This window comes from Andreprevotia lacus DSM 23236 (assembly GCF_900176275.1).
Taxonomy (GTDB): Bacteria; Pseudomonadota; Gammaproteobacteria; order Burkholderiales; family Chitinibacteraceae; genus Andreprevotia; species Andreprevotia lacus.
Window position 1 is genome coordinate 1 of record NZ_FWXD01000006.1, and the last position, 57,016, is coordinate 57,016.

Genomic DNA, 57,016 nt, shown 5'->3' on the forward strand with positions numbered 1-57,016 from the left:
ATTGCCTACACCTTGTTGCGACGGCTGATGCGTCTGATGGCGGAGCAGCTGCAGGTGGCCCCGCAGCGAATCGGCTTTCATGTTGCAGCGATGGCGATCATCGATCTACTGCGCTTTGCGCCCTTGGAGTCTGCTGGAAACCTGCCTAAACGACTGGCATTGCTCTTTGAACAGGCACGGTTATTCGTGCTGCCGCCTCGGCGCGAGGGGCGGACTTATCCTCGAGTGGTCAAACGGCGTTCGGCGAAATACCCAAACAAAAATGCCAGTCAGGCTTAACTGACTGGCATTAGGCAAAGGCCGGGTTTTTTGCGTTCATGCTCTCTATGCAAACCGCTGTTGCATTCAGGCGAGCGCATGCTGTAGTTGCCGGCGCAGTGTGTGCTGCGCGCACTCGGCCTTGCTGGCCAGTGCGTTGCGCAGCACGTCGTCACCATCCAGCATCAGCCCTGCGGTCTGGCGTACCGTCAGATCGTGCCAGTCGCCCAGCAGGCTCTGTGCATTCTTCAAAGTAGGCAGCAATTTGCTCACGCGCCCTGGCTGCCACGGTTGGGTGTGCTCCAGCAAATAGCGCAGCCGTTTGATGGCGACGCGCAGCGTATGCCATTGCGTTTCATCCACCGGCTGGTGCAGCGTGTCGCACAAGGCGCGGGCACGGCGCTGTACCACGCGGCGGATGCGCTTGCGGATGTCCTTGCGGCGGCGGTCGCGCACGTCGGCAGCCAGCTGGATGCGGCTGGCGGTGCACAGCACCGGCCAGGTGATGCTGTCGGCCGCCGTGCGCAGCGCGGCATAGGCTTCATCTACACGTTGCTGTTGCAGTGCCTGGCTGACATGGTCGGCGGGCAGGGCGCCCAGCATTACTTCGGCATCGCGCGCGGGGCCGGTAAGCCGGAACAGCGCACGCCACGCGTCGCGCAGCGAGGGCTGCGCTGCATCCTTGCGCTGCAGCAGCGGCAACAGCGTGCGCAGGCCGCGCAGCGCGATGCGCAGCTTGTGCAATGCATCGGCCGCATCCGTGCTGCCCAGGCGACTGCGCTGGCTGTCGATTTCATCCAGCAGGCTGTTGATCTGCTGCAGGAGTTGCCGCTTGCGTGCCATTTCAGGCCTCGCCTTGCCAACTGGCCAGGAGTTGCAGGCCTTCCACCAGCGAGGGGACTACCGCGACACCGAGCGCCAGCGTTTCCGGTGTGGGCTGGCGCAAGTCCGGCACCATGATCACGCGGCAATCCGCGCTGTGGCCGGCACGCACTCCAAAGTTGGAATCTTCGAAGACCACGCAGTCTTGCGGCGGCACGCCGTGCAAGCCGGCGGCTTTCAGATAGATGTCCGGAGCCGGCTTGGGGTGTTCGATTTCGTCGCCGCAAACGGCAAAGGCAAAATAGGGCCACAGGCCGGCTGCTTTCAGGTGATGTTCGGCAATGCTTCGGCGCGTGGAGGTAGCCACGCCGATCGGCAGCCCTTGTGCCTTCAGCCAGTCGAGCAGGGCAATCAGACCCGGCTTGTGCGGAATCGCGCCCTCGGTCAGCTGCAGATAGCGTTCGTGTGTGGCCTCGCGCAGCAGATGGATGGGCGCATCGTCGCCCAGCTGGCTGATCAGCCAGGCATCGACCTTGCTCGAATGCATGCCGACCATGCCGAGCACCACTTCGTCGGCCAGCGTGATGCCCAGTTGCCCGGCTGCATCATGCCAGGCCCGGCAGGCGATGCGTTCGGTGTCGAGCATGAGGCCGTCCATGTCGAACAGGGCGGCGCGAATCGGGGCAGCGGTCATTGGCGTTAGAATGCGGGCTTAAAACCGTATGTTACCAGCCCGAGTTGGCCGATCCGATGTCCAAAATCAACAAATCCGTATCCGAGCCAGCTTGCCCGTGTGGCAGCGGCCAGCCGCTGAACCGCTGTTGCGGCATTTGCCATGCCGGCACCCCGGCCACCACGCCGGAGGCACTGATGCGCTCGCGCTACAGCGCTTATGTATTGGGGCTGGAGGATTATCTGTTGGCGAGCTGGCATGCCAGTACCCGGCCGGCAACGCTGGATTTGCAGGGGGATGCACCGGCCAAATGGCTGGGTCTGGCCATCAAGGCGGCCAGCCAGCAGGGTGATACCGGCGAGGTGGAGTTTGTTGCCCGCTACAAGGTCGGCGGCCGCGCCTATCGGCTGCACGAGCGCAGCCGCTTCGTACATGAGGACGGGCGCTGGTTTTACATCGACGGCGATATGCTGGAAGGCGGCTGATCGTTGTCTATGCTCTGGCCGGTCTCCTGTAGCCACAGCGTCAATAGCTCTGCCGGTGCCGGTTTGGCATACAGATAGCCCTGCGCCTCGTCACAGCCGAGCGAGCGCAGGATGGCAGCCTGCGCCGGGAACTCGACGCCCTCGGCCAGCACGCGGATGCCCAGCTTGTGACCCAGGTTGATCACCATTTCGGCAATGCTGGTTTCGCCGGTACCCATGTCGCGAATGAAGGCACGGTCGATCTTGAGCCGGTCGGCCTTCAGCCGCTGCAGATAGGCCAGTGACGAGAAACCGGTGCCGAAATCATCAATGGCCACCTGTACACCCAGCCGCTTGAGCTGATCAATGCGCGCGATCACATCCTCTGGCTTGCGCATGGCTACGCTCTCGGTGATTTCCACCTCGATCAGCTCGGGGGGAATCAGGTAGCGGCGCAATGCCTCGGCCAGCAGGTCGATCAAGCCGTCGTGATTGAACTGCACCATCGATACGTTGATGGCTACGCGCAGCCCACCCAAGCCCTGGTCGCGCCAGGTGGCGATCTGCTTGCAGACCGTATCGAGCAGCCATTCGCCCAGCTCGATGATCAGGCCGGATTGCTCGGCCAGCGGGATGAACTGGTCGGGCGGAATCAGTTGGCCATCAGGCAGCGGCCAGCGCACCAGCGCCTCGACGGCAATCACCTGACCGGTTTGCAATTCGATTTGCGGCTGGTAGTGCACGGTAAGCTGGTTGCCGCCTATGGCCAGCTCCAGATCGTTGAGCAGCGACAGACGCTGGCGCGATGCGCTGCTCATCGATGGCGAGAACCACAGCAGCCCACCACGCATGCCCTGCTTGGCGAGGTTGAGTGCGATGGTGACATCCTTCAGGCAGCCCAGGCCGCTGGCCTCGGTATCGGCCAGCCGCGCAGCGGCCACGGTAACCTGCACGCGCAGCTGGTGTGAAGCCACGCTGAACGGGCGGTCGAACGCACGCAGTATCTTGTCGATGTCCAGCCTGGCGGCCCGGCCGGCGATGGCGAACATGTCCACGTCAACCCGCGCCAGCAACGTGTCCTGTGGCAGCAGACCACGCAGCCGGTGAGTAATGCTTTGTAGTAGCTGGTCGCCGATCAGATGGCCGAGGGCATCGTTGATCTGCGAGAAATGGTCGACATCGATCAACAGCACGCATTCGTCGCCGACTGCATGCGCGCGCAGCTGATCAAGCTGGCTGACCAGCTGGGTGCGGTTGGGCACGTGGCAGAGCGGGTCGATATAGGCCAGCTCCTGCAGCTGGGCGAACAGCGCGATGTTCTCCAGACCGATGGCGATATTGCTGCAGAACACCTCGGTGAGCTGGCATTCCACATCGTCGAGCGGCCGGCCGGTGTGCAGGTAGACCACCGCTTCCAGATCACGCTGGCGCGACATGAACAGCACGGCGTAGTCCGGTGCATACAGATTGCTGCGCGAGCGGATCACGTGCTCGATGCTGTTGCTCAGGTCGGCACGATCCAGCGCCGACAGCGAAATGCCTTCATAGGACAGGAAGCGCCCGGAGGCGCTGGCAATGGTCCACGCATGTTGCGGCCGGCGGCCGGGAGAGCGCGGGTTGAAGACGCAAATCAGTCCCTCACAGGGCAGGCGCAGCAGCTCGGCGATATTGGACAGCACGCGATGTGCGAAGCCGTCGAGCGAACGGCGCTCCAGCAACTGGCTGGAGGCTTCGACGATCAATTCCAGCCCGCGCTTGCTGGTGTTGATGGCGTTGAGCTGCTGATACGAGCGGATTGCCGTGGTGAGCGTGGTCAGCAAGCGGATTTGCGAGAGGTCCGACTTGGTCTTGTAGTCGTTGATGCCGTAGTCGCGGATCACCTGGTATTCGGGCGCATAGCCGGGGTGGCCGGTGCGCAGCACGATGCGCAACTCCTGCAGGTTGAGCTGGTTGCGGATTGCATCGGCCACCAGCAGACCGTCGTTGTCCCCTTGCATCACGACATCGAGCAGCACCACGGCGATGTTTTCCTCGCGTGCCAGTACGTGCAGCGCTTCGTCGCCGTTATAGGCGTGCAGAAACTCCAGCTCGCGGCCGAGGATGATGCTGTCGCGCAGCGCAAAGGTGGTGGCTAGATGCACATCCGGCTCGTCGTCGACGATGAGGATGCGCCAGCGTGGCGCTGGCTCGGGTGCTGCAACTTGCTCCTCGGAAAAGTGCAGCGTGTCCTGATCATCCGGCAGCAGCGCATTCATGCGGCGTGCTCCGGCGGCGCCATGCGGGGAAGCTTGATCTGTATCCGTGTGCCTGCATCTGGACTGCTGCTCACCTTGATGTTTCCCCCCAATACCTTGGTCACCAGTTCATGTACGCGGAACAAGCCCAGGCGCAGTGCCTGGCCGGGCACCGTTGCCACGTTCAGCGCAAACAGGTGCGGCAGATGTTCCGGCGCAATGCCGATGCCGTTGTCGTCTATATCGAGTGTAGCCGAGTCTGCGCTGGCCTGGCCGCTGATCTTGATCAGGCCGATACTGCGCCCGGCAAAAGCGTGCTGTTGCGCATTGCTGACCAGATGATCAATGACCTGTTGCAGCGCGCCGGGATAGCTGTCGAACTCGACGTGCGAAGGCAGATCGAGCTGCAGTTCGTAGGGCGTTTTCTTCAGCCTGTGGCGCAGCAGCGCGGCGTATTCATGCAGCGTTTCTTCCAGATCGAAACGGCGCCGCAGTGCGCCAGCCTGATCCAGCGTGGTCTGGCGGAAGCGGCTGATCAGCTCGTGCGCCAACAGCAAATTGCGCTCCAGCAGGGTGGCCGCATCCACGGCATCGGCCAGATACGCAACCAGCTGCGATTGCTTGAGTGATTTTTCCTGCAGTGATGCGGCGACGGCGCGCGTCTTGTCGGCCAGCGTACTGGAGACCGTGACGCAGTTGCCGATTGGCGTGCTGACTTCATGGGCAAAGCCGGGCACCAGATTGCCGACCAGCGCCTGGCCATCGCGCTGCATCAGCGCCTGCAGCAAGGCGTCTACCAGCGGTGGGGGGGCGTCGGACATAGTGTTGCGGGGCTCGTTGGAAAGTGGGGCGGATGGCATGTCTGAAACAGGAAACGCTCATTCTCTATTGATAGCTCCAGCTTGCTGACTGTGCCAGTGGCAGCCATATGTGGCAAGCGCGTAGCCACTCTGTGCCGCGTACCGGATGCCTGCCTGGCGTCGCCGACAAACCCCGCGTCCCTGATGCGGGCAAGGTGCGTGCAACCTGGCCGGCAGTGGTAGTGCATGGCCGTGATTTCCGCACCGCTTTTGGATCTTTTGGGGGCGTCAATCCATGTCGGGCGTTTCTCCGCCCACAACCCGGTAAATCACGTCCAGCGAAAAACCACGTGCAGCAAGAAAGCGCAGTTGCCTGGCACGCTCGGCCGCATCCTGCGGCGGGCTGGCAAACTTGCGCTGCCAGACGTGTTGCGCCCGACTGAATTCATCCTGCTCTACCTCGCCCAGTGCGTCGCTGATGTCGGTATCGGCCACGCCGCGCTGGCGTAGTTCGGCGCGCAGCCGGTTGCCGCCATAGCGTGCTGCGCGCGTACGCACCCATTGCTCGGCAAAGCGGCTGTCCGACAGCCAGCCGCGCGTGGCAAAGTCATCCAGCAACTGGTCCAGTGTCTCGGGCGGAGTATCTTCGTCCAGCCGGGCCGCCAGTTTGCGGCGCAGCTCGCTGCGGCTGTATTCGCGCTTGGCCAGCAATTGCAGCGCCTTGCTGCGCAATGCGGACATATTGTTCCTTGATGCATGCGGCCCGCAGCATTGCCTGCGGGCCTTGAAAAGCAAACTGGCCGCATGAGCGGCCAGTCGGGTGAGGGCAGAGGCTTATTCTGCCAGGGCTGCGTCGTCTTCCTCGGCAAAGCCCGGGTTGGCATCCAGCGGCAGGCTGGAAATGCCGATTTTGGCGCGGATCTTCTGTTCGATCTCGGCAGCCAGCTCCGGATTGTCCTTGAGGAAAATACGCGAATTTTCCAGACCCTGGCCGATCTTGTTGCCGTTGTAGCTGTACCAGGCGCCGGATTTCTCGACCACCTTGTGCGTCACGCCGTGCTCGATCAGCTCGCCTTCGCGCGAGATGCCTTCGCCATACAGGATGTCGAAGTTGATCACGCGGAACGGCGGCGCCACCTTGTTCTTGGCAACCTTGACCTTGGTGACGTTGCCGATGATTTCATCACCCTTTTTCACCGCACCGATACGGCGGATATCCAGGCGCACCGAGGCGTAGAACTTGAGGGCATTGCCGCCAGTGGTGGTTTCCGGGCTCTGGCCCGGCATCATCTGGCCGATCTTCATGCGCAGCTGGTTGATGAAGATCACCAGCGTATTGGTACGCTTGATGTTGGCGGTGAGCTTGCGCAATGCCTGGCTCATCAGGCGTGCCTGCAGGCCCGGCAACTGGTCACCCATTTCGCCTTCGATTTCGGCACGCGGCGTCAGCGCGGCGACCGAGTCGACCACGATGATGTCCACACCGCCCGAGCGCACCAACATGTCGCAGATTTCCAGGCCTTGCTCGCCGGTATCCGGTTGCGAGATCAGCATATCGGATACGTTGACGCCCAGTTTCTGCGCGTAGATCGGGTCGAGCGCGTTTTCGGCATCGATATAAGCGGCCACACCGCCGGCCTTCTGGATTTCCGCAACCACGTGCAGACACAGCGTTGTTTTACCCGACGATTCCGGGCCGTAGATTTCGACGATACGGCCGCGCGGCAGGCCGCCCACGCCCAGACCCAGATCAAGGCCGAGCGAACCGGTGGAAACCACCTGCAGATCGTTTTCGATCTGGTTTTCGCCCATCTTCATGATGGCGCCCTTGCCGAATTGGCGTTCGATCTGTGCAAGCGCTGCGGCGAGCGCCTTGCTCTTGTTGTCGTCCATGGCTGTTCCGTGTGGGTGATTACGAGGGAATAGGGCGATTATAGAACAATCGTTCTGTTTGGCAAGTGTTTTGCGTCATGGCATCAGGTTGAGTGGCGAAGCCGCGTGGAAAGGGCTGCTGTGGGCCGGCAGGGTGAAGTAGAAGGTAGCGCCCTGGCCCGGCTCGCTCTTTGCCCAGATGCGGCCATCGTGGCGATTGATGATGCGCTGCACCAGCGCGAGGCCAATGCCGTTGCCGCTGTAGTCCGAGTGCAGGCGCTGGAAGGGGTTGAACAGCTTGCTGGCCTGCGCCATGTCAAAGCCGATGCCGTTGTCGCTCACGTAGTAAACGCTCTGGCCGTGCACATGGGTGACGCCAACTTCGATGCGTGGGTGGCCCTGCTTGTCGGTGAACTTCCAGGCATTGTCGAGCAGGTTATACAGCGCGATGCGGATCAGCTTGGGGTCGGCCTCGACGTTCAGCGCAGGGGCAATGGCAATCTCGATGGGCCGGTTGGGCTGCAGCAGCTGGAATTCCTCGATGATTTCACGCGCGATGTCTGACAGGTCGATCAACTGCCGGCGCACGTCGCTGCGGTTGAGCTTGGCCAGCGACAGCAAGTCGTCGATCAGGGTGGCCATGGCCTGTGTAGCGCTGCGGATGCGTGCCAGATAGTTGCGCGCACTGGCATCGAGCTTGTCGCTGTAATCCTCGCGCAGCACCTGCGAGAAGCCGTCTATGGTACGCAGCGGCCCACGCAAATCCTGCGAGATCGAGTGCGACAGCGTATCCAGCTCGTGGTTGGCGGTGGCCAGTGCGCGCGTGCGCAGCTCGACGGTTTCTTCAAGGTGGTTGCGGTATTGTTCCAGCTCCAGCTCGGCTTGCTTGCGCGCGGTGATGTCGATCATGAAGCCCTGCAGCTGCCGCTGGTCACCCTCGCCACGGCTGGCGGCCATCAGCAGCACCCAGACCGTGCGGCCGTCCTTGGCGAGGAAGCGGCATTCAAACTCCAGCTCCTGATTGGTCGATTGCTCGCTGAACAGGCGATAGGCGAGGTGACGGTCGTCCGGATGCAGGTAGTTGGACAGGAAGGCTTCGTGGTACCACAGGGTCAAGGGGTAGCCGAGCAGCTTCTCAGCCTGCGAGCCGATATAGGTGAAGCGCCATTCGCTGGCATTGGCATCCCACGGGATGACTTGGGTCGATTCGATCAGCCGTTGATAGCGGTCCTGACTGACGCGCAGTGCCGATTCAATCTGCCGGCGGCTGAGGATGTCGGCTTCCAGTTGCAGGTTTTTCTGCTCCAGCGCCTCAACCATTGCATGCAGTGACTGGCGCGTGGTTTCCAGGTTGTGGCCCAATTGGCCGATTTCATCGCTGCGGTGCCAGACAAAGGGCTCATCCAGCTGGCGATTGGCCAGTTTGAGCGACTGGCGCGACAGCTCGGCCATCGGCTTGACCACGCGCGAGTTGAGCAGGAACAGGATCAGCCCCAGGCTGATGACCAGCTGCACGATGACGGCGCCCACATAGAGGTGTTGTTCCTGCTCGATGGCCGCGATTTCCTTGCCGTCATCCAGCTCGACGGTCACGGTGCCGATATTGTTGCCCTGCTTGCTCACCACGCGGGTCAGGGTGTGCACGTGGCCGGTGCGCCGCTCGGGCTTGCTGGCCGACAGGAACACACCCAGCGTGGTGTCATTGATGGTGACACGGATGATGCGGTCATCGCTCATCACCGAGTCGAGCAGGGGCCGGCCGGCATCGGGCGACAGGTTCCACAGTGGCTCCTGCATGCCCAGCACGAGAATGTCAGCAACGCGTTGATGGTCGCGCACGCTTTGCGCGCGCGCCTGATCCAGCTGACTGTTCAGCAACACCAGGCTATTGATCGCAGCCGGCACCAGCAGGCCGGCCAGGATGGCGAGAATGAGCGCAGCGCGGAGCGAAAGGTTTTTCATGTAAACGCTAGTTTGGCATGGCGCCGGTCGCCATAGTCTAGTTCAAGTTGCATGTCACCTGCATCCTGCAAATCTTGCAAACTGCAACAAGCTTGCTGCAAGGCAAAAAGATACCGAAAAACCACCCCTGCCCGCGGCGGCCGACGGCATAATCCGCAGCTCGGGGGTAGCAATATTATGCGGGTAATCGTATTGGGGGCTGGCGTGATCGGCGTCACGTCCGCCTGGTTCCTCAATCAGGCAGGTCATGATGTGACCGTGATCGAGCGCGCGCCGGAAGCTGCGCGCGAAACCAGTTATGCAAACGGCGGCCAGATTTCGGTTTGCCATGCCGAGCCATGGGCCAACCCCAAGGCACCGTGGCGCGTGCTGCAATGGCTGGGCGAGGAAGATGCACCGTTGTTGTTCCGTCTGCGTGCCGACCCGGCATTGTGGCGCTGGGGCTGGCAGTTTCTGCGCCAATGTACACCGGCACGTGCCAGAGCCAACCTGCAGCATCTGGTGCGCCTTGGCCTCTACAGCCGCAGCGAGTTGCAGGCGCTGCGTGCCGCAACCGGCATTCAATATGACGAGCGCCGCGAAGGCATACTTCATTTCTATACCGACGAGGCCGATTTTGCTGCCGCCATACCCGCCGCAGCACTGATGCGCGACACGGGGCTGGACCGCGAAGTGAAAACTGCTGCCGAGTGTCTCGCCATCGAGCCGGCGCTGGCGCGCTCGCATCGCCGCATCGTGGGTGGCACCTATACGCCGTCGGATGAATCCGGCGATGCGCGCCAGTTCACCAACGCGCTGGTGCAGCGTTGCGAGCAGCACGGCGTGCGCTTTCGCTACGACTGCCGCATTGACGGGCTGCAGGACGAGGGCGGCCGGATCAGCGCGGTGCAGGTGCATGGCGAACGTGGCGCAGAATTGTTGCGGGCCGATGCCTTCCTCGTCTGCCTGGGCAGCTATAGTGCGCTGCAACTGCGCCCGCTGGGCATCCGGCTCGATCTGTATCCGGCCAAGGGCTATTCGGCGACGATACCGTTGCGGGGCGGCGATATCGCGCCCACGGTCAGCCTGACCGATGACGGGCAAAAGCTGGTGTTCTCGCGCTTGGGCGAGCGGTTGCGCGTGGCGGGTACGGCCGAATTCAACGGCTACAACCTGGATCTCAATCCGGTGCGTTGCCGGGCTTTGCTGGAACGCACGCGCAGTATCTTTCCTGATATCGCCGGCTACGACGAGGCCGAGTTCTGGACCGGCTTGCGGCCGGCCACGCCGGGGAATCTGCCGTATATCGGCCGCACGCGTTACGCCAACCTCTACCTGAACACCGGCCATGGCACCCTGGGCTGGACCGAATGCTGTGGCTCGGGCCATGCCATTGCCGACCTGATGTCCGGGCGACAGCCGGCAGTTGAATTTCCGTTCATCGACGGCATCTGAAACGACAAGCGCCGTGGAAAATCACGGAGCAGGTACAATCTCACCGTTGCCGCGCCTGTCGCGGCCTTTTATTGCCGGGCGTGCTGCCCGCCATCAGGAGTTTTTCAGCATGACCATTACCGTCAACGGCGTTGAAATCAGCCAGGCTCGCATCGATGCCGAGGTGCCGAACTTTGAAGGCGCCCCGTCGCCGATCGATGCCGCCACCCAACAGCTGATCCTGCACGAGCTGCTGCTGCAGACCGCCGTTGCCCAAGGCCTGACCGGTGAAACCGAAGACGAAAAGATTGGTGCGTTGCTGGACACGGCCATTCAGGTTGCGCCGGCCGGCGAAGCCGAATGTCGCGCTTTCTATGAGCAGAACCCGCAAAGCTTCGTGCGTGGCGAGCAAGTTGAAGCCAGCCACATCCTGTTCTCGGCCGAGAACGGCGTGCCGGCCAGCCTGGTGCGCGCCAAGGCTGAAGGTATTCTGGCCGAACTGAAGGCCGAGCCGTACAAGTTTGAAGCCTATGCACGCGAACACTCGGCCTGCCCGTCGGGCAAGCAAGGTGGCAACCTGGGCAACTTTGGCCGTGGCCAGATGGTGCCGGAATTCGATGCCGCCGCATTCGCGCTGAATGAAGGCGAGTTGAGCCCGGAACTGGTCGAAACCCAGTTCGGTTTCCACATCATCAAGGCGGGCAAGAAGACCGCTGGCGAAAGCGTGTCCTTCGACGAAGTACAGGAACAGCTGCAGGACTATCTGACCAAGATGGCCGGCCGCCGCGCAATGAACGAATATCTGGGTACCCTGGTGAAGGGTGCCAAGATCGAAGGCTATCAGCTCGAAGCTTGATCGCTGCTCGTTTCACGAAAAACCCCGCTGCGGCGGGGTTTTTTCTTGCCTGTACTCAAGTAACCAATGCCTGCGTGATCATCGTGCCTGCTACCTGCGGCAAGGCGGCGATCACCGGTGAAGCATTGCCAAAGGTCTGGCTGGCGGTATACGCGCCTTCAATCAGCAGGGCCAGGCCGCAGGCCAGGGCGTGCGGGTCGGCAGCGCCGGCGGCCACGCTCAGCGCCGTCAGCCGGGCCAGCAGGTCACGCTTGTTGTGCGCCACCATCTCGCGGGCGAAGTGGGCCGGGTCGGCAAATTCAGCGGCAATGTTGACGAAAGGGCAGCCCCGGTAATCGGGCTGGCAGGCGCGCGCGGCCAGATCAATGAAAAACTGGCGCAGCGCGGCAGCTGCATCAGCCGGGTGCTTGTTGATACTGGCGTTGAAGTAGGCCCAGAACTTCTCGTCGCGTCGCAGCAGGTATTGCCGCAGCAGCTCGTCCTTGGAGCTGAACTGCCGGTACAGGCTCATCTTGTTGATACCGGCTTCCTTCACGACCGCATCCACGCCGACCGAACGCGCACCTTCGCGATAGAACAGGCTTTCCGCCGCATCCAGGATGCGGGCCGAGGCTTCGCTAGCGCTGACCACAATGCGTGGTGCGCGCGGCTTGCTGCTGGTGTCGTTCATGGCGGCTCGATCGTCATTGCCTCGTGATGATTGACAATGTTACCGCTCGGTACATATGATGACAAGGCGTTGTTACCGGTCGGTAACATTAAGGGCGCCGCCAGCGGTGCCACCAACAGGAATTGCCTCATGAAGCAACTTGCTGCGCGGCTGCAGGGCCGCATGCACTATGGCTGGATCGCCATTGCCGTCACCTTTCTGATCATGCTGGTGACTGCCGGCACGCGCGCCACGCCCAGCGTGATGATGGTGCCGCTGGAACACGAATTTGGCTGGAGCCGTGGCGCGATCTCGCTGGCCCTTTCGATCAACCTGGCGCTGTTCGGCCTGATGGGGCCGTTTGCCGCCGCTGCCATGCTGCGCTTCGGCCTGCGCCGCACCGTGATGCTGGCGCTGACCGTGCTGGCGGTATTCATTGGCCTGTCCAGCCTGATGCAGGCCACCTGGCAGCTGCAGCTCATCTGGGGGCTGATCGTCGGCTGTGCCACCGGGGCAACGTCGATGACCCTGGGGGCGACCGTGGTCAATCGCTGGTTTATAAAACAGCGCGGCCTCGCCATGGGCATCCTGACCGCCAGCTCGGCCACCGGGCAGCTGGTGTTCCTGCCCATCCTCGCGGCGTTGACCGAGCAACACGGCTGGCGGCCGGTGGTGCTGGTGGTGGCGGTGGCAGCTGCCGTCATCATTCCGCTGGTGTTGTTCCTGCTGCCCGAGCGGCCGGATCGCGTTGGACTGACGGCCTACGGTGCCAGTGCAGACGATGTGGTTGCACCGCCGCCGCAGCAGAGCCCGATCACGATTGCATTTGGCGCACTGGGCCGCGCAGCCCAAACGCGTGACTTCTGGCTGCTGTTTGCCAGCTTTTTCATCTGCGGCGCCAGTACCAACGGCTATATCGGCACGCACTTCATTGCCATGTGCGGTGACTACAACATCACGCCGGTGAAGGGCGCGGGCATTCTTGCCGCCATGGGGATTTTCGATCTGCTGGGCACGACATTGTCGGGCTGGCTGTCCGACCGCTACAACGCGCGGGTATTGCTGTTCTGGTACTACGGCCTGCGTGGATTGGCGCTGCTCTACCTGCCGTATGCGTTTGGTTTCGGTTTGCTCGGCTTGCCCTTGTTCAGCTTGTTCTACGGGCTGGACTGGGTGGCTACCGTCCCGCCGACGGTGCGGCTGACCACCGACCGCTTTGGCCGGCAGGATGCGCCCGTCGTGTTCGGCTGGGTGGTGGCGGGCCACCAGTTGGGCGCCGCATTTGCCGCGCTGGGTGCCGGTCTGCTGCGCAGCAGCCTGGGTTCGTACAATGTGGCAACGTGGATTTCGGGCGGCCTGTGCATTATTGGGGCGGTTCTTGTGTTGCGCATCAACCGCAATGACAAGGCAAGTGCGGACGGCAAGCCCGTGCTGGCCGGCGCGGCCGCCTGAGTACGGCCGACGCCGCTTCAGCGTTGTTGCACCCAGGCCAGCAGGTCCTGTAGCGGCATCGGCTCGGCGTAGTGGAAGCCTTGTGCCTCGCCGCAGCCCAGTGCGCGCAGGAAGCCGGCTTGTTCGGCGGTCTCCACGCCCTCGGCAATGGTGGTCAGGCCCAGGCGCTTGCCCAGCGCGATGATGGTCTCGGCAAACATGCCGCCCCGACCGGCGGCAATCTCGCTGATGAAGGCACGGTCGATTTTCAGGCAGTCTATCGGCAGGTCCTTGAGCTGGGACAGCGACGAATAGCCGGTGCCGAAGTCATCGATGGCAATGCGTACGCCCAGCGCCCGCAATGCCTGCAGACTGGAGACCACCACCTTGGGTTCGTCCATGGCGATGCTCTCGGTGATTTCCAGCTCCAGCGCGTTGGCGGGCACGCGCAAGCTGCCCAGCAAAGTGGCAATGCGCTCGGTCAGCCCGCCGGCGCGGAACTGCGGCATGCTGACATTGACCGCGATCCGGCGCGGAGCACCCTCGATGGCGATGAGCTGGTGATAGGCCAGACAAGCCTGCTGCATCACCCAGTCGCCGATTTCGACGATCAGCCCTGAATACTCAGCCAGCGGGATGAACACGGTGGGCGGATGCACAAAGCCGCTGCCGTCGGGCCAGCGCAGCAGTGCTTCCACACCCACCGCGCGGCCGCTGGCCATGTCGATCTGCGGCTGATACCAGACCACCAGCTTGCCGGCGTGAAAATCGTGCCGCAGCTGGCGGATGACCTCTTGCCGCCAGCGTGTATCGGCTTCCATCTCGCGCGTGAAGCGTTCGTGCTTGCCATGCAGGTTGCGCTTGGCCAGATTGAGCGCGATGGTGGCACGCTTGAGCAGTACAAAGCCCGTGTCGTCGCGGCTGATTGGGCATTCGCCCAGGGTGACGGTGACGGGCAACAGGTGCTCGCCCACCTCGAACGGGCGGGCCATCAGGCTGAAGATGCCCTGGGCATTCAACAGACCCGCAGGGCCAAGCACGCCGAACACGTCGGCGCCGATGCGTGCCACGGTGCAGTCGGGCAACTGGCGGCTGTCCAGTCGCGCGGCAACGGCCACCAGCAGCGCGTTGCCCACGTCGTGGCCCAGTGCATCGTTGATGTCGGCAAAGTGGTCGATATCCAGCAGCATCACCACCGGGTCGACCATGCCCTGCCGCGTGGCCGCATCCAGCTGCAGGATGAAATGGCTGCGGTTGGACAAGTGGGTAAGCGCATCGTGATACGCAGCGAAGTTCAGCTGCTCCACATGGCGCACATTGCTGAAGCAGGCCGTGATATTGGCGGCAAAGACTTCCAGCAATTGCTGGTCACCATTACCGAGCGGCTGCACGGTGTTGATGTAGACGGCGGCATCCTGATCGGCGCCGCCCAGGAACAGCGTGGTATGGCGCGCATCGAACTGGTGCTGGCCCTGCGCCATGGTGTTTTCGATGGCGAGGCGGATCTGCTGGTCTTCCAACTGATCCAGCGGACGGGCAATGAAGCGCGCCAGCCGGCCCGCCGCGCCAACGACGAACAGACGCTGCATGTCTTCGCCATCTGGCGTGCCGCGTTGCGCGCATACGATACCGTCCAGCGACAGCTTGAGCAGCGCGGTCAGCTGAGTGAGCACGCCCTCGGCAAACTGGCTGATGGCATGTGTTTCCATCAGGCAGGAGACCGCGCGCACGATCAGCTCCAGACCGCGCCGGTTCTCGGCAATGGTGCGTATCTGGTCGTATGAGCGCAGCGCGGCCATCAAGGCGGTGATCAGGCGCGTGCGTGTCAGCTCATCCTTGGTGCGGTAGTCATTGATGTCGTAGTCGGTGAAGACGGCCAGCTCCGGCGCATAGCCAGGCTGCCCGGTGCGCAGGATGATGCGCATCTCGGTCAGCGCCAGCGTGTTGCGGATATGTGCAACCAGCGCCAGCCCTGCGTCCTCGGTTTCCATCACCACGTCGAGCAATGCAACGGCAAAATCCTGCCGCTGCGCCAGAATGGCACGCGCCTCGCTGGCCGAGAGCGCATGCACCAGTTCCAGCGGCCGCCCCAGCAAGGTCAGCCCGGTCAGTGTGTAGCGGGTGGCGGCGTGGACTTCGTCATCATCATCGACCACCAGCACTGGCCAGCTGCGCAGCGGCTTGTTTGCACTGGGTGCGGGCTGGTCTGCAGCGAACTGCAGCAGCTCATCCTTGGGCAACAGGGTGCTCATCGCTGGAGGTATCCTGATAGAGAGGTGCTTGCAAAGGCAGGGTCAGCGTAAAACGGCATCCGCCACCTTCTGCATCGGCCAGCGCGAGCGCGCCGCCCAGCACGCCCTGCACCAGATTGAACACGATATACAGCCCCAGGCCGCTGCCACCCTGGCCCAGCTTGGTGGTGAAAAAGGGGTCGAACACGCGGCGCTTGAGCGCATCGGGTATGCCGCTGCCGTTGTCGCGGTACTCCAGCACGATATGGCTATCCTGCTGCCGGGCGCTGATGTGGATGACGCCGTCACTGTCCCCGCTAAAGCCGTGCCGCAGCGAGTTAGTCACCAGATTGGTGATGATCTGCTCCAGCGGCCCCGGGTAACTCATCATGTACAAGCCGGGCGGAATGTCGATTTCGATGCGGTGCGCGGTGTGCTTGTAAAGTGGGCGCAGCGTGGACACCAGCTCGGCAACAACCTGGCCCAGTTCGAATTCGCGCCGCCGCTCGCTGGTGGTATCGACGGCCACCTGCTTGAAGTTGTTGATCAGCCTGCCGGCACGCTGGCTGCTTTTTTCGATCAAGCCGGTAGCCTCCTCGCACGACTGCAGGAACTGCTCCAGCTCGGAACGCCTGAGCTGGTTGTCATCCAGCATCTGGCGAAACTCCTCGACTTTCTGCCTGAGCGTGGAAGCGACGGTCACGCTGTTGCCCAGCGGTGTGTTGAGCTCGTGCGCGATACCCGCCACCAGGCTGCCCAGCGACGCCAGCTTTTCCGACTGCACCAGCTGGCTCATGGCTTGTTTCAGTTCCTGGTGGCTGCGCTCCAGCGCAGCGGTGCGCTGCTGCACCTGTTGCTCAAGCTGATCGCGCGCGGCCAGCAACTCAACCTCGGCCCGCTTGCGCTCGGTAATGTCGAGGCCAATGGTGATGATGAGCGTTTCGCCGGATTCATCATGGATGGGGAAGAGTGAGGCAAGCAGCACACGCTCGGCACCATCGCGGTTGCGTATCTGCCATTCGCCGGCCGGCAGCGGCTGCATGGTGCTGGCCATGGCCCGGAACAATGCCAGCGCCTTGGCCGCATCCAGCTCGGAAACGATGCCCAGCGTCTGGAACGATCTGTTTCGTACTTCATCCTCCACCCAGCCCAGGATTTGCGCGCTGGCCGGATTCAGAAAGCGGAATTCTCCCTTCAGCGTCACCCCGTGGATCATCACCTCGGGGGCGTTGTCGAGTATGCCGCGCAGCAAATTCACCTTGCTGCGCAACGATGATTCAACGGTTTTCTGGGCGCTGATGTCGATCATCACGCCATCAATGATGCGCTGCCCCTGGGCATCGATGGAAACGTGGTTTCGCTCCGATATCCAGTGCTCAAGGCCCGCACGGTCGCGGATGCGGTATTCGATCTCGTGATCGGTGGTCGTGCCGTGCTCCAGATCGAGCGCTCGCCGGACACGCTCCCGGTCTTCCGGCACGATGAGGTCGCGGATGTTCTGCGCGCCAAGCAACTCGTCCGGCTCATAGCCGGTCAGCGCGGTTACTGCGGGGCTGAAGTAGACCTTGCGCCGCTCGGGGGCCGCAACGGCCCGGAAAACCACGCCCGGCACCTGATCGATCAGCGTACGGTAGTGCAGCTCGCTTTCCTGCAGTTTGGCATGGGTCTGTTGCAGGCTGGCCGCCCGTTGCAGGCTCTGGCGGTAAAGATCGAGCATCTTCAGCACCAGACCGAGGACGATCAGGATGGTCAGCGTGCCGCCCAGGCGCACGGCCAGTGCCAGGTTCTCGGTGCTGGCCTGCCGCCCCGGATAGTTGCCGAGGATGTCGTAGGCTTGCTGATAGTAAGTGCCGTTGCGCTCTCCACCAAAAGTGATGGTGAACAAGGTACCGGGTGATACCTCGGCGCTGCCGTTGATATAGGCAGGCTCGCCGCCACGGGGGCGAATCCAGCTGCGCAGGGCGATGCCCTGGGCGGGTTGCGAGATCAGCGAGAACACATCCTGATAACGCACAACCGTCAGCATCAGCTCGCGCGCTTGCCCCGGGCGCTCCAGCGGGAAGGCCATGAAGGTATAGGCATTGCCGCTGCGATCGTGAGCCACCGGGCTGGTTACGGTATGGCCGGCAGCGGGAAAGGCGGTGCGTATCAATGTGGCGGCTTGCGGGTCGATGGCAAGATCACGGCCGCGAGCCAGCAAGCCGTCGGTTTCGGTGCTGTAGATGATGGCCAGCGATGTACCGTCAGCCGAGACACGCGCATAGGCCAGCGGCAGCACGATGCGGCTGTCCCCGCGTTGCCGCAGGATTTCGATGCCATGCGCGAATTCATCCTCTGCCACCTCGCTGGAGCCGGCAAACAAGGCGGCCAGCCCGCGCAGCGTCTGGCGACGCAGATCAAGCCAGTCCGTCAGATTCTGGGCGATGCGCGCCGTATCCTGCTGGGCCAGCTTGCGCAGGTTTTCGTCTGCGGTCCGCGCGATATGATTGGCAGTGTGCAGGCACAGGGCAATGGCGATGGCGGCGATGACCACAGCCGCCATGCGCAGAAGGAGATGACGATGGGGTCGACGCAGCATGTCCGGCCTGCAACTCCCGCATTTTGGGAAAGTAATGCGTAATTACTTGATAAACCGGCGAACGGCTATCGGCAAGCTGTACTGTGCGGGCGGTCGGAGCCCGGCCCCTAAGATACGCAGGCAGAGCAGGGTGCCCCTGCCTGTCTGCTGTTGCCTCTGCCTGGCGCAAGTGGCTGATTTCCAAAGCCTGCTGCCCGTACCGCTGGTCGGCCAAGGCATGGCCACCATGGTAATGTCGGGGTGTGAAGCAGAACACGCGGGAGATGCAGCTCCCCGTTAAAAGCAGATGCCGGGAACCCGGCCTGGCCGGGCTCCCGATGCCGCCTTTTGACCACCAACCACAGGCAATGGCAATTCGCGTTCAGTGCAGCTTGAGGGTTGGCTGGGCCGCGCGCCGCAGCTTGTCGCCTATCCACAGCAGCACCGCCAGTACCCAGCCATGCACCGCCGCTTGATGCAGTCGGTACAGCGATGAATAAATCAGCTTGGCGCCACGCCCTTCCACGTAATAGTCCCGCTTGGGGCCGACCACCGCGGCCAGGCTGGCCACGGCAGCGTGCTTGCCCACCGAGACGATGATGCCCTGCGGTTTGAAGCGGAATGGGGTGACCTCGCGCCCGGCCTGCAGCGCTTCCAGCGCGTCGGCCAGCCAGCTGGCCTGTTGGTGCGCGACCTGCGCGGTGGCGGGCAGTGGCTTGCCGCCCTCGCCATCGGGGGCGCTGGCGCAATCGCCAATCGCGAAAATGTGCTTGTCGGTCAGCGTCTGCAGCGTGGTGGTCACCTCGATCTGGTTCAGCCGGTTGGTATGCAGCCCCAGGGTGCCCAGCCATTCGGCGGCCTTCACGCCGGCAGCCCAGACGCGGATATCCGATTCGATTACCTTGCCATCGGCCAGCACGAAGCCGCGCTCGTTCACCTCGGCCACGCGGCTGTTGCAGGCCACCAGGATGCCGCGTTGCAACAGTGCCTCGGTGGCGTAGTGCGACAGTGATTCCGGCGCGGTGGCCAGGATGCGCTCGGCACCCTCGATGATGGTGATTTCCAGTTGCGCCGGGGTGAGGCCGCCGCCGTAGTGGTGCAGCTCGCGGATGGTGTGGTCGATTTCCGCCGCCAGCTCGACGCCGGTCGGTCCGCCGCCGACGATGCCGATGTTGAGCTTGCGCACCGGGTCGCCCGAGTTGCCGACAGCAAACGATTGCGCAAGGATCTTGCGGCGCAGGTTTTCGGCATCCTCGGGGGTGTTGAGGAACATGCAGTGCGTTTGCGCGCCCGGCGTGCCGAAGTCGTTGGCGATGGCGCCCAGCGCCAGGATCAGCGTGTCGTAGCCGATCTCGCGCGCGGCAGCCAGTTCGTCGCCGTCCGGCCCGGTCACCGGGGCAATGCGGATGGTCTTGCGCTCGCGGTCCAGCCCGGCCATCCAGCCAAACTCGAAGCGATAGCCATTGCGGTAAGCGTGGCCGAAGTAATTGACCTCGTCCTCGCCGGTATTGAGTGCACCGGTGGCGACTTCATGCAGCAGCGGTTTCCAGATATGGGTGGCGGCGCCATCAACCAGCACGACATCGGCGCGCTTGCGCGCACCCAGCCTGCGGCCGAGGGTGGTGGCCAGTTCCAGGCCACCGGCGCCACCGCCAACAATCACGATACGGGGAAGATCTGCTGCTTTCGCCATGATGCCGCTCCACGCTGATTGAATGCTGACAGCATGCCACGCTGCTGCAGGGCAGCATAGGTAACTACTGCCGCCCTTGTATGGATTTCGTCTATACGGTTTTGAAACCGGGTGACCCCCCGCAAGCGCTGCAGACCATGAGCGCAGCGCCGGCCGGCTTCAAGCTCCGGCTGGCAGGTAGTCGGCGATATTCACCGCATCGATCTGCTCGGGCAGCAGGTAGCGTTTGGCATAGGTGAGGTAGACACCGCTGTGCAGGAACAGCGCGAACAGCTCGGGGTCGATGTGCTGCTCCTGCTGCATGCGCGCCATGATGGTCAGCGCTTCGCTCAGGGTCTTGCCCACCTTGTAGGGGCGGTCGATGGCGGTCAGTGCCTCGAAAATGTCGGCAATCGCCATCATGCGCGCTTCCACGCTCATCTCGTCGCGTGACAGCCGCTTGGGGTAACCGTTGCCGTCCATGCGTTCGTGGTGGCCACCGGCAATTTCGGGCACGCGCAGCAGATGCTTGGGTAGCGGCAGGCTGTCGAGCATGATGATGGTCTGCACGATATGGTCATTGATGATATAGCGCTCTTCATCGGTGAGCGTGCCGCGCGAGATGGACAGGTTGTGCAGCTCGCCACGATTGAACTTGTGCTCGGGCGTGCGCAGCTTGAAACCCCAGCGGTTGTCCTCGGCCATGATTTCGCCGGGGTTGCGCGGCAGGATGTGCTCGGGTTTGTCGGCCAGCAACGATTCCCACACTGGCAGCGTGACTTCGCCGACCTGCTTGCGGCGCTTTTCTGCCCACGACAGCCCGAGGTTGTCGTCCAGCGTGCGTTGCCATTGGCGCTGTGCGATCTGGCGCAGCCGCTGCAGTTTGTCGGGCGCCAGGTATTCGCCACCGGTATTGCACTCGGCAACGAAGGCAAACTCGTCGTTCAACGTCTGCAGCAGCGCATCGCGTTCTGCCGCCAGCGTGATTGTATCCCCACCGCCGGCTACCCCTTGCCAATAGGCGATCTCGGCATCGCGCTTCAGGACCTCGAAGCGGGTACGGATTTCGTGGATGCGGTCGTACAGCGTTTCCAGCTTGGTAGCCTTGTCGACCACGTACTCCGGCGTGGTGACCTTGCCGCAGTCGTGCAGCCAGCAGGCGATATGCAGCACCTCGCGGTCCTCCTCGCTCAGCCGGTAATCCTTGAACGGGCCGTCGCTGGCCTCGTGTGCGGCTTCGGCCAGCGCCTTGGTCAGCTCGGGCACGCGCTGGCAGTGGCCGCCGGTATAGGGGCTTTTGGCGTCGATGGCGCCGGCAATCAGCGTGATGAAGCAATTGAGCAGCGCTTTCTGGCCTTGCAACAGCCGCTGGCTTTCAATCGCGATGGCTGCGGTGCCGGACAGCGCTTCGATGAAGGCGATGCGCTCGGGTGAAACGGCCTCGCGCTCATTGGGCAGGAACAGGCACAACACGCCCACCAGCTCACCTGCACGATTGGTCAGCGGCGGCGCGATCATCTGCACACGTGCGCTGCCGAAATGCGCATCGATGAACTGCAGCGATGCGGGGCGGGGGGAGGTCAGGAGCAGGATTTCCGTGCGGCGGTCCTTTACTGCCTGTACCAGCGGCTCTGTGGTATCAGAGAGCGGAATGTCGCCCAGCCTGTCGACGCCGACGGCTTCGTTTTGCCAGCGCATTGCTGCTGGCGTGAGTTTGCTGCCCGTATCGTCAAGCAGGTAGATCGCTCCGCCTTCGGCCCCTGCAGCACCGAGCATTTCTGCCAGCACGCGGTCCAGCAATTGCTCGAAGCGCGTTTCCGCACTCAGGCTAAGGCTGATATCGAGAAAGCGGCGTATGGTGCGCTTGAGCTTGCCGATGGCATCGGTCAGCTCGGCCACCTCTTTGACGCGTGACTCGGTTGATAATTCGCCTTCAAACTCGAAGCGGTGTATCCGCTGTGCCTCGTGGGTCAGTTTGCGCAGCTGACCGGCGATATGGGCTGAGAGCATCCAGACCAGTGGCAGCGACAGGAGGACAACGGCCACGGTGGCCAGCAGCGTCTTGTTGCGCACGGTGCGCGCATCGGCGTACAGCTCGGCAGTCGGAGCTGCCAGCAACAGCCAGGTGGATGATCCGCTGGCGCTGCCCACCGGCACGATGGCGGTCAGCCATTCGTGCCCGCTGGCGTCGATCCGGCTGCGCCGGTCTGCCATCACCGGCTTGCCGGCTGGCAGCAACACCTGCAGCAGCGGCACGTGCAGGTCTTCCAGCAGGGCGGGCCGCCAGCCGGTGTCCTTGCTGGCATCGGCCATCAGCAGTTTTTCCTGCTCGGGATAGGCCAGTACGCGGCGCTGGTCATCGAACAGCAAGAGCTGGGCCGAGACGGTCGGCTTGCCGGCGGCAAGCGCGGACGAGAGCCGCGTCAGTGTCAGCGTGGCAGCCGCGACGGCGCTGGCGTCGCGATTGCGGTGCGCAAATGCCAGCCCCAGCTCGCCGGTGGTAAAGGTGGCAAAGGGGTCGGTACGCACTAGGCCATCCTGCGCTACCGCTTGCTTGTACCACGGCCGCTGGCGCGGGTCGTACTGATAGTCGGGGCGCTCGTCGTCGCGCAACATGGTCAGGTTGGCGTCGTAGTAGATGTAGCGGCGGTCCACCGGCAGCGTGCCGTTGCCGACGTCGATCGACTGCATCAAATAGGTGGCCTTTGCCGGTGCGGCCAGCGCCTTGCGCAATCTGTCGTCATCCAGCGTGCGCAACTGGAAGAACGAACCGTCATCCCAGCCCACATACAGGCTGAGCGACTGCGGATTGGCATTGAGCATTTCACGCAGCGTGTCGAGGTTTTCCAGCCGCTCGCCCAGATCATGGGCGTGCATCAGCGGCTGACGGGCCAGCAGGTTGACCAGCGCGCCGGTGGGGCGGTACAGCCGTTCAAGGCTGACCGTCATTTCGCGCGCGGTGCGCTCGAAGTCGGCCTGCGCTTGGGTCAGCGCGGTTTCCTGGCTTTGCTGGTAGACGAACCAGCCTATGCCCAGGCCCGTAAGCAGGATAAGTAGTGTGAACAGCGTGGCGATATGCACGCGCAAAGGGAAATTGCGCTGCAGCGTGTGGGGAAGTCCCATCATGGCGATACCGGTATGGCGGTCTGCATGAAAGCAGCATAGCCAAGCCGGCCGGCGCCTGCGTCAGCGCCTGTTTACGACCTGCTGGCGAGGGTGTAATCAGGGCGCAGGCGCAGCGCGAGATCCTCATGCTGCTGGAGTGCGCTCCGCCGCCGCCGGTGCTGTTTTCTCACCCTGGGACTACCGCAGGGGCGCTCAGCCCGCTGCGCGGTGGCGGCGGATTTCCTGTTGCAACAGCAACAGATCGCGCCAGGCCTTGGCCTTGTCGGGCAGATTGCGCAGCAGGTAGGCCGGGTGATAGCTCACCACCACCGGTGTGGCCTTGTACTGGTGTACCTTGCCGCGCAATGCCCCCACGGGTGCGTCGGTTTCCAGCAGTGTCTGGATGGCAAAGCGGCCGCTGGCGAAAATGACCTTGGGCTGCAGCAGCTCAATCTGCCGGCGCAGCAGTGGCGCACAATGTGCGACTTCCTCTACCGTCGGGTTGCGGTTGCCCGGCGGGCGGCACTTGAGCACGTTGGCGATGAAGACCTGCTCGCCGCGTTTTTCACCCACTGCCGCCAGCATGCTGTCGAGCAATTTGCCGGCTGCGCCGACAAAGGGCTCGCCACGTTTATCCTCTTCGGCCCCCGGGGCTTCGCCCACTACCAGTACGTCGGCTGCCGGCTGACCGACGCCGAACACGGTCTGCGTACGACTCTGGCACAGGCTGCACGCGGTGCATTGCGCTACTTCCTGCTGCAATCCATTCCAGTCCAGCGCGGCGATGCGTGCCGCGCGCTCGTCATCGATGGGGATGACCGGCTTGGCCGCAGCAGCTGCGGCAGCCTTGCTGGCCGGGGTGGGCACGACGACCACCGGTGCCATCGAACGCTTGGCTGGCGTCGGCTCGGCAACAGGGGTCGCAGTGGCTGCAGCGCCTGGGGCGGGCGCTTCGGCGGCGGGGGCGTCATGCACTGCGGCCGCGTTGGCTGCCTCGATCTCGGCCAGCCGGGTGCGGCGGACCCAAAGCGGCCCCAGACCGAGTGCATCAAGTGCCCGGGCGCGCAGGCTCATGCTGCGGCGCTCAGATAAAAGGCATACAGGTGTGCGTCTTCACGCCCGCCTGCACACGGATAATAGTTGCGGCGCTGGCCGATTTCGTTGGCGCCCGCGCCCTGATACAGCGCCTGCGCGCGCAGATTGCTGGCGCGTACTTCCAGAAACAGCTCGACCACGCCGTCGTTGCCCAGTTGCACCAGAATGGCTTCCAGCAGCGCGCGGCCCAGGCCCTTGCCTTGTTCGGCGGGAGCCACCGCGATCATCAACAGCTCGGCCTGATCCAGCGTGCGGCTGATTACGGCGGCGCCGGTCAGTGCGCCCTTGGCATTACGCATGCCGACTACCTGCTGCTGCTTGATGGTGTCGCGCCACAGCGGTGGTGTCCACGGATGGATGTTGGTGACGGCATCCAGCGCAACCAGTGCATCGGCATCGGCGAGGGTGAGTGCTTCGAGCTTCACTTCTTGACCCGCTCGTGCGTTTTCAGCGCCACCTTGTCGCGCAGGTAAACCAGCGGCGCATCGTGCGGCGGCACGCCCAGTCCGGCGGCAAAGCGTGGCAGTGCCAGCGCCAGCATCTCTGCAGCGCGCGGCAGTGCCTCGCCGTGGGTTGCCGACAGATGGGCTCCCAACCTGCCCTGCAACGCATCGGCATAAGCCGCAAAGCCGCTGCCCAGACCCAGCCAGCCATTGCCCTCGGGCTGTGGCACGGCATCCGGGTCGGCCAGCGTGGGCGGAGTGACCTCTTGCCAGCCATCGCCACTGCGGCGATAGGCGGCGCAATAAACCTGGTTCATGCGTGCGTCGAGACAGGCATAGACCCGGTCTTGCCCGGCCGGCGCCTGTGCAGCCAGCGCTTCCAGCGTGGATACGCCCACCACGGGCACGCCCAGCCCGAACGCCAGCCCCTGGGCCAGTCCGCAGGCGATGCGCAAACCGGTGAACGAACCCGGCCCCATGCCATAGGCCACGCCCTTGATCTGGCTGCGTGCAACGCCGTGTTCGGCCAGAAAGGCTTCCAGATAGGGCAGGGTGTGTTCTGCATGGCGCTGGCCGGCTTGCCAGTCGCGCGCGACAACGCCGTCCGGCGTGGACAGCGCAAGCGACAGTTGTTCGGTCGAGGTATCGAGGGCGATGAAAGTCATGGGTGACGCAGATGAAACAACCGGATGATTCTATCACGCCGACGGCGAGCGCCTCGGCTATGATCCCGGCATGCGTGCCATCCTGCTTCTGCTATCGCTCCTTGCCAGCCCGGCCGTGCTGGCCGCCCATGCCATGGCGCTGGGCTATACGCCGAAATATCCGGCCGGGTTTACGCACTTCGATTACGTGAACCCGGCTGCCCCCAAGGGGGGCGAGTTGCTGATGGCCAACCCGGACCGGCGCACCAGCTTTGATACCTTCAACCCCTTCATCCTCAAGGGCACCGCGCCGGCCGGCGTGGGCGAGCTGATTTTCGAGAGCCTCACCGTCGGCAGCATGGACGAAGTGGCCACCTCCTACTGCCTGCTGGCCGACGATATCCGCCCGGCGGCGGACGGCCTGTCGGTGACTTTCCACATCAACCCCAAGGCGCGTTTCCACAACGGCGATGCAGTCACGGCCGCCGATGCCAAATACAGCTTCGATACCCTGAACGGCAAGCTGGCAGCGCCGCAATATGCCGCTGCGCTGGCCGACGTGGCCAGGGCCGAGGTGCTCGACAAGCTCACCATCCGCTACGTGTTCAAGCGCAAGAACCCTGAGCTGGCGCAAATCGTCGGCAGCCTGCCGGTGTTCTCGCCCAAGTGGGGTGATGGTGCGCCGTTTGACAAGATCGGCCTGCAAAACCCGGTTGGTAGCGGCCCGTATCGTATCGGCCCGTATGAAACCGGGCGGCAGCTTACCCTGCTGCGCGATCCTGGTTACTGGGGGCGCGATCTGCCCACGCGGCGCGGCATGTTCAATTTCGACCGCTTGACCTGGCGCATGTACAAGGATGATCTGGCGCGGTTGGAGGCCTTCAAGGCCGGCCAGTTCGATTTCAACGTCGAGAACGTGGCGCGCAACTGGGTGCGGCTGTATACCGGCCCGCGCTTTGCCGGTGGCGAGCTGGTGAAGCGCGAGTTCGTGCACCACAACACCGCCGGCTTCCAGGGCTTCATCCTGAATACGCGCCGCCCCATGTTTGCCGACAAGCGTGTGCGGCAGGCACTGGGGTTGGCACTTGATTTTGACTGGCTCAACCGGCAATTGTTTTACAACCAGTACGTGCGCACCGACAGCTATTACGCCAACAGCGAGCTGGCCGCCACCGGCAGCCCGGGCGCAAATGAGCTGAAACTGCTGGAGCCGTTGCGCAAGCAGCTTGACCCTGCCGTATTCGGCCCGGTGCCGCTGCCGGCCTCGACCGCGCCGCCACGCTCCTTGCGCGCCAACCTGCTGCAGGCGCGTGATTTGCTGGCACAGGCCGGCTGGACTTACCGCGATGGCGCGTTGCGCAATGCCAAGGGCGAACCCTTCGTGTTCGAATTCCTTGACGACAGCCCGGTCATGTTGCGCGTTGAAGCACCCTGGGCGCGCAACCTGCAGAAGCTGGGTATCACGGTGACGGTGCGCATGGCCGATTACGCGCTGCTGCAAAAGCGGCTGGATGGCTATGATTTTGACGTGACGTCCTTGCACTATGGCGACACGCAAAGCCCTGGCAACGAACTGTATGACCTGTTTTCCAGCAAGGCGGCTGCCACACCCGGCTCGGGCAATATCGCCGGCGTGCGCGACCCGGCGATCGATGCGCTGATCGAGCGTGTGGTGCGCAGCGACCTGCGAGCCGACCGCGTGACGGCGGTGCGTGCGCTCGACCGCGTGCTGCGCAATGGCTATTACGCCATTCCACACTGGTATAGCCGGGTGCACCGCGTGGCCTACAAACCGGCACTGCGTTTTCCCGACACCTTGCCACAGTACTACTCGCCAGCCAGCTGGATCGTGGCGACCTGGTGGCGACCGCATTGACCCATCGCAGCATGCGCTGCAGGAGGACGTGATGAAGCAACAATCCAACGGCATCAGCCTGGCGATTTACGATCACACCATGACGCAGGTGCATGTCGCATCGCTGATCGACTTTGCTCCGGATGGCGAAGAGCTGGCCGGCAAGCTGCACATCAAGCTCGATGGCAAGCAACTTGATATCGCCGTGCGGGGCAAAACGGTGCAGATTCCTGCAGGTGGGGTGTCCATGCTCAATGGCAACGAGGGGCACCTCAGTGTGTCCATCAGTTTGGTGATGGCGCCCTACATGCCCGGTTTTACCGGCGGCATCATGATCGGCAACGGCGTGATCGCCAATACCTTTTCCTTCATCGGCACGCCCGACGGGCTGGACCCAGCGCGCTTCGGCGACAACCCTAATCCGGACCAGATCGCCCACATGCTGGCACAGATGCCGCAGACCTGATGCAAGGCTGATCCAAGATGGCCCGTTACCTGCTCAAACGCCTGGCACTGATGGTGCCGACCTTGCTGGGCATCCTGCTGCTCAGTTTTGCCGTCATCCAGTTCGTGCCTGGCGGCCCGGTCGAGCAACTGGTTTATCAGCTCAAGGGGCGCGGCAGCGGCGGCGAGGCCGCCGGTGGTGGCAGCAGCGGGGCGCTGTACCAGGGCAACAAGGGGCTGGATCCGGAGCGGCTGGCCCAGATTCGCAAGGACTACGGCTTTGACCAGCCGGCGCCGCAGCGTTTCTGGCTGATGCTCAAACGCTATGCGCGCTTTGATCTGGGCGAGAGCTATTACCACCACCAATCGGTCACTTCGCTCATCGTGTCCAAGCTGCCGGTGTCGATTTCGCTGGGCGTGTGGACCTTTCTGCTGACCTATCTGGTGGCAGTGCCACTGGGCGTGGCCAAGGCGGTGCGGCACGGCAGCCGTTTTGATGCCGTCTCCACGCTGATCCTGATGCTGGGCTATGCCATACCCGGCTTCGTGCTGGGGGTGGTACTGCTGGTGCTGTTTGGTGGTGGTTCGTTCTGGCAGCTGTTCCCCTTGCGCGGGCTCACGTCGGATGGCTGGGCGCAGCTGTCCATGCTCGGCAAGGTCACCGATTATCTTTGGCATCTGGTGTTGCCGGTCACGGCCATGGTGGCGGGCAGCTTTGCCACCGTGACGGTATTGACCAAGAACAGCATGCTGGAGGAAATCCGCAAGCAATACGTGCTGACCGCGCGCGCCAAAGGGCTGAGTGAAACGCGCATCCGCTATCGGCATATCTTCCGCAATGCGCTGATTCCGCTGCTGACGGGGTTTCCCGAGGCCTTTATCGGTGCATTCTTCACCGGCAGCCTGCTGATCGAGACCCTGTTCTCGCTCGACGGGCTGGGCCTGCTGTCGTATGAATCTGTGATCCGCCGTGATTATCCGGTGGTGTTGGGAGCGCTGTTCCTGTTCTCCATCATCGGGCTGGTAACCAAACTATTGTCCGACCTGTGTTACGCGCTGGCCGACCCAAGGCTGCGTTTCGAGGGAGCGCCGGCATGAGTGTTGCGATGAATATCGGGCCGTGGCGCCGGGCATGGCTGCGTTTCCGCAAGCAACGCAGGGCGTATTTCAGCCTGTGGCTATTGGCGGCCCTGCTGGTGCTGAGCTGCGCGGCCGAGCTGTTGTCCAACGACAAGCCCTTGCTGGTGCATTACCAGGGGCAGACCTACTACCCCATGTTCAAGGACTACCCGGAAACCGTGTTCGGTGGCGACTTCCCCAGCCCGGCCGATTTTCTCGACCCCTTCATCCAGCAGCAACTGACCAGGGATGGCAACTGGGCCTTGTTTGCGCCCAATCACTACGGGCCGAACACGCTTAATTATTTTTCACCCAGCCCCAATCCGGCTGCACCATCGGCAGTGAACTGGCTGGGTACCGATGACCGGGGGCGCGATGTGCTGGCGCGGCTGCTGTATGGTTTTCGTGTATCGCTGCTGTTTGGTCTGGCATTGACTGCAGCAGGCGTGGTGGTGGGGCTATTCTTTGGCGCGATACAGGGCTATTTTGCCGGCCGGGTGGACCTGACCATGCAGCGGCTGCTGGAGGTATGGTCGTCGATGCCCGAGCTGTATCTGCTGCTCATCCTTACCTCGATGTTCAAGCCCAGCTTGCTGGTGTTGTTTACCGTGCTGTCCATTTTTGGCTGGATGGGCCTGTCGGACTATGTGCGCGGCGAGTTCCTGCGCAACCGCAATCTGGAATACGTGACCGCCGCAAGGGCGCTGGGGCTGACCGACTGGCAGATCATCCGCCGGCATCTGTTGCCCAATTCGCTGACCTCGGTGATTGCCTTTCTGCCATTCCGCATGAGCGGTGCCGTGGTGGCACTGACCAGCTTCGATTTCCTCGGCCTGGGTGTGCCACAGGAGGTGCCCTCGCTGGGCGAGCTGCTGGCGCAGGGCAAGGCCAATATGGATGCGTGGTGGATTTCTCTGCCCACCTTTGGCGTGCTGGTGGGCATGCTGCTCTTGCTGGTGTTCGTGGGCGAGGGGCTGCGGGCGGCGCTGGATGTCCGCGCCGACCACTGAGCAGAACCAAGCCGTCACATTTGCCTGAACTGTCCGGCAAACGTACGGCTGATCACGAAGCTTTCTTCCCGCTCGCGCAAAAACAGGCGCAGCCGGCCCAGCAGATCGCGCTCGATACGATCAACAGCCGGCAGGCTGACGATGACGCTGCGGTGGATTTGCGCAAAGCGCCCCTCGGGTAGTTGCGGCAGCAGCGCCTTGAGCGGGGTGCGCATCAGATGGCGTTCGTGCCGGGTGACCACCTCGGTGTATTTGTCGTTCGACTCGAAATAGATCACCTCACCGATGGCCACCAGTCGCGTGGTATCGGCCAAGCCCACGGTCAGCCAGTCCAGTGCCTTGTGTTCAGCCGGCTGTTGTTGCGCCTGTTGCAGCGCCTGCTGCCAGTCCGGCACCGTGCTGCTGCGCTGCAGCTTGGCGATGCACGCGGCCAGCCGGCCTGTTTCCAGTGGTTTGAGCAGGTAATCGACCGCGGACGCATCGAATGCTGCCAGCGCATAGGCGTCGTAAGCGGTAACGAACACCACGCGCGTGCGGCCGGGGGCATTGCGTGCCACGTCCAGCCCGGTCAGGCCCGGCATGCGGATATCGAGGAAGGCGTAATCGGGTTGCTCGCGGTTGAGTGCCGCCAGCGCTTCGGCGCCGTTGCGCGCTTGCGCGACGATGCGCAGCTCGGGCCATAGCTGGGCCAGCTGGCTGGCAATTTCCTCCAGCAGTAACGGTTCATCGTCGGCGATCAGGGCGGTGGGCATGGGTTTGCTCGCAATCAGGCGGTGCGCCAGGGCAGGGTGAGTTCGGCGATCACGCCGCCAGGGGTGTTGGCATACAGGGCCAGCCGGCCGCTGGCGCCAAACAGCTGGTGCAGTCGGGCACGGATATTGGCGAGGCCGATACCATCGCTGCCGGTATCCGGCTGCAGGCCCAGGCCGGTATCGCACACGCGCAGGGTCAACAGCCCATCGGCCAGCTCGCCGTTTATGGTGATGCTGCCGCCCGCAATGGCCGGCTCGATACCGTGTTCCAGCGCGTTCTCGACCAGTGGCTGCAGCAGCAGCGGGGGCAGGGCGGCTGCGTGCAGTTCGGGCGCCACGTTGATCTCGTAGCGCAGGCGCTCGCCCAGCCGCATGCGGGCAATTTCGAGCAGCGCGGTGACCAGTTGCAACTCCTCCGCCAGCGTATTCATGGGCTGGCGCGTGCGTGCCAGACTGGCGCGCAGATAGCGGTTCAGCTGCTCCAGCATGGCGCGCGCGGCTGGCGGGTTGCGCTCGATCAGGCTTTGCACGTTGGCCAGGGTGTTGAACAGGAAATGCGGCTCGATCTGCGCCTGCAACAAGCCCAGTTGCGCGCTGGCCTGTGCCTGCTCGGCCTCGGCGCGCTGGCGGCGTTCGGTCTCCAGCGCCAGCCGGGCTTCGCTGCCCCGGTGGTACACGTAAAAGAAGCCGGTGGCGGCAAAGGTCATCAGCGCCGCGCTCAGCAATGACCAGACGCCAAAAGTGGAAAAATGCAGCAGGGCCAGCGAGATGATGTCGGGCGTGCCCAATACGCTGGCCAGCTTCAGGCCCGATGTCAGCCCCAGTGGTGAGGCGACCGAGTAATAAACGTAGATGGGCAGCTTGTCTTTGCCCAGCCACTTCATCAGCGTGCCGATGGTTTCAATGCAGAACCCGATGCTGTTGCAGATGACGAAGTATTGCCAGGCAGGCAGGCGGCCATCCGCGCTGATCAGCACCACGGCGATCAGGTTGTTGACCAGCAACAGCAGGGCGAAGTCCTGCCATTTGCGGTAGCAGGACGACATGGTGACGTGCATGAATGATCCATCTGGCTGCGGCAGCCCCGATGGGCAACCATGCACGCATTATGCCGTGCGTTGCAGCGCCCGCGCAGGCGTGCGACGAGTTGCCGCCGGTGCTGATCAGCTGCGGTGGCGGCCGACGAGTGCTACAGCGATTTTTCGAACTGCATCACCAGCTGGTGCAACTCCTTGGCTACGCCGGCCAGCCGCTGGGCCGAGGAACCGACATCGGCAATGGTGTCGGCATTCTGCTCGGTCAGCGTGCTCATGCGCTCCATGCTGTTGGCCACCTCGTTCGCCGCCTGCGATTGCTGCTCCAGCATCACGCTGACATCGCGCGCGGCCTGGTTGACGCCCTGGCTGGCCCCGGCGATTTCCTGCAGCGTGATGTTGCAGTGATCGATCAGGCCGGTGCCGCTTTCAACCGCAGCAACGGCCTCCATCATGCCGGCCATGGCTGCGCTGGTGCGCGTGGCGATCGTTTCGATGGTGGCGGTGATGGTGCCGGTGCTGTCGCGTGTGCGCTCGGCCAGTTTGCGTACCTCGTCGGCCACCACGGCAAAGCCCCGGCCGGTTTCGCCGGCGCGGGCAGCTTCGATGGCGGCATTGAGCGCCAGCAGATTGGTCTGGCCGGCAATTTCCTTGATGGTCTGCGTCACGCTGTTGATTTCACCCACGGCGTGCTCCAGTTGCGACAGCGTTTCGCGCGCGGTGTCCACCACGGCCAGCACGTCGTGCGTGGCGCGCTGTGCGGCCGATACCTCGCCGCTGCCGCGTGTGCTGAGCTGGCTGGCGTTGTCGGCGTGCCGGGCGCTCTGGTGGGTGGAGTCGTTGATTTCCCGCACCGAGACGGTCAACTGTTCCAGCGCTGCGGCGACGCTGGCCACGCCATCGGACTGCACGCGCGAGCGCTTGGCCAGCGTATCCGATTCGCGGGCCAGCTCGTTGGCGCGCTCGCCTACCTGGTTGGCGGCCGAGACGACATCGGCAATCACTGCGCGCAGATTGATGCGCATGCTTTCCAGTTGCAGCAGCAGGCTGGCGAACTCGCTTGGTGCCCTGGTGTTCACGCTGAAGCGGAAATTGCCTTCGCTCAGCTTGCTGAACGCGTTGCTGGCTTCACGCAGCGGTGCTTGCCAGCTGGCTTGCAGCCAGAACCAGCCGCTGATGGCGGCCAGCAGGGACGCACCGGCCACGGCCCATGCCGCCGGGCCGCTGAGGAAGACATTGACGCTGGTCAGCAGCATCAGCGTGCTCATCACGATGGCCAGCCGCCATTTCATCCCCAGTGTGCTGGGCCAGCGCGTGGCCGGGAACGTGGCCTGGCCGCTGTTTACCGCGAGATAGAGCTGCTCGGCATCGCTGACCTGCTGGCGCGTCGGCGTATTGCGTACCGACATGAAGCCGGTGTGCTGGCCGTTTTCAAACAACGGAGTGACAAAGGCTTCCACCCAGTAATGGTCACCGTTCTTGCAGCGGTTTTTCACCAGGCCGCGCCAGGGCAGCTTTGATTTGATGGTGCGCCACAAATCCTCGAACGCCTGCGGCGGCATGTCCGGGTGACGGACGATATTGTGCGGCTGGCCTTCCAGCTCGCTGCGCTCGAAGCCACTGATATCAACGAAGGCCGGATTGGCATACACCAGCTGGCCCTTCAGATTGGTCTTGCTGACGATGGGGCGCTTGGGGTCGACGTCGACCTCACGCTGGGTAACAGGCTCGTTGCGGCGCATAAGGCAGTGCTCCAGTGAAGGGCGCCTATTTTGACGCTCGCTTCATTATTGAAGGCAGTGTCGATTACACCAAGCTGTTAATTTTCCCATCAAAAAAATAAGCTTCCAGGCTTTGATCTGGATCAAGGAAACTCAAGATTCCATGGCCCGGACTTGCAAATGTTCGGCAGCAAGCAGCGACTGCGTGTAGGGATGGGCTGGCTGGCTGAATAGCTGCTCCACCGGGGCGCTTTCCACCAGTTCGCCGGCCTTGAGCACCAGCACGCGGTGTGCCAGCGCGCGGATGACCGTGAGATCGTGTGTGATCAGCAGATAGGCAAGGCCGTGCTCGCGTTGCAAACGGGCCAACAGCGCCAGCACCTGGGCGCCGATGTGGGCATCCAGCGCTGAAGTGGGTTCGTCCAGCACCAGCACAGCGGGTTGCAGGATGAGCGCGCGGGCAATGGCAATGCGCTGGCGCTGGCCACCCGAAAAAGTGTGCGGATAGCGGTCCAGCATTTCTGCATCGAGACCGACATCGCGCAGGGTGTCGATGACCCGGGTGCGGATCTGCGCGGCATCAAGTTCCGGTTGGTGGATGCGCAAGCCTTCGCCGATGATTTCCGCTACCGTCATGCGTGGCGACAGCGACGCAAACGGGTCTTGCAGTACCACCTGCATGTGCCGGCGCGCCTGGCGCAGCGCGTGGCCATGCAATTGGTCGATGCGTACGCCGGCCGGTGCATGCGCCGCGTGCAGGGTGATCTCGGCATGGGCCTCGCGCAGCAGGCGCAGCACGGTGAGGCCCAGCGTAGTTTTGCCCGAGCCTGATTCACCCACGATGCCCAGTGTTTCGCCCCGAACCAGCTGCAGGTCCAGCGGTGCCAGTGCGGTAAAGCGCGTGGCAGGCTTGAACCAGCCATGCGCGCGCTGGTAATGGCAGTTGGCGCGGGTGACGGCCAGCGCGGGCGCGGCGCCCTCGGCCAGCGCTTCGGCCAGTCGCAGTTGCCGCGCGGCCAGCAATGCTTGCGTGTAGGCATGCTGCGGCGACTGAAAGACATCTGTTGTCTTGCCGGTTTCGACGATGCGGCCGTTTTCCATGACCGCAAGGCGGTCGGCAAAATCGTGCACCAGGTTCAGGTCGTGCGAGATCAGCAACAGGCCCAGCCCGGATTCCTGCGCCAAGGTGCGCAGCAACTGCAGTATCTGCCGGCGCAGGTGTGCATCGAGCGCGGTGGTGGGTTCGTCGGCAATCAGCAGCCTGGGCCGGCCGGCCAGCGCCATGGCGATCAGCGCGCGCTGGCGCTGCCCGCCAGAGAGCTGGTGCGGGTATGACTTCAGCATGCGTGCTGCGTCGTCCAGCCCCACACGGGCCAGCAACGCAGTCATTTCGGCGTGTGCCGCCGCTGCATTGAGGCTGCGGTGCTGCAGCAGTGCCTCGGCAATTTGTGCACCTATGCTCAGCACCGGGTTGAGTGCCGACAGCGGTTCCTGGAACACCATGCCGATCTGTGCACCGCGCACGGCCTGCAGCTGGTGCTGGCTCATTTGCAGCAGATCGTTGCCATCCAGCCTGATGGTGCCTGCCAGTTGTGCATCCGGGTCCAGCTGCATGATGGCGCGTGCGGTGACGCTCTTGCCCGAGCCAGAGGCCCCCACCAGCGCCAGTGTTTCGCCTGCGGCCAGTTGCAGCGATAGCGCATCGACCGCCGGCTGGGCGAGGGCAGGGTAACGTACGGTCAGCGATTCGATTTGCAGTAGCGGAGCGGTCATCGGCGCGTCAGACAGTAAGGGGCTGCGCCACTATAGCGCGTGTGTCTGCCGGCAGGCAGTTGTTGCGGTGAATCGCGCTGTTTGTGACTGTTTTGTTGCGTTGCTGGCAGCTGGCCTGTTGCATTTTTTGCTGCATTTTCAGGCGTCCGCCGAAAAAGGGTGTCAGCAAACTTGCAAAACCGTATTTCATGAACAATGCTCGTAAGGCACCGTACAGGAGGAGCAGCCTATGATTCGCATTGCCATGTGTCTGGTCTTTGCCGCAACCATGACCCACGCGTGGGCAGAAGATGCCCCGGCTGCCAAGGGCGGCGTCGATCCGCTGGTCAGCCAGTGTTATGAAAAGCTGCAGCAGCGGGTACCCAAGCGGACCAATTACACGGCCATTTCGGCCAGCGATGCGCAGCTGCAGGCGGCAACCGTGGCCAACTGGGACAAGCCGTTCAGCAACCGCATCAACAAGAAAGTGGCCACCAAGGTGTCGTTCGAGGGCGAAGTCAGCCGCAAGGGCAAGGACGCGCAAACGCAGGTGTTCCACTGCGGCTACAGCAAGAACAAGATCGAAACCTGGGAAGTACGCTCGCCCAAGGCTTGATCAGTGGCCTGTGTTGCCGCTGGATGAAAACAAGGCCCGCATGCGGGCCTTGTCTGTGCTTGCCTGAATCTGCCGTTATTGTGCTGTGTTGGCCGCCAGCGCATGAAACGCCACGCGGCCGCTTTCGGCATCGACCTTGATGGCATCCTTGGGGCCGAATTCGCCCGCCAGCAGGCGCTTGGCCAGCGGGTTTTCGATTTCGGACTGGATGGCCCGCTTGAGCGGGCGCGCACCATAGACCGGGTCGAAGCCTGCCTCGGCAATCAGGTCCAGCGCGGCATCGCTGACGTCCAGACCGATTTCCATTTGCGCCAGCCGTTGTGCCAACCGCTGCAACTGGATGCGGGCGATACCGCGTATCTGTGCCTGCGCCAGACCGTGGAACACCACGATCTCGTCGATACGGTTGATGAACTCGGGACGGAAGTGGCCCTTGACCTCACCCAGTACCGCCAGCTTGATCAGCTGGTAATCGCTGTCGGCCAAGGTCTGGATGTGCTGCGAACCCAGGTTGGACGTCATCACGATCACGGTATTCTTGAAGTCCACCGTACGACCCTGACCATCGGTGAGCCGACCATCATCCAGCACCTGCAGCAGCACATTGAACACGTCAGGGTGGGCCTTTTCGACTTCATCCAGCAGGATCACGCTGTACGGTTTGCGGCGTACTGTTTCGGTCAGGTAACCGCCTTCCTCATAGCCCACATAGCCTGGCGGCGCGCCGATCAGCCGCGCCACCGAATGCTTCTCCATGAATTCACTCATATCGACGCGGATCAGGTGCTCGTCCGAATCGAACAGGAACTGCGCCAGTGCCTTGGTCAGTTCGGTCTTGCCCACGCCAGTGGGGCCGAGGAACAGGAATGAACCATACGGCTTGTTCGGGTCGCCCAGGCCGGAGCGTGAGCGGCGAATGGCATCCGACACCAGACGGATCGCTTCGTCCTGACCCACCACGCGCTGGTGCAGCGCATCTTCCATTTGCAGCAGCTTTTCACGCTCGCCCTGCATCATCTTGGCCACCGGAATACCGGTGGAGCGGCTGACCACCTCGGCGATTTCCTCAGCCCCTACCTGCGTGCGCAGCAGCCGTGGCTTGCTGTTGCTGCCGGCTTCGGAGGCTTCGGCAGCTTTGAGCTTGGCTTCGAGGTCGGGCAGCTTGCCGTATTGCAGCTCGCTGGCCTTGTCCCATTCGCCACGGCGCTGTGCGGCTTCCATGGCTTGCTTGACCTGTTCGATCTCCTCGCGGATGGCCTGGCTGCCCAGCACGACGGCTTTTTCGGCCTTCCAGATTTCTTCCAGATCGGCGTATTCCTTCTCCAGGGTGCCGATTTCGACCTCGATCAGGCCAAAGCGCTTTTTCGACGCTTCGTCCTTTTCGCGCTTGACCGCCTCGCGCTCAATCTTGAGCTGAATCAGCCGGCGTTCGAGCTTGTCCATCGCCTCCGGCTTGGAGTCGATTTCCATCTTGATCTTGGCTGCAGCTTCGTCGATCAGGTCGATGGCCTTGTCGGGCAAAAAGCGGTCGGTGATATAGCGGTGTGACAGCTCGGCTGCGGCGACGATGGCCGGGTCGGTGATTTCCACACCATGGTGGATTTCATACTTTTCCTGTAGGCCGCGCAGGATGGCGATGGTGTTTTCCACTGTTGGTTCGCCGACCAGCACCTTCTGGAAGCGGCGTTCCAGCGCCGCATCCTTTTCGATGTATTTGCGGTATTCGTCCAGCGTGGTGGCGCCAATACAGTGCAGCTCGCCGCGCGACAGCGCCGGCTTGAGCATATTACCTGCATCCATCGCACCCTCGGCCTTGCCAGCACCGACCATGGTGTGGATTTCGTCGATGAAGATGATGGTGTTGCCTTCATCCTTGGCGATATCGTTCAGCACCGCCTTCAGGCGTTCCTCGAACTCGCCACGATACTTGGCACCCGCCAACAGCGCGGCCAGATCCAGCGTGAGCAAACGCTTGTGCTTGAGCGATTCCGGCACTTCGCCGTTAACGATGCGCTGCGCCAGCCCTTCGACGATGGCAGTCTTGCCCACGCCAGGCTCGCCGATCAGCACCGGGTTGTTCTTGGTGCGGCGCTGCAGCACCTGGATGGCGCGGCGGATTTCATCATCGCGGCCGATCACCGGGTCGAGCTTGCCGGCACGGGCGCGCTCGGTCAGGTCGATGCTGTACTTGGCCAGTGCTTCGCGCTGTTGCTCTGCATTGGCGTCATTGACGGTATCGCTGCCACGCACGGCGTCGATGGCGGCGGTAATCGCGGCTTTGTTGCCGCCGTACTCCTTCAACAGCCGGCCGGCATCCGATTTGTCGTCGGCCAGTGCCAGCAGGAACAGATCGGTGGAAATGAACTGGTCGCCGCGCTGCATGGCAGCCTTGTCGGTCAGGTTGAGCAGCTTGGCCAGGTCCTTGCCAACGCTGATTTCACCATCGTTGCCAGCAACCTTGGGGGCATGTTCAATCTTCTGGCCCAGCGCGGTCTTGAGTCGGTCCACGTGGACGCCGGCACGTGCCAGCAGTGAGCCGCTGCCCGAATCGGCATCGTTGAGCAAGGCCAGCAGCAGGTGAGTGGGTTCGATAAAGCCGGCGTCGTTGGCAATGGCAAGACTTTGCGCATCGGCGAGCGCGGCCTGGAATTTGGTCGTGAGTTTGTCGAAACGCATGGTTCAACGCTCCATCTACGGTTGCATTGCTCTGTAGATAGGCGTGAACGGGGGCTTTTCAAGCCGGGAGTGCGATACGCTTGCGTTACATCAAACCTTGCCGTTGCGCTGCGCCGCTTCGGGCACCGTGCGGCTCACCACGCGGTTGCGGCCGTTACGTTTGGCTTCATAAAGGGCGTCGTCTGCGCGCTTGATGAAGTCGGCTACCGGCTCTGCCCCCAGCACCGTCACGCCAAAGCTGCAGCTCATGCGCAGGGCGGCCGGCCAGGTGGTGGTTTCGACGTGGGCGCGCATTTTTTCGGCCAGTGCGGCTGCGCCTTCCAGCGGCGTGTTCGGGAAAAACAGCACGAACTCTTCACCGCCCCAGCGCACCAGATAGTCGCCATTGCGGATATGGCTACCCAGCTCCAGCGCAAACTGCTTGAGCACTTCGTCGCCGGTGTCATGACCAAACTCGTCATTGACGCGCTTGAAGTGGTCGATATCGGCAAACACCACGGCCAGGGGCCGGCCCGAGCTGCGGGCCAGTTCGGACTCGCGGAACAGTTCTTCCAGTATGCCGGCGCGATTGCGTACGCCGGTCAGCGGGTCGCGCCGCGCCATGTCGCCGATCTTGCGGTTTTCCAGCTCCAGCGCGCTGGTGAGGGTTTCCAGCGCCCGTTCGCGGCGGCGGCTGTTCAGCAGCTTGCGCCGCAGTTGCCGCAAGTCCAGCAGCAGCGCGAACAGCGCAAACGACACCCAGAGTGCCACCAGCACCAGCGCGAGCGCTTCGCGGCTGATCCATTTGCCATGAAACTCGATGTAATCAATGTCGATCACATGCAGACCCGGCTCCTTGAAGCCCGAGGTGGATAGCTGGATCATCGGCACGTTGCGCATGTCGACCGCAATGTGTGCGAGCGGGATGTGATTGTTGGCGATCCACCAGCTGGCGACGCTGAAGCTCTTGAGCGGAATGGTGACCACTTCGCCCTCCAGCTTTGGGCTGAAGGCCACTTCGTTGATTTTCCAGCTCTCGTTGCGCTTGGGGTCGGCATAGGCCGGGTCAAAATTGCGTACGAACAGGCGCAGTTGGTGGCTACCCGGCCCCTGGTATTTGACCTTGACCGTCACGTGGTCGTAGTCGGAAAAGTCCAGTGCGTGTGCCGGGTCGGCCAGCTTGATACCCAGTTCGCAGAACGGCCATTCGTATTTGTCGGTGAGCTGGCATTCGATGCGGATGCGCTTGCCCTGGCGCAGCAGCCGCATCTTCGAGCTGCCGCCGTCGCTGCTGTCGTCGACGGCCTCCATCAGGTAAGTGCTGTGCGCGTCGATGTGCAGCGTGCTGTCCATGCCGTACTCGTGCCAGCCCAGCAGTGCCAGGGTCAGGGCGGTCATGATCAGTGCAAGGATGCGGAGCAGGTGGGGCATGAAGGTCTCGTGGCTTACAGGCTCACTATAGGCTGAAAGCTTACAAGGCGGTCTGCATTCCTGTGTGACGTTGGCAAATTCGCCACACTTGCTGCATGCAGGTGCGTTGTATTTCCCAGTCAATATAGTTCACTGCGGCTGCCCGTCATGCCGCGCCGATGGCCGCCTTGCGGCGATTGCGCCATCCATGTCATCTAGATCACTTTGAAGCGCCATTAAAACATCATGGTCTGGAAATGGCTGCTTGCTACCTTCGCGTTTGCATCAATTGATGCGAACGTTTAGATAACCTGGAGGTGGCGAAATGAAATCGTTGTTGTCCAAGGGGCTGCTGGCATTGCAACTGCTCGGCCTGAGCGTTGTGGCTGCGGCCGCGCCCAAGGTGCTGTTGATCGGTATCGATGGCGCACAGTACGAAAAAATGCAGGCGCTCAACCTGCCCAATCTCAACCGGCTGCAGGTCACGCGCTCGTACACTGGCGGTGTCAATGGCGCTGCGTCGCAGCAGGCCACAGTCAGCGGCCCGGGCTGGGCCACCATCCTGACCGGGGTGTGGACCAGCAAGCATCACGTGGTGTCCAACGATTCTGGCCTGGCTGATGCGCGTTATCCCAGCCTGTTCAAGCGCGTGCGCGATGCACGGCCGACGGCTTATATCGCCAGCGTGACGCACTGGGGCAGCATCAATCAGCAGTTCTTCGCCAACGATGTGGCCAGCAACAATTACAACGCCAATGGTCTGGCCGATCAGGCCGTGGCGGACAAGGTGGTGGCGCTGATCAATACCACGCCGGCCGATTTCATCTTTGCACATCTGGACGATGTGGACGAAGCCGGCCACAGCAGCGGCTTTGGCAGCGCCTACAACACGGCGTTGCGCGATGCCGATACTCGTATGGGCCAGATGCTGAGCGCCGTGCAGGCCCGCCAGGCACAAACCGGTGACGACTGGCTGGTGCTGGTGACCACCGACCATGGTCGTGAGCCGCTGCTGGGCTACAACCACGGCAACCAGACGCAATCGGAAAAGACCACCTTCATCGGCAGCAACAAGGTGATGAATACCGAGTTCACCCAGCGCGTCGTCAATGTCAGCAACCAGGACTTCGGTGGCCTGTACGGCTATGCGCCGCAAACCTGGATTGCGCCAACCGTGCTGCGCCACTTGGGTATCGAGCCGCAGGCTGCCTGGCAGCTGGATGGCGCCCCGCTGATCGGTGCCACAGCCGTGCGCAAGTTGCTGCCGGCGCAGGGCACGCAATACAACTTCACCTGGTATGCCGACGCAGCCGGCATGATCGACATCAGCCGCAATGGCCAGTGGCTGGCCAGTGTGCCGGCGCTGCAGCAGGGTTATCTGGACAGCGGTGCGCCCAAGGGCGTGGTGGATTACACGCTGACCCAGAACGGCACGCCGGTCTCGCTGCGGCAGAACCGGATCGAAATCCAGGCCACGCTGGATTGGGACAGCTCCCGTTCGTACTTCTTCCTGAACGATGGCAGCTATGTGCGCTACAACAATGTGCTGGACAAGGCCGAAAGCGGCTATCCGCAAGCGGTGACCGACAGCAACTGGCCGGGTCTGGCCAGCTATGCCGGCAAGCTGGTGGGTGGCTTCAGCAAGGATGCGTCGGTGGCGTATTTCTTCCTGTCTGATGGCACCTATATCCGCTATGACAAGACCAATGATCGTGTCGAGAGCGGCTACCCCAAGCCGGTCAACGACAGTACCTGGCCGGGCTTGGGCGCGTATGCAACGCAGATCGCCGCCACCCTGCGCTGGACGGGCGACAAGGTGCAATTCTTCCTGCGCGATGGTCGTTATATCCGCTACAGCCTGATTGCCGACAAGGCCGACAGCGGTTATCCCAAGGTGGTGAACGACAGCACCTGGCCGGGCGTGGGCGCGTATGCGACCAAAATCCGCGCCGCAGTGAAGTGGAGCGATGCCAAGGCCTATTTCTTCCTGAGCGATGGCACGTATATCCGCTACAACATCAGCAGCGACAAGGCCGATGCCGGTTATCCAAAGGTGGTCGATAGCAGCAGCTGGCCAGGTGTAGTGCCGTACTGATCTGGCACAGCCAAATGTAAAACGCCCCGCAAGGGGCGTTTTACATTGTGGCGTACCGGGCTGGATTAGGGCCTGTTAACACTTATTTCGCGCTTGCGCTGGGCCGCAAAGAGGTCAGCTACAAGGCACGCAACGCAGGCAATAACCGGTTATTGCCAAGGCGCGTAACGCCGTAGATGGCCTCTTTGCGGCCCAGCCCTGCGGGTTCGGGGTATTTCGGGCGGTTCGCTGCGTTGCAAACCGCTTGCGGTACCCGTACCGCGGCGCGTTCTGCGCCTTGCGCTCCATCCCGAACTACCCCGAACGCAAGCGTGAAATAAGTGTTAACAGGCCCTAATCCTGCGCGGCATGCCGCCAGTCCAGTTGATCATGCAGGCTGACCACGCTGCCAATGATAATCAGTGCCGGCGGCTTCACCGTATGTTGCTCGATCAGCGCGGGCAGGGTGGCCAGCGTACCGACGATGGTGCGCTGGTCCGGCCAGGTAGCGCGCTCGACGATGGCGACCGGCGTATCGGCAGCACGGCCATGCGCGATCAGTTGCTGGCAGATGGACGGTGCCTGCTTGACCCCCATGTAGACCACCACGGTTTCGGTCGGGTTGACGAGACGCGGCCAGTCCAGCTCGATTTCATCGGCGCGGCGATGGCCGGTGACAAAGGTGACCGACTGCGCGTGATCCCGATGCGTGAGCGGGATACCTGCATAGCACGACGCCCCAGCGGCCGAGGTAATGCCCGGCACCACCTCGAAGGGGATGCCGGCAGCCGCCAGCTCGGCAATCTCTTCGCCGCCCCGGCCGAAAATGAACGGGTCGCCACCCTTGAGGCGCAGTACGCGCTTGCCCTGTTGTGCCAGCCGCACCAGCAATTGGTTGATTTCTTCTTGCGGCAGCGCGTGGTTGTTGGCTTTCTTGCCGACGTAAATACGCTCGGCATCGCGGCGCACCAGCTCGAGGATTTGCGGTGACACCAGGTTGTCGTACAGCACCACATCGCTTTTCTGCATCAGGTGCAGTGCGCGGAAGGTCAGCAGGTCCGGGTTGCCGGGGCCGGCGCCAACCAGATAGACCGCGCCTGCATTGCGGGCACCAGCTTCGAGCTGGGCCAGCAAGCGCGCCTGCGCGCCATCGATATCACCGCCCATGGCTTGTTCGGCGGCCGGGCTGTCGAGCGCATCTTCCCAGAAGCGCCGCCGCTCGGTTTCACTGGCAAGGCGCTGCTTGACTGCATCACGCAGTTTGCCGGCCAGCGCCGCCAGCAGGCCGTAGCCATGCGGCAGCCAGGTTTCCAGCCTGGCCTTGACCATGCGGGCTAGCACCGGCGCGTTGCCCCCGCTTGATACCGCCACTACCAGTGGCGAGCGGTCGACAATGGCCGGCACGATGAAGCGGCAATGTCCGGGGTCATCGACGGCATTGACGAGGATGCCGCGAGCTTCGCAATCGGTATAAACGGTTGCGTTGATCGCAGCATCGTCGGTGGCGGCGATGACCAGCCGCTGGCCGTCGAGCAATGTTGCAGCATAGTGCCCTGCCTTGTGTTGCAACTGCCCGGCATCGCGCAACGCGGCCAGCTCGGCGGTCAGTTCGGGGGCCGCAATGGTGAGCGCCGCGCCAGCTTGCAGCAACAGCCGTGCCTTGCGCGTGGCCACATCGCCACCGCCGACGATCAGGCAGCGCTGTTGGTGCAGTTTGAGGAAAAGCGGCAGGTAGTCCATGGGCGAGGCAGCAACGGGCTAAACGAACATTGTAAGAGAGGCCGCCGCTTCTGTCGCTGCACGCGGCGAGGGCGGCGGGGTGCGCGTGTTTCAGCCCAGCAGGAAATCGCCGCTGGTTTCGTCGCAAACGCGGTTGCGGCCCTGTTTCTTGGCGCGGTAAAGCAGCGCATCGGCGCGGGCCAGCACGCCGCGCGGGCCTTCGTCGCCGTGCGCGGTAGCGCAACCGATGCTGGTGGTGACTGCCAGCCCGTTGGCAATGTCGCGCCAGGGTTGGGCCGCCACGCGGCGGCGCACGCGTTCGGCAATGGCGTGTGCCGCAGCCAGATCCAGCCCCGGCAGCAGCAGACAGAATTCTTCTCCACCGTAGCGGGCGATGGTTTCGCCATTGCGGCAGTTATCGCGCAGCAACTGGCCAATGGCGGCCAGCACTGCATCGCCTACCGCATGGCCATAGCTGTCGTTGATGGCCTTGAAGTGGTCGATGTCCAGCATCAACATCGAAAAGCCCAATCCGCTGTGCAGGGCCAGTTGGTCAAGCTGGTTTTCCAGCGCGCGCCGGTTGGCCACGCCGGTGAGGGCATCGGTTTCCACCTCTCGGCTCAAGGTCGACAAGACCGCCTGATGCTGCAGCAAGCGTGCCTGCAAGGCCAGATTTTCCTGATCGCTTTGCCGCAGCCGCAGCCGCGTCTCCAGCCGCTTGGCCTGGCGCAACGTGGGGCCCAGCAGTTGGGTTTCCTGCATGCTGGCGAGGTTGCGCTCCACCGTAGCGTGATAGCGGCGGTGGCTGGCCAGCGCCTGCGCATATTGCGCCTGCTGCTTGTGGTGGCGGTAGAGTGCCAGCTCGGCCGCTTCAATCAGCGCGCCCGATTGCAGCTCGTGCGCCAGTTTGTGTGCCAGTTGCAACTGCTGCAGGCAGGCTCCGGGCAGCTGTTGCGCGGCATCGAGCTCGGCCTGGATCAGCGCTGCGTGGAATTCGCTCCAGTGGTGACGGTTGTCGCGAATCGCCATGCGCGCCTCGCTCAACGCCTGCTGGGCGGCGTCGAATTCACCCAGCCTTGTCAGCGCCGTGGCCATGTAAAGCTGGCACTCTGCGGTCAGTTGCGGGTGGTTAAAACGCACCAGGCTGCGTTTGCCCAGCTGCAGGCAGGCCAGCGCGTCGTCCGCCTGGCCCAAGTGCAGATAATCATTGGCGATGCAGATGTAGATGGCCGTCAGCGGCTCGCTGGCCTGCAGGGCCAGCGCGTAGTCGAGCGAGCGCAAATGGTTGTGCAATGCGTTGCGGTAGTCCCGCGCGCCGAAGTAGACCTTGCCGATACCCAGGTGGGCGCGCACCAGCATGGCGTCGTCGCCGCTGTCGAGCGCGGTTTCAAGGCAGCTGATCCAGCGCCGCATCGCGGCGTTCAGGTGGCCCAGCAGCAGGTGATGGCTGCCTGCCTCATCCAGCGCACGCAGCAGTATTGCATGCAGGCGCAGCCGCTTGGCACGCGCGATCAGCTTTTCCAGCTCTGCCAGCGATTCGCTGATCAGGCCTTGCTGGCCGAGCTGGATGGCGGCATCCAGCAGTGCCTGCAGGGCGGCCAGCGTATCGCCCGCTTCGCCGGCATTGCGTGCGCTGTCCAGGGCCGCGCGGCGGCGCTCTGCAAGGCGCTCCTGCGCGTAGGCGATGTGCGGCAGCTCGGCTGTCATGCCGCCTCCAGCGTGGCCAGCAGGGTGCGGCGCAGTTGTTGGGTGGCGGTCTCGCCGTCGAGTTGCAGGCTGTCGGCCATGATCAGCCGCACGGTGATGTCCTCGTCCGACCAGCGTCGGGCGGCTTGTTCCAGCCGCAGCCTGACTTTGGGCCACAGCGTGGTCGTTGCTGCGTCGGCAAGCAGAACCAATACCGACCCGCCGATACGCAGGCCGTGGGCCTGCGGGCAGGCGGTGCGCAGCGTATCGGCCAGCACGGCCAGTAACTGATTGCCGGCCTGCACGGAGCGGCGCAGGCTGATTTCACGCAGGTTGTCGACGACCACGGCCAGCACTGCCGCGTGCTTTGCGGTTTGCGGCAATGCGGCCGGCAGATCGATGTCCAGCCAGTCGAAGCCGGTGCAGGCATCCTTGCCGGGGCGGGTGGGCGCACGGGCGCGCTCGTGCTGCAGTTTGTGCAGACGCAGCTCCATGTCCACGCGGCGGGCCAGATTGGCATCAAGAATGCGCATGCGCTCATTGCTGTCGCGTAGCAGGCGCATGCGCGCCGTGTGGTATAGCTCATGCGCGGCCAGTGCGGCGGGGGCATCGCCCAGCGCTTCGTGCGCTTCGCACAGCACCAGGTAGAGCCGTTGCAGCAGATAGCCATTGTCGAAATGGGCAGCCAGGCCGATGGCCTCGTTGAGTGGCGTGATGGCGCTTTGCGCCTGACCACGGGCCAGTTGCAGGCGCGCGGTCAGCTCTCCAACCCGGGCGTGGCCCCACAGCAGGCCGCCTTGCCGGCAGATGTCGGCGGCCTGTGCCAGCGAGTCGTCCGCCAGCGCGTGCTGCTTGTCGGCAATCTGGCAGGCGGCCAGATAGAGGTAATAGTCGCTGCGGCTGGACGGGCTCCAGTTCGGGTGCGCCGCGATCAGCGGCCACAGGCGTTTGAGTATGCGCCGCGCCTGGTCTATCCAGCCCAGCTGCGTGAGCGCGGATAGCAGGTAAAGACCGGTTTTGCAGATGTAGCCGTCGTCGCCTGTTTCTTCGCTCAGGTCGTAGGCATAACGGAAAGCCAGCTCGGCACGGTTGGCGGCATCTTCGATCAGGAAGAGATTGCCTATGCCCAGATAGCTTTCACAAATTGCAGGGAAAATATGGTGTTCGCTGGCGATGGCAAGGCCGCTCAGCCATGATTGCAAGGCTCTGGTCAGTTTTCCTTGCGCCAGCAGCGCGGTGGCGATCTGCTGCCAGGCACGCGCGGTCTGGGCCGGATCGGGCCGTGTCGCCAGCAGGCGCAATGCACTGCGCGAGCGGCGCAGCGATTGCTCGAACTGGTTGATCTCCCAATGGCTACGTGCCTCGTCCAGCAAGGCTTTTGCTTCGGTAGCCTCGTCGCCGGACTGTTGCGCGGCCAGCCGCTCCCGACGCGCCTGTGCCAACGCCATGCGGGCGTTTTTGCGGTAGGCATTGTCATTGGCTTGCGCAACCAGCAGCGCGGCTTCCCAGGTGCTCACCTTGTAAGTTTTTTGCTTTCTAGCAGGTTGGTCAGGGTTCTCATGATAACGCCGGTAGGCTGCTAGCGCGAATAAAAAACGGCTGCGCAAGGCAGCCGTTTCCGTGGTGGCAAGCGGGGTTTACTCGTTGACGCAATCAACGTAGTAACGTGTTTCGCCTGCGCTCTTTTCCGCTACCAGACCATGAATATAGGTCTCAAAGCCCGGGAAGCTGCGGTTGAATTCGCGCGCAAACTTCAGATAGTCGACGATGGTCTTGTTGAACACTTCGCCCGGCACCAGCAGCGGAATGCCCGGCGGGTAGGGGGTCAGCATCACGGCGGTGACGCGGCCTTCCAGCTCGTCCAGCGGCACACGTTCGATCTCGCGGTGCGCCATCTTGGCAAATGCCTTGGCCGGCTTCATGGCCGGCACCAGATCGGACAGATACATTTCCGTGGTCAAGCGTGCCACGTTGTTGCGCTTGTAGATGTCGTGGATCTGCCGACACAGGTCCGCGAGGCCGATACGCTCGTACTGCGGGAATTGCGCCACGAATTCCGGCAGCACGCGCCACAGCGGCGCGTTCTTGTCGTAATCATCCTTGAACTGCTGCAAGGCAGTCAGCATGGTGTTCCAGCGGCCCTTGGTGATGCCGATGGTGAACATGATGAAGAACGAATACAGACCTGTTTTCTCGATCACCACGCCGTGTTCGGCCAGATACTTGGACACGATGGCAGCCGGAATGCCGCTTTCATCGAATTCGCCGTGTACGTTCAGCCCCGGGGTGAGGATGGTGGCCTTGATCGGGTCGAGCAGGTTGAAGCCTTCGGCAATGTCGCCAAAGCCGTGCCAGTTTTCACCGGCCTTGAGCATCCATGCGTCGCGGTGATCCAGACCTTCATCGGTCAGGTCATCCGGGCCCCACACCTTGAACCACCAGTCTTGGCCGTATTCCTCGTCCACCTTGCGCATGGCGCGGCGGAAATCCAGCGCTTCGGTCAGTGATTCTTCCACCAGCGCGGTGCCGCCCGGGGCCTCCATCATCGCCGCAGCCACGTCGCAGCTGGCGATGATCGCGTACTGCGGGCTGGTCGAGGTGTGCATCAGATAGGCTTCGTTGAAGATGTCGCGGTCGAGCTTGTTGTCCTCGGCATCCTGCACCAGGATTTGCGAGGCTTGGCTCAGACCGGCCAGCAGCTTGTGCGTGGACTGGGTGGAGAACACCATCGAGTCCTTGCAGCGCGGGCGGCCTTCGCCAATGGCGTGGTAATCGCCGTAGAAATCGTGGAAGGCAGCGTGTGGCAGCCAGGCTTCGTCAAAGTGCAGCGTTTCAATCTTGCCATCCAGCAGGCCCTTGATCTCCTCGACGTTGTACATGATGCCGTCGTAAGTCGATTGGGTGATGGTGAGCACGCGCGGCTTCACATCCGGGTTGGCTTCCAGCTTTTCGCGGCAGAAGGGGTTGGCCAGCATCTTTTTGCGTATGCTTTCCGGCTCGAATTCGCTGCGCGGAATCGGGCCGATGATGCCGTAGTGGTTGCGTGTGGGCGACAGGAAAATCGGCACCGCGCCGGTCATCATGATCGCGTGCAGGATGGATTTGTGGCAGTTGCGGTCCACCACAACGATATCGCCCGGCGCCACGGTCGAGTTCCAGACGATCTTGTTCGAGGTTGACGTACCGTTGGTGACGAAGAACAGGTGATCGGCATTGAAAATGCGTGCCGCATTGCGCTCCGACGCCGCGACCGGGCCGGTGTGGTCAAGCAACTGGCCCAGTTCGTCCACCGAGTTGCACACGTCGGCGCGCAACATGTTCTCGCCAAAGAACTGGTGGAACATCTGGCCTACCGGCGACTTCAGGAAGGCGACGCCACCCGAGTGACCCGGGCAGTGCCACGAGTACGAGCCATCTTGCGCGTAGTGCGTGAGCGCGCGGAAGAAGGGCGGGGCAAGGGTATCGAGATAGCTCTTGGATTCGCGAATGATATGGCGCGCCACGAATTCCGGCGTGTCTTCGTGCATGTGGATGAAACCATGCAGCTCGCGCAGGATGTCGTTGGGGATATGACGCGCGGTGCGTGTTTCGCCATACAGATAAATCGGGATATCCGGGTTGCGGCGGCGGATTTCAGCCACGAAGGTGCGCAGGCTGGTCAGCGCGTCTTTAGTTTCTTCCGGCGTACCGCCGCCGAATTCCTCATCGTCGATGGACAGGATGAAACCGGCCGCCCGGCTTTGCTGCTGGGCGAACGAGGTCAGATCGCCATAGCTCGTATAACCGATGACATCCATGCCCTCGGCCTCGATGGCCGCTGCCAGTTCACGGATACCCGAGCCGCTGGTGTTCTCGGAACGAAAATCCTCGTCGATGATGACGATGGGGAAGTAGAAACGCATGAGCGTGGTCCTTTCCAGAAAAGATGAAGGAAAGGGAGCGCGGTACCTCTGGCAGCGCGTCGCCACGCTGTTACCGGCCTTGGACGTCCCGGAAAAGCGCGTAGTTTATACGCTTTACGCTGCAAGACAATTAAAAACCCGCCCATGCGGCAAGGTCATGGGGAAATCAGTGTATTCAACGAAACGCTTTGCGTTGCGCTGCTATCCTGGCCGGCCCAAGTCGTTGTAATGGTCACTTGTTTCACGATATTGCTTGTGGGGGTCCCGGTCGGGGCAGGGCACGTCAGCGTGGTGGCATCGCAGGTAGCAACTGCGCAGCTGAAACTATACGTTGCGACCGTTCCGGTAGCAGAACTGCTGACACAATTGGTGCCCCCGGCACTGATGTTGTTGAACGCCATGTTGCGAATAATGTCGAGCTTGGCTTGCGCCTGCTCGGTTGCTTCGGCCCGTTGACGACTGATGGAGCCCGCAATCGTAATCTGGCTTTGCAGCTTGGAGAGCGCGAGCAGCCCGAACGACACAACCAGCAGTGTCACCATGACCTCAATCATGGTAACGCCGGCTTGATGCTGAAATCTCTTGTATGCGTTCATCATCAGTTGGTCAATACAGCGTTGAGGTAGTCACGGATGCCTGTAATGGCTGGGGTGCTGATGGTCGGTGTAGCGCTGCCATTATTGGCATGGCGAATTTTATAAGCATTTACACTTGGATTGACGTTCAAGGTGCCATAAATTTCCATATTGCCTTCAACAGCAAATACACCAGCCGTAGCAATGGTTGGCCCACCGGTACCATCCGTATTGCCCAGCGTGAAATTGCCGCTCACATAAATAAATGTATCTGCCAGACGGGAGCTGTCCGAGGTGCCGCCGGTGATTTGCAGGTTGCCGTCTACTATCAGCGATTTATTGCTGTATGTATTGGTCAATGCAGCAAAGTCGGATGCGCTGTACGTCCCACCGCTGATAATGACCGTGTTGCCGTCGCTCGAGACTCGCGGATTGCCGCCTCCGCTGAAAGTCGACGAAACATAGCTGGATTTGCCCTGGCCAAAGTAGGTCGAAAAGAATGCGTCTTGCGTCTTGGTGCCTGCAACGCTGGCTGGGCCACTGTTGGTATAGGTGCCGCCGACTGGTGTATAGCCATAACGATAGCCGGCATTGGTGCCGGTGGCAGCCTGTTGCGCGGTAACCTGGGTCCAGTTCATTTTGAAGGGCCACCAACTCTGCACATCGCCCTTCGATATGGTATCACCGACCGAAATCCCCTTGCTTTGATCTGCAGAAAAAGCAGGGTCGTAAGCGGCGATGTCATTTTGTGCCAACTGCGTGATATCAATATTGACGCTGCTGTCGTAGTAGCGCAGGTTGCCGTTGATGGCAAAGAAGCTGCCTGAGCCAGAGCCCCCGCCGCCTGGCGTCACGTCATAGGAAATATCGGCAATCGAATACGCCGTTTCGGCTCCATTGTCTGCTCGGCCAATTGAAACAATGCGAATTTTGGACGACCATTTGCCGCTGGACAGGGTTGGGCCAGTGATTTGCGCAGTGCCTACCATATAGGATTGACCGCTGATGGTGCCGCAAATGGCCGGGGTCTTGCTGGTGCCAGAACCGCTTAGCGCACAACTATTGCTCATTGCCCCGGCAGGAAACGTTGCGGGCACACCTACCAGGGTCGGATCGATGTCAGTCACGCTGCCAGCAGTCACGCTCGCATTGTAGCTGCTCTTGACGCCGTAATTGTTGGCTTGATCCATCCAGGCCAGATTGTTGAAGGTGTTGCTGGCTGCGTTGACCTTGAAGTTGGCAATAAAAGTCTGCAAACCGGCATCTGCTGCCATTTTTGCTTGCGAGTTATAGGTGATGTTGTTATTGGTCTGTTGTTCGAGGAATGCCGAATGATTCGATGCGAACATACCCAAAGAGAGCACGAACAACAACATGACACTGGTTGTGAGTGTTGCTGCACCTTGTTGGGTGCGCATGATTTTCTTAAAAGGGAACATAGGGCGAGCTCACAATAAAACTGGCGGTGCGGCTGATTTGTGTATCTTTAGTCGACGTGCCGGTCATGGTGATGGACAAAAAGGGTTGTTTGTAATCCACGCTATTCAGACGTGTAATTGACCAGCTGACATTCATGTTGTCGCGAGCCGGGTCGATCAAGGTGCTCCAGTTTGCACACGCCGGGCCACTGCCTCCTGGTGTTGCGCAGGCGTTGCACAAGTTAGCTTTGTTGGTGTCCCAGTCATATTTGGTGGCGTTGCAGCCCGCAACTGCGTCATTGCGGGACAACATCAAGAGCCGGCCGCTGGACATTTTGAAACCAGACAAATGAACAGTGCATCCTTGGGCATCTGTTCGATATGGGTAAGCAACGCATTCGGAGCCAGCAGTTAAATCTACATTGCTTGCAAATGTATCCAGCGAGTTCAACGTTACTCCTGCGCGACGTCCATCCTGTTGCAGCAATTGAGCAATCGTCGATATGTCCCGGTTCAGTTGCCCGCCGCGCTGCGTGCTTAGCAAAGAGCGATAGGAGCTGAGAAAAAATGAGGAAATGGCCAGCACGACCAAGCTGCCCACGGCAAGCGCGACCAGCAGTTCAATCAGGGTAAAGCCGCGTGCGCGGGTGGTATTGCGCATCAGCATGCAGACACTCCAGAAATGGACGTACTACCGGAAGGGACGCACAGCGAAGCGCGGCCAAGCGGTGATACGGATAGCCGTACGGTGTAATTGGTAGAAAGCAGATCCACGCTGAGTGTGTTGGTGACGCTGGAATCGCTAGCTGTCCACACGCCCCGCGTTGGGTCAATAAAGCTGTTGTTGAGCAGCGTACTGGCGTTGCTGAATGAAACGGCGCGCAATTGATCACTGTTTACTGATGAAACCACTGCTGTTGCAGTTGGCACCGCAGTGCCGCTGCATGCTGTCAGCGCACTGCTGCTCCGATAAGCCCAAATACCCCACTGCGTGCCATTGGGGGCAATATAACGTATGCAGACGCGCGTATTCTGCGCAATGGCATCACTGCGTGCATTGGCAAAAGTCGTGGCGAGTTTGTTTCCTGTACTGACCAATCGCCAGCGCTCGATCATCTTTGAAAAAGAGGGCAGCGCAATAACTGCCAAAATACCAACAACCGACAAAACGACAAGCAGCTCGATCAGGGTAAAGGCGGTCTGCTTTTTAAGCGGGTTTGAAAAAGTCATGTTTCTCATTACCGTGCCCAACAAGCGCTGGAGCTGCTTGCTACCGGGATCTGATAGACCTGGGAATTCAAGATGCCCAGACTGAGCGTGGTGCAACCCGTATCTTTTTGTTGCGATTTGCTGGATACGGCAGTTGCAGTGACGCAATATGCATTGCCGCTGGCGCTGCCACTGCATGTGCTGCCATCAAAGCCTGAAACGGCAATCGTGTAGTAGCCACTGTCAGACGTTCCTGCAATTGAATTGTCAGCGCTGCTGAGTGAACTGAGGGTGGCGTAGCTGGTATTGTTGGCCCTGTATTTGGCCTGCGCTTGTTGAACGCGCGTCAGCATTGTGACGGCATCGGCACGGCGTCCTTTGCGGACATAGTTGCTATAGCTTGGAATTGCTACCAGCGCCAAAATTGCAACGATGACCCCCGCAATCAGTAGCTCGATCAGGGTAAAGCCGGCTGTTTTGGAAATGGATTGGCGGGATGTCGGCAACATGTTGTTCTATTCCTTGGACGCCTGCATGGTAAGGTTGGCCTGTTTGCCGTGGCAATACCAATTGCTGCTTGATTGAAGAGCGGTCAACTGAGCCGACAGCCGGTAGTTGCATGTTGCGTACAACTCAGTTCTCAAGTCTTCCGTGCGCTGCACGGCTGACCCTGTCTTGTACGGCGAGCCACGCTGCTTGGGCTGGTGTGGCTTCCAGCAAGAGCGTATCAAACCCTTGTGTATCGAATTCGCGCAGCGTGGCATACAGCGTTCGGGCGTAGCCTACCGGGTCGCCGGGGAGTTGATGGTGGGGCTGAGCGGGCAGGGCGTCAGACCAGTTTTGATGGTGGAGTAATACCACTTTCTCGCCAGCTTGTTCGCGGCTGGCTGCTTCGGCGAGCAGTTGTTCAAAGCTGCCGGTAATCAGCCGTGTGCGGGGTGCGTAGTGGCTATCCAGCAGGCCCGAGGTGCGGATGCCCGCGGATTTGGCCTTGGTGTGGTGTTCCAGTTCTTGCCCCAGAACAGCTTCGATGGCCTCGCGCGGCACGCCGCCTGGGCGCAGCAGTTTGGGGCGCTCGCCGATCAGGCTGACGATGGTGGATTCAACGCCGACCAGACAGGGGCCGCCATCAAGGACGAGCCTCAGGCGTGCGCCAAATTCATCTGCAACGTGTTGTGCCGTGGTGGGGCTCACATGCCCAAACTGGTTGGCAGATGGGGCGGCCAGCCCGCCGCCAAATCGCTGCAGCAATTCCTGAGTGACCGGATGCGACGGTGCGCGCAGGCCTACCGTGTCTTGCCCGCCGGTAACGGCATCAGGCACATGGGGCTGGCGTGGCAGGATGAGGGTGAGCGGGCCGGGCCAGAAAGCCTCGGCCAGTTGCCACGCTGCAGCGGGGATATCCTTTGCCCAGTCCTGCAGTTGTGCGGCACCAGCAATGTGGATAATGACCGGGTGATCCGCCGGGCGGCCCTTGAGCGCGAATATTCTGGCTACTGCAGCCGGGTTGGCAGCATCGGCAGCAAGGCCGTAAACGGTTTCGGTGGGGATGCCGACGAGCTCGCCGGCGCGCAGCAGGTCGAGGGCTTGTTCGATGGGCGAGGACATGACAGAAAAATACTGCTATCAAAACAGCAGTATAGCGGTAACAAATTCATGCGGGAATGACATTCTTACACCCGCTTGGCGTGATATTGCCAACAGTCTGCGGCTGCGGCGTGTGCGACGGCGTGGGGCTGGGGGATCGGCCAGGTCCGATGCGTGTGGCCTGACCGATCAATGCGTGGCTCAGAAGCGTTCCGGCAGCTTCTGCAGAATGATGATCTGCTTGTTTTCCAGTTTGACGTAGCCGCCAAACACCAGCTCCTTGAGGATGCGGGCGATCATTTCGCGCGAGGAGCCCACGCGGTCGGCAATGGCCTGCTGGGTGAGTGGCTCGGCGATGATCCAGTGGTCTTCGTGCTCGCTGCAGATGCTTTCGAACAGGGCGCGCACGCGGCCGTAAACGTCGAGCAGGGCCAGGTTTTTCACGGTCAGCGACAGTTTGCGTACCATGCGCGCCAGGTTGAGGATGACCTTGTCCTTGAGAGCAGGGTAGGCATCCAGCGCAGTGCGGAAATCCGCCTTGTTGAACATCAGGAAGGTGGAGTCGTCATCCACCTGTACCGACCAGCCGCGCGGCTCGTCGTCGAGCAGCGACAGCTCGCCGAATACGTCTCCGGGTTCGCCGATCAGGAAAACGAACTCCTTGCCCTGGTTGTCACTGGCAAACGAGCGGGTGCGTCCTTCCAGCAGCAGGTACATGGCTTCGCCCGGATCGCTTTCGCGGAACAGGAAGGCGCCCTTGGGCAGTTGGCGGCGAATGGCCGCCTCCATCACGACATCAAGGTCATCGGGCGAAAAACCTTCAAAAACCGGTAACCCGGCCAGGAATGCCTTGGTGGCTTGTGCATCCATACAGCGTGCGTCCTTTGTGAAGTATCATTCCGTTTTGGCGTGTGCCGGCGCAGAGGCATGATCTTTTTCTGCCGTGTCGCCGCCTTCGCCTTCTTCTGTCGGTGCGGCAATGTTCGCCGCTGCCTTGGGTATCGCGCTTGTGGCCGGCAAATCGGGTGGTGGTGGCACCACATCGAGCTTCTTGGCCAGCATGTATTCGTTCATTTCCTTCCAGCCGGCAAAGATGTCGGCTTTGGCAATGCGCGGGTTGCGCCGGTAGCAATCCTCAAGCGCACGGCCACTGTGCCGGCAGGCGGCGCCAATGGCCTTGCCATTGGCCTTTTGCTTGTTGAGCACCTCCATGACCTGATCGCAACCGGTCAAGCCGCTGATGGAGATCAGCAGCAGGCAGGGAATGAGCAGCGTGCGGATAGGCTTCATGGCCTTGGTGCCAATGTAAATAGTCGATGTTTCGATTGTAAGTGAAAAAACAGCCCGCCGCAGGCATGCGGGCCATGAGTGAGATGGATATCAGGCTTGCTGTATGCCTGCCAGCAGCCAGCGCGGGTCTTCTGCGCGCGGTTTGATGAAGTGCCAGTATTCCTCGAACGGTGTTGCCGGCGTATTGAGCGATTCGCTCACGCGGCCGAAAAAGCGCGCGCTGGCAAACAGCTTGCCATCGTCGTAGCCAGTATCGGTCAGCTCGACATCCAGCTGCGGGAACTCGGCCAGATCGCGGTTGGCAGCAATATCGCCCTGCAGCTCGGCAAACAGTTCAGGTGTCAGGTATTTGCGCAGCTCCTCCAGTTGCTCTGGGCTGTTCATGGCCTGCATGTGCAGGAAGCTGGCGCGGGCCTGGCGCAAGAAGGCGGCTGTCTCTGTACCATCAGCCAGGCGTGCCGGGGCCGCTGGCAACGCGCCACCAGACTGCGTGGTGTTGCCCATGCGGTAAACACGATCGGGCGACGAGGGTGCTTGCTGCCAGTTGCCGGCGTTGCTTGCCATGCCTTGCAGGCGAGGTTGGAACTGCTGGCGGCGTTTGAACCACATGAAACCGGCCAGCAACAGGCCACCGATCAGCAGCCAGCTCAGCCAGTTGCTGCTGGATGAGGCCGGCGTAGCCGGTGCAGCTGCTGCATTGTTGAGTGGCACATCTTCACGGCCTGCTGGCGTTTGTTGTGGGGCTGTATTGACTTGCTGATTCGGCGCAGCTTGCTCATTGGCGGCCTTGCCCATCATGTAACCGGCCACACCGCCCACGGCAGCGCCAGCGGCGGCACCGGCCAGTATCTTGCCGGTGTTGCTGCGCTGTGGTTGCTGCGGTGCCCCGTATTGCTGTGGCGTGTTGGCTTGTTGCGAGTAGTGCGGGGCAGCCTGTTGCGGGGCGGGCGCGGCGCGTGTCATTACGCGCTTGCTGCCGGCAGAGCGGCCACCGCCCAGGCGGCCCGCTTCGGCAAGGAGCGGGCTCAGGGCAACGGCGGTGGCGACAAATGCAATCATCAAACGACTGCGCGTATGGGCCGGACGAACGGACATGCGGGGACTTCCTCTTGCGTAGATGCTCCACGCATTAGGAGGGCGTCTGCCGCAGAAGTTCCGGAGCGCGCGTGCTATTTATTCGCGTGAGCCGCGCTCTATCGTCACCCCGACCCGGCCGACCTCGTGGAGAATGCCCAGCTTGGTGACCGAAACCTTGACCCAGGGCGCACCGAAACCGTCCAGGACAATGTGCGCGATATGCTCGGCCAAAGCCTCCAGCAGCTGGAAGTGCTGCTCGGCCATGCTGGCGCGCAGTGTGGAGACCACCTTGTCGTAGTCGATGGTGTCGGTCAGGTTGTCCGAAGTCGCTGCACGGCTGGATGGCAGGCCGATTTCCAGGTCCAGTTCAACAACTTGCGGTGCCAGGCGTTCCCAGTCATACCAGCCGATCAGCGTTTTGGCGCGCACGCCGTGGAGATAGATGTAGTCCATGTTTGATGTTCACCCGCATACCGTCGCGGGCGCTTTGCCTTAAAATGCACGGCTGATCATTTTACGGGATACACCCATGCAGTTCACGAGTGCTGACGTAGTGGTTTTCATCGGGGCGTACCTGCTGGGCTCGTTGTCGTTTGCCGTGATCGTCTCGAAACTGATGGGGCTGGACGATCCGCGCAGTTATGGTTCCGGCAATCCGGGAGCCACCAATGTGCTGCGCAGCGGCAACCGCAAGGCTGCGGCATTGACGCTGGCCGGCGATGCTCTCAAGGGCTGGCTGGCCGTGTTTCTGGCCAGGCAGGCCGCAGCGGCGTTCGCGCTGGATGCCACCGCCATTGCCGGTGCTGCGCTGGCGGTGACGCTGGGCCACATGTGGCCGGTGTTCTTTCGTTTCAAAGGTGGCAAGGGCGTGGCAACGGCTGCCGGCATCCTGTTGGCACTGGATTGGCGCCTGGGGTTGGCGCTGTTGGC

General features: G+C 62.2%; 47 protein-coding genes and 1 pseudogene (1 of these 48 cut by a window edge). 12 read left to right on the forward strand and 36 right to left on the reverse strand.

Translation table 11 applies throughout. From position 1 onward, the window contains the following. Nucleotides 1-279: pseudogene (locus B9A19_RS22035) on the forward strand (IS4 family transposase); the annotation flags it as partial. Nucleotides 280-345: 66 nt separating this feature from the next. On the opposite strand, the gene B9A19_RS06120 reads toward B9A19_RS22035, so the two are convergent. Then, a complete protein-coding gene (locus tag B9A19_RS06120) occupies nt 346-1,101 on the reverse strand; it encodes a CHAD domain-containing protein (protein WP_084089899.1) in 756 nt (251 codons plus the stop codon). A 1-nt stretch (nt 1,102) separates the two neighbouring features. Beyond that, complete coding sequence (locus B9A19_RS06125; protein ID WP_084089900.1) at nt 1,103-1,774, reverse strand: HAD family hydrolase; 672 nt, start codon at nt 1,772-1,774, stop codon at nt 1,103-1,105. A gap of 56 nt (nt 1,775-1,830) precedes the next feature. Here B9A19_RS06125 and B9A19_RS06130 point away from each other — a divergent pair, with 56 nt between their 5' ends. Next, nucleotides 1,831-2,238, forward strand: coding sequence for a YchJ family protein (locus B9A19_RS06130; RefSeq protein ID WP_084090064.1), 408 nt, complete (start codon nt 1,831-1,833; stop codon nt 2,236-2,238). On the opposite strand, the gene B9A19_RS06135 is transcribed toward B9A19_RS06130, so the two are convergent. The 5 genes from B9A19_RS06135 to B9A19_RS06155 all read right to left on the reverse strand — a co-directional run bounded on the left by B9A19_RS06135 (nt 2,205) and on the right by B9A19_RS06155 (nt 9,085). Then, the gene (locus tag B9A19_RS06135; RefSeq protein ID WP_084089901.1) at nt 2,205-4,472 is read right to left on the reverse strand and encodes an EAL domain-containing response regulator; all 2,268 of its coding nucleotides are present in this window, start codon (nt 4,470-4,472) and stop codon (nt 2,205-2,207) included. The genes B9A19_RS06130 and B9A19_RS06135 overlap by 34 nt on opposite strands. After that, entirely contained in the window at nt 4,469-5,272 is an 804-nt protein-coding gene (locus tag B9A19_RS06140) for a sensor histidine kinase (RefSeq protein ID WP_176216813.1), read from the reverse strand. The genes B9A19_RS06135 and B9A19_RS06140 overlap by 4 nt, the downstream gene beginning before the upstream one ends. Nucleotides 5,273-5,539: 267 nt before the next feature. Further along, nucleotides 5,540-5,992 carry a recombination regulator RecX gene (gene recX, locus B9A19_RS06145; RefSeq protein ID WP_084089903.1) on the reverse strand — a complete coding sequence of 151 codons (453 nt, stop codon included), beginning with the start codon at nt 5,990-5,992 and terminating at the stop codon, nt 5,540-5,542. Nucleotides 5,993-6,085: 93 nt separating this feature from the next. Continuing rightward, nucleotides 6,086-7,144: a recombinase RecA gene (gene recA, locus B9A19_RS06150; protein ID WP_084089904.1), complete on the reverse strand. Its 1,059-nt coding sequence runs from the start codon at nt 7,142-7,144 to the stop codon at nt 6,086-6,088. A 75-nt stretch (nt 7,145-7,219) separates the two neighbouring features. Then, on the reverse strand, nt 7,220-9,085 hold the full coding sequence (locus tag B9A19_RS06155) for a sensor histidine kinase (RefSeq protein ID WP_084089905.1): 1,866 nt from the start codon (nt 9,083-9,085) through the stop codon (nt 7,220-7,222). Between the two features lie 51 nt (nt 9,086-9,136). Between B9A19_RS06155 and B9A19_RS06160 the strand changes: the two genes are divergently transcribed. Further along, nucleotides 9,137-10,519 (forward strand): D-amino acid dehydrogenase, encoded by a 1,383-nt coding sequence (locus B9A19_RS06160; protein ID WP_373277998.1) that lies wholly within the window; start codon nt 9,137-9,139, stop codon nt 10,517-10,519. A gap of 109 nt (nt 10,520-10,628) precedes the next feature. After that, on the forward strand, nt 10,629-11,354 hold the full coding sequence (locus B9A19_RS06165; protein WP_084090065.1) for a peptidylprolyl isomerase: 726 nt from the start codon (nt 10,629-10,631) through the stop codon (nt 11,352-11,354). A 55-nt stretch (nt 11,355-11,409) separates the two neighbouring features. Here B9A19_RS06165 and B9A19_RS06170 read toward each other — a convergent pair whose 3' ends face one another. Then, on the reverse strand, nt 11,410-12,024 hold the full coding sequence (locus B9A19_RS06170; RefSeq protein ID WP_084089907.1) for a TetR/AcrR family transcriptional regulator: 615 nt from the start codon (nt 12,022-12,024) through the stop codon (nt 11,410-11,412). Nucleotides 12,025-12,153: 129 nt separating this feature from the next. On the opposite strand from B9A19_RS06170, the gene B9A19_RS06175 reads away from it, so the two are divergent. Beyond that, nucleotides 12,154-13,455, forward strand: a complete 1,302-nt coding sequence (locus B9A19_RS06175; RefSeq protein ID WP_084089908.1) for an MFS transporter — start codon at nt 12,154-12,156, stop codon at nt 13,453-13,455. 17 nt (nt 13,456-13,472) lie between these two features. Here B9A19_RS06175 and B9A19_RS06180 read toward each other — a convergent pair whose 3' ends face one another. From B9A19_RS06180 to tsaB, 7 genes are all read right to left on the reverse strand, one after another. After that, nucleotides 13,473-15,686: a putative bifunctional diguanylate cyclase/phosphodiesterase gene (locus tag B9A19_RS06180; protein WP_084089909.1), complete on the reverse strand. Its 2,214-nt coding sequence runs from the start codon at nt 15,684-15,686 to the stop codon at nt 13,473-13,475. Next, a complete protein-coding gene (locus B9A19_RS06185; RefSeq protein ID WP_084089910.1) occupies nt 15,661-18,243 on the reverse strand; it encodes a PAS domain-containing sensor histidine kinase in 2,583 nt (860 codons plus the stop codon). Before B9A19_RS06185 ends, B9A19_RS06180 begins: the two co-directional genes overlap by 26 nt. A 361-nt stretch (nt 18,244-18,604) precedes the next feature. After that, the gene (locus B9A19_RS06190) at nt 18,605-19,915 is read right to left on the reverse strand and encodes an NAD(P)/FAD-dependent oxidoreductase (protein ID WP_084089911.1); all 1,311 of its coding nucleotides are present in this window, start codon (nt 19,913-19,915) and stop codon (nt 18,605-18,607) included. A gap of 159 nt (nt 19,916-20,074) precedes the next feature. Continuing rightward, complete coding sequence (locus tag B9A19_RS06195; RefSeq protein ID WP_084089912.1) at nt 20,075-23,020, reverse strand: HD domain-containing phosphohydrolase; 2,946 nt, start codon at nt 23,018-23,020, stop codon at nt 20,075-20,077. 192 nt (nt 23,021-23,212) lie between these two features. Continuing rightward, nucleotides 23,213-24,073, reverse strand: a complete 861-nt coding sequence (locus B9A19_RS06200) for a uracil-DNA glycosylase (RefSeq protein ID WP_084089913.1) — start codon at nt 24,071-24,073, stop codon at nt 23,213-23,215. Continuing rightward, the gene (gene rimI / locus B9A19_RS06205) at nt 24,070-24,519 is read right to left on the reverse strand and encodes a ribosomal protein S18-alanine N-acetyltransferase (protein ID WP_084089914.1); all 450 of its coding nucleotides are present in this window, start codon (nt 24,517-24,519) and stop codon (nt 24,070-24,072) included. Before rimI ends, B9A19_RS06200 begins: the two co-directional genes overlap by 4 nt. After that, complete coding sequence (tsaB, locus tag B9A19_RS06210) at nt 24,516-25,202, reverse strand: tRNA (adenosine(37)-N6)-threonylcarbamoyltransferase complex dimerization subunit type 1 TsaB (RefSeq protein WP_084089915.1); 687 nt, start codon at nt 25,200-25,202, stop codon at nt 24,516-24,518. The genes rimI and tsaB overlap by 4 nt, the downstream gene beginning before the upstream one ends. 70 nt (nt 25,203-25,272) lie before the next feature. On the opposite strand from tsaB, the gene B9A19_RS06215 reads away from it, so the two are divergent. The 4 genes from B9A19_RS06215 to B9A19_RS06230 are packed head-to-tail and all read left to right on the forward strand — an operon-like array spanning nt 25,273 to nt 29,609. Further along, on the forward strand, nt 25,273-27,057 hold the full coding sequence (locus B9A19_RS06215; RefSeq protein WP_084089916.1) for an extracellular solute-binding protein: 1,785 nt from the start codon (nt 25,273-25,275) through the stop codon (nt 27,055-27,057). A 31-nt stretch (nt 27,058-27,088) separates the two neighbouring features. Beyond that, nucleotides 27,089-27,502, forward strand: coding sequence for a hypothetical protein (locus B9A19_RS06220; RefSeq protein ID WP_084089917.1), 414 nt, complete (start codon nt 27,089-27,091; stop codon nt 27,500-27,502). A 17-nt stretch (nt 27,503-27,519) separates the two neighbouring features. After that, the gene (locus B9A19_RS06225) at nt 27,520-28,578 is read left to right on the forward strand and encodes a microcin C ABC transporter permease YejB (RefSeq protein ID WP_084089918.1); all 1,059 of its coding nucleotides are present in this window, start codon (nt 27,520-27,522) and stop codon (nt 28,576-28,578) included. Next, entirely contained in the window at nt 28,575-29,609 is a 1,035-nt protein-coding gene (locus tag B9A19_RS06230) for an ABC transporter permease (RefSeq protein ID WP_245804290.1), read from the forward strand. Before B9A19_RS06225 ends, B9A19_RS06230 begins: the two co-directional genes overlap by 4 nt. A gap of 14 nt (nt 29,610-29,623) precedes the next feature. Here B9A19_RS06230 and B9A19_RS06235 read toward each other — a convergent pair whose 3' ends face one another. From B9A19_RS06235 to B9A19_RS22040, 5 genes are all read right to left on the reverse strand, one after another. Continuing rightward, entirely contained in the window at nt 29,624-30,361 is a 738-nt protein-coding gene (locus B9A19_RS06235) for a LytR/AlgR family response regulator transcription factor (protein ID WP_084089920.1), read from the reverse strand. A gap of 14 nt (nt 30,362-30,375) precedes the next feature. Continuing rightward, complete coding sequence (locus B9A19_RS06240) at nt 30,376-31,419, reverse strand: sensor histidine kinase (RefSeq protein ID WP_084089921.1); 1,044 nt, start codon at nt 31,417-31,419, stop codon at nt 30,376-30,378. A 131-nt stretch (nt 31,420-31,550) separates the two neighbouring features. Further along, nucleotides 31,551-33,137 carry a methyl-accepting chemotaxis protein gene (locus tag B9A19_RS06245; protein WP_084089922.1) on the reverse strand — a complete coding sequence of 529 codons (1,587 nt, stop codon included), beginning with the start codon at nt 33,135-33,137 and terminating at the stop codon, nt 31,551-31,553. Between the two features lie 132 nt (nt 33,138-33,269). Then, nucleotides 33,270-34,889, reverse strand: coding sequence for an ABC transporter ATP-binding protein (locus B9A19_RS06250; RefSeq protein WP_084089923.1), 1,620 nt, complete (start codon nt 34,887-34,889; stop codon nt 33,270-33,272). A 7-nt stretch (nt 34,890-34,896) separates the two neighbouring features. After that, complete coding sequence (locus B9A19_RS22040; RefSeq protein ID WP_139798686.1) at nt 34,897-35,079, reverse strand: hypothetical protein; 183 nt, start codon at nt 35,077-35,079, stop codon at nt 34,897-34,899. 39 nt (nt 35,080-35,118) lie between these two features. On the opposite strand from B9A19_RS22040, the gene B9A19_RS06255 reads away from it, so the two are divergent. Next, nucleotides 35,119-35,484: a BspC domain-containing protein gene (locus B9A19_RS06255; RefSeq protein WP_084089924.1), complete on the forward strand. Its 366-nt coding sequence runs from the start codon at nt 35,119-35,121 to the stop codon at nt 35,482-35,484. Between the two features lie 75 nt (nt 35,485-35,559). On the opposite strand, the gene clpB is transcribed toward B9A19_RS06255, so the two are convergent. Further along, nucleotides 35,560-38,160, reverse strand: coding sequence for an ATP-dependent chaperone ClpB (clpB, locus tag B9A19_RS06260; protein WP_084089925.1), 2,601 nt, complete (start codon nt 38,158-38,160; stop codon nt 35,560-35,562). A 90-nt stretch (nt 38,161-38,250) separates the two neighbouring features. After that, complete coding sequence (locus B9A19_RS06265) at nt 38,251-39,570, reverse strand: GGDEF domain-containing protein (protein ID WP_084089926.1); 1,320 nt, start codon at nt 39,568-39,570, stop codon at nt 38,251-38,253. A gap of 304 nt (nt 39,571-39,874) precedes the next feature. Between B9A19_RS06265 and B9A19_RS06270 the strand changes: the two genes are divergently transcribed. Further along, nucleotides 39,875-41,644, forward strand: a complete 1,770-nt coding sequence (locus B9A19_RS06270) for an alkaline phosphatase family protein (protein WP_084089927.1) — start codon at nt 39,875-39,877, stop codon at nt 41,642-41,644. Nucleotides 41,645-41,977: 333 nt separating this feature from the next. Here B9A19_RS06270 and cysG read toward each other — a convergent pair whose 3' ends face one another. The 14 genes from cysG to B9A19_RS06340 form a co-directional block, all read right to left on the reverse strand. Next, a complete protein-coding gene (gene cysG / locus B9A19_RS06275) occupies nt 41,978-43,363 on the reverse strand; it encodes a siroheme synthase CysG (protein WP_084089928.1) in 1,386 nt (461 codons plus the stop codon). Nucleotides 43,364-43,453: 90 nt separating this feature from the next. Then, nucleotides 43,454-45,049: a GGDEF domain-containing protein gene (locus B9A19_RS06280; protein ID WP_084089929.1), complete on the reverse strand. Its 1,596-nt coding sequence runs from the start codon at nt 45,047-45,049 to the stop codon at nt 43,454-43,456. Continuing rightward, entirely contained in the window at nt 45,046-46,545 is a 1,500-nt protein-coding gene (locus B9A19_RS06285) for an ATP-binding protein (protein WP_084089930.1), read from the reverse strand. Before B9A19_RS06285 ends, B9A19_RS06280 begins: the two co-directional genes overlap by 4 nt. Before the next feature lie 120 nt (nt 46,546-46,665). Continuing rightward, nucleotides 46,666-48,930 carry an arginine/lysine/ornithine decarboxylase gene (locus tag B9A19_RS06290; RefSeq protein ID WP_084089931.1) on the reverse strand — a complete coding sequence of 755 codons (2,265 nt, stop codon included), beginning with the start codon at nt 48,928-48,930 and terminating at the stop codon, nt 46,666-46,668. Between the two features lie 155 nt (nt 48,931-49,085). Next, entirely contained in the window at nt 49,086-49,529 is a 444-nt protein-coding gene (locus B9A19_RS06295) for a prepilin-type N-terminal cleavage/methylation domain-containing protein (RefSeq protein ID WP_084089932.1), read from the reverse strand. Continuing rightward, complete coding sequence (locus B9A19_RS06300) at nt 49,529-50,923, reverse strand: hypothetical protein (RefSeq protein WP_139798687.1); 1,395 nt, start codon at nt 50,921-50,923, stop codon at nt 49,529-49,531. The genes B9A19_RS06295 and B9A19_RS06300 overlap by 1 nt, the downstream gene beginning before the upstream one ends. A gap of 7 nt (nt 50,924-50,930) precedes the next feature. Further along, on the reverse strand, nt 50,931-51,590 hold the full coding sequence (locus B9A19_RS06305) for a PilW family protein (protein WP_084089934.1): 660 nt from the start codon (nt 51,588-51,590) through the stop codon (nt 50,931-50,933). Then, complete coding sequence (locus B9A19_RS06310) at nt 51,584-52,153, reverse strand: prepilin-type N-terminal cleavage/methylation domain-containing protein (RefSeq protein ID WP_217806999.1); 570 nt, start codon at nt 52,151-52,153, stop codon at nt 51,584-51,586. The genes B9A19_RS06305 and B9A19_RS06310 overlap by 7 nt, the downstream gene beginning before the upstream one ends. An 8-nt stretch (nt 52,154-52,161) precedes the next feature. Beyond that, complete coding sequence (locus tag B9A19_RS06315) at nt 52,162-52,641, reverse strand: type IV pilin protein (protein WP_084089936.1); 480 nt, start codon at nt 52,639-52,641, stop codon at nt 52,162-52,164. Nucleotides 52,642-52,765: 124 nt separating this feature from the next. After that, nucleotides 52,766-53,740, reverse strand: a complete 975-nt coding sequence (locus B9A19_RS06320; protein WP_084089937.1) for an L-threonylcarbamoyladenylate synthase — start codon at nt 53,738-53,740, stop codon at nt 52,766-52,768. 180 nt (nt 53,741-53,920) lie between these two features. Continuing rightward, a complete protein-coding gene (locus B9A19_RS06325) occupies nt 53,921-54,589 on the reverse strand; it encodes a Crp/Fnr family transcriptional regulator (RefSeq protein WP_084089938.1) in 669 nt (222 codons plus the stop codon). A 24-nt stretch (nt 54,590-54,613) separates the two neighbouring features. Beyond that, nucleotides 54,614-55,009: a hypothetical protein gene (locus B9A19_RS06330; protein WP_084089939.1), complete on the reverse strand. Its 396-nt coding sequence runs from the start codon at nt 55,007-55,009 to the stop codon at nt 54,614-54,616. A 90-nt stretch (nt 55,010-55,099) separates the two neighbouring features. Then, on the reverse strand, nt 55,100-56,104 hold the full coding sequence (locus B9A19_RS06335; RefSeq protein WP_139798688.1) for a Tim44 domain-containing protein: 1,005 nt from the start codon (nt 56,102-56,104) through the stop codon (nt 55,100-55,102). A 78-nt stretch (nt 56,105-56,182) separates the two neighbouring features. Beyond that, complete coding sequence (locus B9A19_RS06340) at nt 56,183-56,539, reverse strand: dihydroneopterin aldolase (protein WP_084089941.1); 357 nt, start codon at nt 56,537-56,539, stop codon at nt 56,183-56,185. A 76-nt stretch (nt 56,540-56,615) separates the two neighbouring features. Between B9A19_RS06340 and plsY the strand changes: the two genes are divergently transcribed. Further along, nucleotides 56,616-57,016, forward strand: partial view of a glycerol-3-phosphate 1-O-acyltransferase PlsY gene (plsY, locus tag B9A19_RS06345; protein ID WP_084089942.1) — the 5' portion only. Its footprint extends 214 nt past the window's final position; the window shows 401 of its 615 coding nt (coding positions 1-401); it begins with the start codon at nt 56,616-56,618; its stop codon lies off the right edge, out of view.

Excerpts from the sequence above, each read along its gene's own strand:
- B9A19_RS06225 (WP_084089918.1), top strand. The coding sequence starts at position 27,520 with ATGGCCCGTTACCTGCTCAAACGCCTGGCACTGATGGTGCCGACCTTG.
- B9A19_RS06245 (WP_084089922.1), bottom strand. The coding sequence starts at position 33,137 with ATGCGCCGCAACGAGCCTGTTACCCAGCGTGAGGTCGACGTCGACCCC.
- B9A19_RS06130 (WP_084090064.1), top strand. The coding sequence starts at position 1,831 with ATGTCCAAAATCAACAAATCCGTATCCGAGCCAGCTTGCCCGTGTGGC.
- B9A19_RS06135 (WP_084089901.1), bottom strand. The coding sequence starts at position 4,472 with ATGAATGCGCTGCTGCCGGATGATCAGGACACGCTGCACTTTTCCGAG.
- B9A19_RS06175 (WP_084089908.1), top strand. The coding sequence starts at position 12,154 with ATGAAGCAACTTGCTGCGCGGCTGCAGGGCCGCATGCACTATGGCTGG.
- tsaB (WP_084089915.1), bottom strand. The coding sequence starts at position 25,202 with ATGACTTTCATCGCCCTCGATACCTCGACCGAACAACTGTCGCTTGCG.
- B9A19_RS06215 (WP_084089916.1), top strand. The coding sequence starts at position 25,273 with ATGCGTGCCATCCTGCTTCTGCTATCGCTCCTTGCCAGCCCGGCCGTG.
- B9A19_RS06300 (WP_139798687.1), bottom strand. The coding sequence starts at position 50,923 with ATGCGCACCCAACAAGGTGCAGCAACACTCACAACCAGTGTCATGTTG.
- B9A19_RS06230 (WP_245804290.1), top strand. The coding sequence starts at position 28,575 with ATGAGTGTTGCGATGAATATCGGGCCGTGGCGCCGGGCATGGCTGCGT.
- B9A19_RS06310 (WP_217806999.1), bottom strand. The coding sequence starts at position 52,153 with ATGACTTTTTCAAACCCGCTTAAAAAGCAGACCGCCTTTACCCTGATC.
- B9A19_RS06195 (WP_084089912.1), bottom strand. The coding sequence starts at position 23,020 with ATGATGGGACTTCCCCACACGCTGCAGCGCAATTTCCCTTTGCGCGTG.
- cysG (WP_084089928.1), bottom strand. The coding sequence starts at position 43,363 with ATGGACTACCTGCCGCTTTTCCTCAAACTGCACCAACAGCGCTGCCTG.
- B9A19_RS06295 (WP_084089932.1), bottom strand. The coding sequence starts at position 49,529 with ATGATGAACGCATACAAGAGATTTCAGCATCAAGCCGGCGTTACCATG.
- clpB (WP_084089925.1), bottom strand. The coding sequence starts at position 38,160 with ATGCGTTTCGACAAACTCACGACCAAATTCCAGGCCGCGCTCGCCGAT.
- B9A19_RS06280 (WP_084089929.1), bottom strand. The coding sequence starts at position 45,049 with ATGACAGCCGAGCTGCCGCACATCGCCTACGCGCAGGAGCGCCTTGCA.
- B9A19_RS06200 (WP_084089913.1), bottom strand. The coding sequence starts at position 24,073 with ATGAGCCTGCGCGCCCGGGCACTTGATGCACTCGGTCTGGGGCCGCTT.
- B9A19_RS06140 (WP_176216813.1), bottom strand. The coding sequence starts at position 5,272 with ATGTCCGACGCCCCCCCACCGCTGGTAGACGCCTTGCTGCAGGCGCTG.
- B9A19_RS06325 (WP_084089938.1), bottom strand. The coding sequence starts at position 54,589 with ATGGATGCACAAGCCACCAAGGCATTCCTGGCCGGGTTACCGGTTTTT.
- B9A19_RS06335 (WP_139798688.1), bottom strand. The coding sequence starts at position 56,104 with ATGTCCGTTCGTCCGGCCCATACGCGCAGTCGTTTGATGATTGCATTT.
- recX (WP_084089903.1), bottom strand. The coding sequence starts at position 5,992 with ATGTCCGCATTGCGCAGCAAGGCGCTGCAATTGCTGGCCAAGCGCGAA.
- B9A19_RS06190 (WP_084089911.1), bottom strand. The coding sequence starts at position 19,915 with ATGGCGAAAGCAGCAGATCTTCCCCGTATCGTGATTGTTGGCGGTGGC.
- B9A19_RS22040 (WP_139798686.1), bottom strand. The coding sequence starts at position 35,079 with ATGAAATACGGTTTTGCAAGTTTGCTGACACCCTTTTTCGGCGGACGC.
- B9A19_RS06180 (WP_084089909.1), bottom strand. The coding sequence starts at position 15,686 with ATGAGCACCCTGTTGCCCAAGGATGAGCTGCTGCAGTTCGCTGCAGAC.
- B9A19_RS06255 (WP_084089924.1), top strand. The coding sequence starts at position 35,119 with ATGATTCGCATTGCCATGTGTCTGGTCTTTGCCGCAACCATGACCCAC.
- B9A19_RS06320 (WP_084089937.1), bottom strand. The coding sequence starts at position 53,740 with ATGTCCTCGCCCATCGAACAAGCCCTCGACCTGCTGCGCGCCGGCGAG.
- B9A19_RS06155 (WP_084089905.1), bottom strand. The coding sequence starts at position 9,085 with ATGAAAAACCTTTCGCTCCGCGCTGCGCTCATTCTCGCCATCCTGGCC.
- B9A19_RS06165 (WP_084090065.1), top strand. The coding sequence starts at position 10,629 with ATGACCATTACCGTCAACGGCGTTGAAATCAGCCAGGCTCGCATCGAT.
- recA (WP_084089904.1), bottom strand. The coding sequence starts at position 7,144 with ATGGACGACAACAAGAGCAAGGCGCTCGCCGCAGCGCTTGCACAGATC.
- B9A19_RS06340 (WP_084089941.1), bottom strand. The coding sequence starts at position 56,539 with ATGGACTACATCTATCTCCACGGCGTGCGCGCCAAAACGCTGATCGGC.
- B9A19_RS06235 (WP_084089920.1), bottom strand. The coding sequence starts at position 30,361 with ATGCCCACCGCCCTGATCGCCGACGATGAACCGTTACTGCTGGAGGAA.
- B9A19_RS06185 (WP_084089910.1), bottom strand. The coding sequence starts at position 18,243 with ATGCTGCGTCGACCCCATCGTCATCTCCTTCTGCGCATGGCGGCTGTG.
- B9A19_RS06240 (WP_084089921.1), bottom strand. The coding sequence starts at position 31,419 with ATGCACGTCACCATGTCGTCCTGCTACCGCAAATGGCAGGACTTCGCC.
- B9A19_RS06270 (WP_084089927.1), top strand. The coding sequence starts at position 39,875 with ATGAAATCGTTGTTGTCCAAGGGGCTGCTGGCATTGCAACTGCTCGGC.
- B9A19_RS06170 (WP_084089907.1), bottom strand. The coding sequence starts at position 12,024 with ATGAACGACACCAGCAGCAAGCCGCGCGCACCACGCATTGTGGTCAGC.
- B9A19_RS06330 (WP_084089939.1), bottom strand. The coding sequence starts at position 55,009 with ATGAAGCCTATCCGCACGCTGCTCATTCCCTGCCTGCTGCTGATCTCC.
- B9A19_RS06305 (WP_084089934.1), bottom strand. The coding sequence starts at position 51,590 with ATGCTGATGCGCAATACCACCCGCGCACGCGGCTTTACCCTGATTGAA.
- B9A19_RS06250 (WP_084089923.1), bottom strand. The coding sequence starts at position 34,889 with ATGACCGCTCCGCTACTGCAAATCGAATCGCTGACCGTACGTTACCCT.
- B9A19_RS06160 (WP_373277998.1), top strand. The coding sequence starts at position 9,137 with ATGTCACCTGCATCCTGCAAATCTTGCAAACTGCAACAAGCTTGCTGC.
- B9A19_RS06315 (WP_084089936.1), bottom strand. The coding sequence starts at position 52,641 with ATGTTGCCGACATCCCGCCAATCCATTTCCAAAACAGCCGGCTTTACC.
- B9A19_RS06125 (WP_084089900.1), bottom strand. The coding sequence starts at position 1,774 with ATGACCGCTGCCCCGATTCGCGCCGCCCTGTTCGACATGGACGGCCTC.
- B9A19_RS06120 (WP_084089899.1), bottom strand. The coding sequence starts at position 1,101 with ATGGCACGCAAGCGGCAACTCCTGCAGCAGATCAACAGCCTGCTGGAT.
- B9A19_RS06265 (WP_084089926.1), bottom strand. The coding sequence starts at position 39,570 with ATGCCCCACCTGCTCCGCATCCTTGCACTGATCATGACCGCCCTGACC.
- B9A19_RS06290 (WP_084089931.1), bottom strand. The coding sequence starts at position 48,930 with ATGCGTTTCTACTTCCCCATCGTCATCATCGACGAGGATTTTCGTTCC.
- B9A19_RS06220 (WP_084089917.1), top strand. The coding sequence starts at position 27,089 with ATGAAGCAACAATCCAACGGCATCAGCCTGGCGATTTACGATCACACC.